61 protein-coding genes and 1 tRNA gene (1 of these 62 running past the window's edge) are annotated in these 57,671 nt (G+C 35.8%); 40 read left to right on the top strand and 22 right to left on the bottom strand.

The window, feature by feature from the left end; genetic code table 11:
- From SOP96_RS13260 to SOP96_RS13245, 4 genes are all read right to left on the bottom strand, one after another.
- A protein-coding gene (locus SOP96_RS13260) for a hypothetical protein (RefSeq protein ID WP_326321412.1) crosses the window boundary here: on the bottom strand, positions 1-611 show its beginning. Its footprint begins 847 nt before the window's first position; 611 of the gene's 1,458 nt are visible here — the first part of the coding sequence; it begins with the start codon at positions 609-611; its stop codon lies beyond the left edge, outside the window.
- Positions 612-945: 334 nt separating this feature from the next.
- Entirely contained in the window at positions 946-1,398 is a 453-nt protein-coding gene (locus SOP96_RS13255) for a hypothetical protein (RefSeq protein ID WP_326321411.1), read from the bottom strand.
- Between the two features lie 7 nt (positions 1,399-1,405).
- On the bottom strand, positions 1,406-1,771 hold the full coding sequence (locus SOP96_RS13250) for a hypothetical protein (RefSeq protein WP_326321410.1): 366 nt from the start codon (positions 1,769-1,771) through the stop codon (positions 1,406-1,408).
- Between the two features lie 2 nt (positions 1,772-1,773).
- Positions 1,774-2,229 (bottom strand): hypothetical protein, encoded by a 456-nt coding sequence (locus tag SOP96_RS13245; RefSeq protein WP_326321409.1) that lies wholly within the window; start codon positions 2,227-2,229, stop codon positions 1,774-1,776.
- A gap of 371 nt (positions 2,230-2,600) precedes the next feature.
- Here SOP96_RS13245 and SOP96_RS13240 point away from each other — a divergent pair, with 371 nt between their 5' ends.
- The 3 genes from SOP96_RS13240 to SOP96_RS13230 all read left to right on the top strand — a co-directional run bounded on the left by SOP96_RS13240 (position 2,601) and on the right by SOP96_RS13230 (position 6,588).
- Entirely contained in the window at positions 2,601-2,891 is a 291-nt protein-coding gene (locus SOP96_RS13240; protein ID WP_047479131.1) for a hypothetical protein, read from the top strand.
- Positions 2,892-2,967: 76 nt separating this feature from the next.
- Positions 2,968-5,022 carry an ATP-binding protein gene (locus SOP96_RS13235; protein ID WP_326321408.1) on the top strand — a complete coding sequence of 685 codons (2,055 nt, stop codon included), beginning with the start codon at positions 2,968-2,970 and terminating at the stop codon, positions 5,020-5,022.
- A 1,035-nt stretch (positions 5,023-6,057) separates the two neighbouring features.
- Complete coding sequence (locus SOP96_RS13230; RefSeq protein ID WP_326321407.1) at positions 6,058-6,588, top strand: antirestriction protein ArdA; 531 nt, start codon at positions 6,058-6,060, stop codon at positions 6,586-6,588.
- A gap of 147 nt (positions 6,589-6,735) precedes the next feature.
- On the opposite strand, the gene SOP96_RS13225 is transcribed toward SOP96_RS13230, so the two are convergent.
- Positions 6,736-6,806, bottom strand: a tRNA-Gln gene (locus tag SOP96_RS13225).
- 252 nt (positions 6,807-7,058) lie between these two features.
- Here SOP96_RS13225 and der point away from each other — a divergent pair.
- Positions 7,059-8,369 carry a ribosome biogenesis GTPase Der gene (gene der / locus SOP96_RS13220; RefSeq protein ID WP_326321406.1) on the top strand — a complete coding sequence of 437 codons (1,311 nt, stop codon included), beginning with the start codon at positions 7,059-7,061 and terminating at the stop codon, positions 8,367-8,369.
- A 78-nt stretch (positions 8,370-8,447) separates the two neighbouring features.
- Positions 8,448-9,101, top strand: a complete 654-nt coding sequence (upp, locus tag SOP96_RS13215) for a uracil phosphoribosyltransferase (protein ID WP_326321405.1) — start codon at positions 8,448-8,450, stop codon at positions 9,099-9,101.
- Here the strand turns inward: upp and SOP96_RS13210 are convergent.
- From SOP96_RS13210 to SOP96_RS13195, 4 genes are all read right to left on the bottom strand, one after another.
- A complete protein-coding gene (locus SOP96_RS13210) occupies positions 9,090-9,779 on the bottom strand; it encodes an alpha/beta fold hydrolase (protein ID WP_326321404.1) in 690 nt (229 codons plus the stop codon). The two genes, upp and SOP96_RS13210, sit on opposite strands and share 12 nt — an antisense overlap.
- A 62-nt stretch (positions 9,780-9,841) precedes the next feature.
- On the bottom strand, positions 9,842-10,681 hold the full coding sequence (locus tag SOP96_RS13205; protein ID WP_326321403.1) for a M50 family metallopeptidase: 840 nt from the start codon (positions 10,679-10,681) through the stop codon (positions 9,842-9,844).
- A gap of 145 nt (positions 10,682-10,826) precedes the next feature.
- Positions 10,827-11,768, bottom strand: a complete 942-nt coding sequence (locus SOP96_RS13200; protein WP_326321402.1) for a Na/Pi cotransporter family protein — start codon at positions 11,766-11,768, stop codon at positions 10,827-10,829.
- A gap of 133 nt (positions 11,769-11,901) precedes the next feature.
- Positions 11,902-12,555, bottom strand: coding sequence for a ComF family protein (locus SOP96_RS13195; RefSeq protein WP_326321401.1), 654 nt, complete (start codon positions 12,553-12,555; stop codon positions 11,902-11,904).
- 92 nt (positions 12,556-12,647) lie between these two features.
- On the opposite strand from SOP96_RS13195, the gene SOP96_RS13190 reads away from it, so the two are divergent.
- The 5 genes from SOP96_RS13190 (at position 12,648) to SOP96_RS13170 (ending at position 16,357) form a co-directional block, all read left to right on the top strand.
- Positions 12,648-13,031: an acyl-CoA thioesterase gene (locus SOP96_RS13190; protein WP_326321400.1), complete on the top strand. Its 384-nt coding sequence runs from the start codon at positions 12,648-12,650 to the stop codon at positions 13,029-13,031.
- A gap of 60 nt (positions 13,032-13,091) precedes the next feature.
- A complete protein-coding gene (locus tag SOP96_RS13185) occupies positions 13,092-13,538 on the top strand; it encodes a 6-pyruvoyl trahydropterin synthase family protein (RefSeq protein ID WP_066433447.1) in 447 nt (148 codons plus the stop codon).
- A 23-nt stretch (positions 13,539-13,561) separates the two neighbouring features.
- Positions 13,562-14,368 carry a UDP-2,3-diacylglucosamine diphosphatase gene (locus SOP96_RS13180; RefSeq protein ID WP_326321399.1) on the top strand — a complete coding sequence of 269 codons (807 nt, stop codon included), beginning with the start codon at positions 13,562-13,564 and terminating at the stop codon, positions 14,366-14,368.
- 157 nt (positions 14,369-14,525) lie between these two features.
- A complete protein-coding gene (locus tag SOP96_RS13175; protein ID WP_326321398.1) occupies positions 14,526-15,506 on the top strand; it encodes a LuxE/PaaK family acyltransferase in 981 nt (326 codons plus the stop codon).
- Positions 15,507-15,811: 305 nt separating this feature from the next.
- Positions 15,812-16,357, top strand: a complete 546-nt coding sequence (locus SOP96_RS13170; RefSeq protein WP_326321397.1) for a hypothetical protein — start codon at positions 15,812-15,814, stop codon at positions 16,355-16,357.
- A 68-nt stretch (positions 16,358-16,425) separates the two neighbouring features.
- Here the strand turns inward: SOP96_RS13170 and aqpZ are convergent, their stop codons facing one another.
- Entirely contained in the window at positions 16,426-17,142 is a 717-nt protein-coding gene (gene aqpZ / locus SOP96_RS13165) for an aquaporin Z (RefSeq protein ID WP_326321476.1), read from the bottom strand.
- A gap of 217 nt (positions 17,143-17,359) precedes the next feature.
- Here aqpZ and SOP96_RS13160 point away from each other — a divergent pair, with 217 nt between their 5' ends.
- The 13 genes from SOP96_RS13160 to SOP96_RS13100 all read left to right on the top strand — a co-directional run bounded on the left by SOP96_RS13160 (position 17,360) and on the right by SOP96_RS13100 (position 30,731).
- Positions 17,360-17,977: a DUF5715 family protein gene (locus SOP96_RS13160; RefSeq protein ID WP_326321396.1), complete on the top strand. Its 618-nt coding sequence runs from the start codon at positions 17,360-17,362 to the stop codon at positions 17,975-17,977.
- A gap of 81 nt (positions 17,978-18,058) precedes the next feature.
- Positions 18,059-18,799: a hypothetical protein gene (locus SOP96_RS13155; protein WP_326321395.1), complete on the top strand. Its 741-nt coding sequence runs from the start codon at positions 18,059-18,061 to the stop codon at positions 18,797-18,799.
- A gap of 264 nt (positions 18,800-19,063) precedes the next feature.
- The gene (locus SOP96_RS13150) at positions 19,064-19,414 is read left to right on the top strand and encodes a hypothetical protein (RefSeq protein ID WP_326321394.1); all 351 of its coding nucleotides are present in this window, start codon (positions 19,064-19,066) and stop codon (positions 19,412-19,414) included.
- 50 nt (positions 19,415-19,464) lie between these two features.
- On the top strand, positions 19,465-20,178 hold the full coding sequence (locus SOP96_RS13145) for a sensor histidine kinase (RefSeq protein ID WP_326321393.1): 714 nt from the start codon (positions 19,465-19,467) through the stop codon (positions 20,176-20,178).
- On the top strand, positions 20,162-20,839 hold the full coding sequence (locus SOP96_RS13140; protein ID WP_326321392.1) for a response regulator transcription factor: 678 nt from the start codon (positions 20,162-20,164) through the stop codon (positions 20,837-20,839). Before SOP96_RS13145 ends, SOP96_RS13140 begins: the two co-directional genes overlap by 17 nt.
- A 135-nt stretch (positions 20,840-20,974) precedes the next feature.
- Positions 20,975-22,321, top strand: coding sequence for a T6SS phospholipase effector Tle1-like catalytic domain-containing protein (locus tag SOP96_RS13135; protein WP_326321391.1), 1,347 nt, complete (start codon positions 20,975-20,977; stop codon positions 22,319-22,321).
- A 183-nt stretch (positions 22,322-22,504) separates the two neighbouring features.
- Entirely contained in the window at positions 22,505-24,433 is a 1,929-nt protein-coding gene (locus SOP96_RS13130; protein WP_326321390.1) for an ABC-F family ATP-binding cassette domain-containing protein, read from the top strand.
- 155 nt (positions 24,434-24,588) lie between these two features.
- The gene (locus SOP96_RS13125; RefSeq protein WP_326321389.1) at positions 24,589-24,945 is read left to right on the top strand and encodes a hypothetical protein; all 357 of its coding nucleotides are present in this window, start codon (positions 24,589-24,591) and stop codon (positions 24,943-24,945) included.
- A 194-nt stretch (positions 24,946-25,139) separates the two neighbouring features.
- Positions 25,140-27,530: a TonB-dependent receptor gene (locus SOP96_RS13120; protein ID WP_326321388.1), complete on the top strand. Its 2,391-nt coding sequence runs from the start codon at positions 25,140-25,142 to the stop codon at positions 27,528-27,530.
- Positions 27,531-27,559: 29 nt separating this feature from the next.
- Positions 27,560-28,150 (top strand): hypothetical protein, encoded by a 591-nt coding sequence (locus tag SOP96_RS13115; RefSeq protein ID WP_326321387.1) that lies wholly within the window; start codon positions 27,560-27,562, stop codon positions 28,148-28,150.
- A gap of 142 nt (positions 28,151-28,292) precedes the next feature.
- Entirely contained in the window at positions 28,293-29,627 is a 1,335-nt protein-coding gene (locus SOP96_RS13110) for a trigger factor (RefSeq protein WP_326321386.1), read from the top strand.
- 110 nt (positions 29,628-29,737) lie between these two features.
- Positions 29,738-30,421: a hypothetical protein gene (locus SOP96_RS13105; protein ID WP_326321385.1), complete on the top strand. Its 684-nt coding sequence runs from the start codon at positions 29,738-29,740 to the stop codon at positions 30,419-30,421.
- 187 nt (positions 30,422-30,608) lie between these two features.
- Positions 30,609-30,731, top strand: coding sequence for a hypothetical protein (locus tag SOP96_RS13100; RefSeq protein ID WP_326321384.1), 123 nt, complete (start codon positions 30,609-30,611; stop codon positions 30,729-30,731).
- Positions 30,732-30,963: 232 nt separating this feature from the next.
- On the opposite strand, the gene SOP96_RS13095 is transcribed toward SOP96_RS13100, so the two are convergent.
- Positions 30,964-31,548, bottom strand: coding sequence for a DUF3109 family protein (locus tag SOP96_RS13095; protein ID WP_326321383.1), 585 nt, complete (start codon positions 31,546-31,548; stop codon positions 30,964-30,966).
- Positions 31,549-31,553: 5 nt separating this feature from the next.
- Entirely contained in the window at positions 31,554-32,459 is a 906-nt protein-coding gene (locus tag SOP96_RS13090; RefSeq protein ID WP_326321382.1) for a DUF6427 family protein, read from the bottom strand.
- A gap of 42 nt (positions 32,460-32,501) precedes the next feature.
- Here SOP96_RS13090 and SOP96_RS13085 point away from each other — a divergent pair, with 42 nt between their 5' ends.
- On the top strand, positions 32,502-32,735 hold the full coding sequence (locus SOP96_RS13085; RefSeq protein WP_029294608.1) for a DUF6341 family protein: 234 nt from the start codon (positions 32,502-32,504) through the stop codon (positions 32,733-32,735).
- Positions 32,736-32,812: 77 nt separating this feature from the next.
- Here the strand turns inward: SOP96_RS13085 and SOP96_RS13080 are convergent, their stop codons facing one another.
- From SOP96_RS13080 to SOP96_RS13060, 5 genes are all read right to left on the bottom strand, one after another.
- Entirely contained in the window at positions 32,813-33,250 is a 438-nt protein-coding gene (locus tag SOP96_RS13080) for a universal stress protein (protein WP_326321381.1), read from the bottom strand.
- Positions 33,251-33,309: 59 nt separating this feature from the next.
- Positions 33,310-33,915, bottom strand: coding sequence for a fumarylacetoacetate hydrolase family protein (locus SOP96_RS13075; protein WP_326321380.1), 606 nt, complete (start codon positions 33,913-33,915; stop codon positions 33,310-33,312).
- Positions 33,916-34,479: 564 nt separating this feature from the next.
- On the bottom strand, positions 34,480-34,887 hold the full coding sequence (locus tag SOP96_RS13070) for a putative signal transducing protein (RefSeq protein WP_326321379.1): 408 nt from the start codon (positions 34,885-34,887) through the stop codon (positions 34,480-34,482).
- A gap of 1 nt (position 34,888) precedes the next feature.
- Complete coding sequence (locus SOP96_RS13065) at positions 34,889-35,653, bottom strand: exonuclease domain-containing protein (protein ID WP_326321378.1); 765 nt, start codon at positions 35,651-35,653, stop codon at positions 34,889-34,891.
- 63 nt (positions 35,654-35,716) lie between these two features.
- Complete coding sequence (locus SOP96_RS13060) at positions 35,717-36,430, bottom strand: CDP-alcohol phosphatidyltransferase family protein (RefSeq protein WP_326321377.1); 714 nt, start codon at positions 36,428-36,430, stop codon at positions 35,717-35,719.
- Positions 36,431-36,621: 191 nt separating this feature from the next.
- Between SOP96_RS13060 and SOP96_RS13055 the strand changes: the two genes are divergently transcribed.
- The 9 genes from SOP96_RS13055 (at position 36,622) to SOP96_RS13015 (ending at position 47,770) form a co-directional block, all read left to right on the top strand.
- A complete protein-coding gene (locus SOP96_RS13055; RefSeq protein ID WP_326321376.1) occupies positions 36,622-38,553 on the top strand; it encodes an LTA synthase family protein in 1,932 nt (643 codons plus the stop codon).
- Between the two features lie 153 nt (positions 38,554-38,706).
- Positions 38,707-39,123 carry a DUF2147 domain-containing protein gene (locus tag SOP96_RS13050; protein WP_326321375.1) on the top strand — a complete coding sequence of 139 codons (417 nt, stop codon included), beginning with the start codon at positions 38,707-38,709 and terminating at the stop codon, positions 39,121-39,123.
- Positions 39,124-39,230: 107 nt separating this feature from the next.
- On the top strand, positions 39,231-40,211 hold the full coding sequence (locus SOP96_RS13045) for a pyruvate dehydrogenase complex E1 component subunit beta (RefSeq protein ID WP_326321374.1): 981 nt from the start codon (positions 39,231-39,233) through the stop codon (positions 40,209-40,211).
- Between the two features lie 122 nt (positions 40,212-40,333).
- A complete protein-coding gene (locus tag SOP96_RS13040; protein ID WP_326321373.1) occupies positions 40,334-42,328 on the top strand; it encodes a KUP/HAK/KT family potassium transporter in 1,995 nt (664 codons plus the stop codon).
- 67 nt (positions 42,329-42,395) lie between these two features.
- Complete coding sequence (locus SOP96_RS13035; RefSeq protein WP_029294631.1) at positions 42,396-42,869, top strand: Fur family transcriptional regulator; 474 nt, start codon at positions 42,396-42,398, stop codon at positions 42,867-42,869.
- A complete protein-coding gene (locus tag SOP96_RS13030) occupies positions 42,862-44,625 on the top strand; it encodes an OstA-like protein (protein WP_326321372.1) in 1,764 nt (587 codons plus the stop codon). Before SOP96_RS13035 ends, SOP96_RS13030 begins: the two co-directional genes overlap by 8 nt.
- Before the next feature lie 440 nt (positions 44,626-45,065).
- Positions 45,066-46,241 carry an aspartate aminotransferase family protein gene (locus SOP96_RS13025; RefSeq protein WP_326321371.1) on the top strand — a complete coding sequence of 392 codons (1,176 nt, stop codon included), beginning with the start codon at positions 45,066-45,068 and terminating at the stop codon, positions 46,239-46,241.
- 256 nt (positions 46,242-46,497) lie between these two features.
- Positions 46,498-46,884, top strand: coding sequence for an START-like domain-containing protein (locus SOP96_RS13020; protein WP_283423391.1), 387 nt, complete (start codon positions 46,498-46,500; stop codon positions 46,882-46,884).
- Positions 46,885-46,960: 76 nt separating this feature from the next.
- Positions 46,961-47,770: an aminotransferase class IV gene (locus SOP96_RS13015; protein WP_326321370.1), complete on the top strand. Its 810-nt coding sequence runs from the start codon at positions 46,961-46,963 to the stop codon at positions 47,768-47,770.
- Between the two features lie 278 nt (positions 47,771-48,048).
- Here SOP96_RS13015 and SOP96_RS13010 read toward each other — a convergent pair whose 3' ends face one another.
- Positions 48,049-48,597, bottom strand: a complete 549-nt coding sequence (locus tag SOP96_RS13010; RefSeq protein ID WP_326321369.1) for a YqgE/AlgH family protein — start codon at positions 48,595-48,597, stop codon at positions 48,049-48,051.
- A gap of 24 nt (positions 48,598-48,621) precedes the next feature.
- Between SOP96_RS13010 and pdxH the strand changes: the two genes are divergently transcribed.
- Positions 48,622-49,266 (top strand): pyridoxamine 5'-phosphate oxidase, encoded by a 645-nt coding sequence (gene pdxH, locus SOP96_RS13005; RefSeq protein WP_326321368.1) that lies wholly within the window; start codon positions 48,622-48,624, stop codon positions 49,264-49,266.
- Between the two features lie 139 nt (positions 49,267-49,405).
- Here pdxH and SOP96_RS13000 read toward each other — a convergent pair whose 3' ends face one another.
- Positions 49,406-49,696 carry an HU family DNA-binding protein gene (locus SOP96_RS13000; RefSeq protein ID WP_029294646.1) on the bottom strand — a complete coding sequence of 97 codons (291 nt, stop codon included), beginning with the start codon at positions 49,694-49,696 and terminating at the stop codon, positions 49,406-49,408.
- A gap of 401 nt (positions 49,697-50,097) precedes the next feature.
- On the opposite strand from SOP96_RS13000, the gene panD reads away from it, so the two are divergent.
- The 3 genes from panD to SOP96_RS12985 all read left to right on the top strand — a co-directional run bounded on the left by panD (position 50,098) and on the right by SOP96_RS12985 (position 52,235).
- Positions 50,098-50,448 (top strand): aspartate 1-decarboxylase, encoded by a 351-nt coding sequence (panD, locus tag SOP96_RS12995; protein WP_066433540.1) that lies wholly within the window; start codon positions 50,098-50,100, stop codon positions 50,446-50,448.
- Between the two features lie 3 nt (positions 50,449-50,451).
- On the top strand, positions 50,452-51,480 hold the full coding sequence (locus SOP96_RS12990; RefSeq protein WP_326321367.1) for a lysylphosphatidylglycerol synthase transmembrane domain-containing protein: 1,029 nt from the start codon (positions 50,452-50,454) through the stop codon (positions 51,478-51,480).
- Positions 51,481-51,659: 179 nt separating this feature from the next.
- A complete protein-coding gene (locus SOP96_RS12985) occupies positions 51,660-52,235 on the top strand; it encodes a TerD family protein (RefSeq protein WP_326321366.1) in 576 nt (191 codons plus the stop codon).
- 83 nt (positions 52,236-52,318) lie between these two features.
- Here SOP96_RS12985 and SOP96_RS12980 read toward each other — a convergent pair whose 3' ends face one another.
- Positions 52,319-52,924: a hypothetical protein gene (locus SOP96_RS12980; protein WP_326321365.1), complete on the bottom strand. Its 606-nt coding sequence runs from the start codon at positions 52,922-52,924 to the stop codon at positions 52,319-52,321.
- A 172-nt stretch (positions 52,925-53,096) separates the two neighbouring features.
- Entirely contained in the window at positions 53,097-55,166 is a 2,070-nt protein-coding gene (locus tag SOP96_RS12975; RefSeq protein ID WP_326321364.1) for a M3 family metallopeptidase, read from the bottom strand.
- Positions 55,167-55,371: 205 nt separating this feature from the next.
- Between SOP96_RS12975 and SOP96_RS12970 the strand changes: the two genes are divergently transcribed.
- Positions 55,372-55,905 (top strand): SRPBCC family protein, encoded by a 534-nt coding sequence (locus SOP96_RS12970; RefSeq protein ID WP_326321363.1) that lies wholly within the window; start codon positions 55,372-55,374, stop codon positions 55,903-55,905.
- Between the two features lie 33 nt (positions 55,906-55,938).
- Here SOP96_RS12970 and SOP96_RS12965 read toward each other — a convergent pair whose 3' ends face one another.
- Positions 55,939-56,481, bottom strand: coding sequence for a hypothetical protein (locus SOP96_RS12965; RefSeq protein ID WP_326321362.1), 543 nt, complete (start codon positions 56,479-56,481; stop codon positions 55,939-55,941).
- 48 nt (positions 56,482-56,529) lie between these two features.
- Between SOP96_RS12965 and SOP96_RS12960 the strand changes: the two genes are divergently transcribed.
- Complete coding sequence (locus tag SOP96_RS12960) at positions 56,530-56,979, top strand: GreA/GreB family elongation factor (RefSeq protein WP_326321361.1); 450 nt, start codon at positions 56,530-56,532, stop codon at positions 56,977-56,979.
- 122 nt (positions 56,980-57,101) lie between these two features.
- Positions 57,102-57,617 carry a nitroreductase family protein gene (locus SOP96_RS12955; protein WP_326321360.1) on the top strand — a complete coding sequence of 172 codons (516 nt, stop codon included), beginning with the start codon at positions 57,102-57,104 and terminating at the stop codon, positions 57,615-57,617.
- Positions 57,618-57,671: the final 54 nt, after the last annotated feature.

The following is a 57,671-nucleotide window of genomic DNA, read 5'->3' as shown; positions in this document are numbered from 1 at the left end:
GCTTTGTGTTGAACTCCTCCTAATTTCATGTCTTTAGAAAAGTAATCAAATATCATGAGATTTTTATCTGTGTTGCTTTCAGTATCTTGTTTTCTTTCCTTCATTTTCTGCAAAAGCTGTTTTGCAGTTTTTTGGATTCCAGATTTGAATTGATTGTAATTAAGCTTATTACTATAATAAGCGTTTTCCACGATAAAATTAGCTTCACCTATTGAGTAATTGTCAGCGTTCAGTGAAGCTAATTGATTGTAAGCATCGTAGTAATATTGTGTTCCTGTTGCTTTTGAAAATGAAGGTAGATTATAAAAAGAATCTTCAATTGCTTGTAATCTGTTTTGTTCTGCTTGTCTGGCTTTAATTTCTTGTTCCTGAGCGACTCTTTTAAAATCCTCCTGAACCATTTTCATATTTTGCTGGTTTACTTTTGAACCACCGTAAAAACTTTGTGGTACAGAGGGTGTATTTGTTTTTACTGGATTACTATAATTTTGATTAGAATACTCCTGAATACTATTAGCATTGGGCTGTACAGAAGTTGGGAAATTAGGAATTTGACTAAATCCACTTATGCTCAAGCATAAACAGCTTAAAATCTGTAAATTTTTCTTCATGTTAATAATCTTTTTTCATGTGTTTTGGTATTTTACAATTTTACAACAATTTTTATAAAGTGAAAAACGGTTTCCCATTTTTAGAATAATATTTATCTATTTGCAAATCTATATTTGAGATACGACAAAACCTGACGTTTCTTTCTCCAAATTTTCCATATTAGAATGTTTAGATTGGTTTAAATGTGAGAAAAAAAAAAAAAAATAAGTAAGATAATAATTGTAGTATGTATTGGTACTATCTAGCAGATTCTTGATAAATCCTCTGTTCATAGGCATTTACAGGGGTAAAAAGTAAGCCCGAACCCATAAGGTCAAGGCTTTGTTTTTTTTATTACATTTTCACCAAGTCAAACCAAGTTCCGTTACTGTTATCTTTCCACTGAATCTGAGTTGCTGATACTTTTCTAAATTCAAAACTCTGTGTTGTGGTTGTGATGTTGTATTTAACAGTAAAGTTATACTGTGTACCACTGTTAACAGTTTCGTCAACGCTTCCTCCATTCGGACTTGATTTTATTGTTCCTGTCATACTCTGTTCGCTTACACCTGTTACGAGTAAGATAAAATCATCTGCTGTAAACTTATAAAGTTTGTTTGAGGTAGTCCCATTGGTAACGCCCCAAGTTCCCTGAATCCACGTTGGAGGGTGAAAGTATTGAGTTGTTGCAGGTTGTTGATTGGTTGGGGTGCTATCATCATCATTGTTGCTCGAGCAACTTGTAGTTAATAATGTAGCTGTTAGCGATAATGCTACTAATGTAGCTTTGAAAGAAAATTTTTTCATACTAATGTTATGGTTTTATATTAATATATCTTGTTCCGTCTCCTGCAATATCCATAATCTCTAATCTGTTTTTGTTATAGGAAAGAATGTAAAGTTTATCTTCTCTACTTCTTAAAAAACAGCTTATAACAGGAAGTGAGGTGTCGCAACGACTTTGTTTGTCAATTTTGAAAACATAGGGAGTTGGGAATTCAGAATCTATTACACTTACTGTGTTTTTAGAATTGTTAATTACAATCTTTGTTTTTCGTGTAGCAAGTTCTGTTACATTCATATTTTTGACAATCTGAGCCATATTGTAGCTGAATGTTTTTGTTTGTGCAGATAGTTGTAATGTTAGACCTACTGCTAGACCTAGAAAAATCTTTTTCATAATTATTCGGTAATTAAAAAACTGTTTCTTTTTTCGCTTGCTTCTGCGTAACTGCCAAATACAAAGATTTCTTTCTTTTTAACTCTGCCATTACGAATTTTCGCATCGGGTGAACTTAGATAGTTTGAGATTATAAGGTCTTCCAATTGTGCTTTTTCATCCTCGTTCAAATCTTGGGTTATATCTTGGATTCCTGAGACAAAATTGGCTAATCTTGTGTCCATTCCATAATCTTCTTCAACAAGTAAGTGTACAAATACATATTGTTTTTGAGCTTTAGCATGTGCTTCCAACTTACGGTCAATCTCTTCAAATTGAATTTTGGCATTAGCTTTTGTTTTAGCCATTAGAGAGTCAATGTGTGGGTCGGGTTCTCTAGTAGGTTTGGATTTTTCGCAGGAGTAGAAAAATAGCACTGTGGATAGTAGCAGTGAGTAGGGTAGCAGAATCTTTTTCATAAGTGAGTGCTGTTGTATCACTCAGTCCCTAAAGTGAAAGGTTAATAAATGCAAACAGCGTGGAGACTAAAGCTCTTAGTTTGCTAAAAGGTGGCTCTGGTAAACCAATACATTACAAACAAGAAACAGATAGCCTACCACGCCATAGGTGGAGGCATCAACCGTTTACTCTGTAATGTATTTGAAATGTACCAGATTTCCTTTTAACAGAATAAAAGCTAACGCTTATATTTTTTCGATAAATTTGAATGGCTAAGATATGAATTTATATATGATATTTATTTAGAAAATATTCTGTCAATTAAAAAATATATAATACGTCAAGTTTTGTCGTATTAGCGCTATAGCTTTGTTTTCAATAAATAAAGATTATGACACCAAAAGAACTTTACGAAATAGTTGTTAGCGATTTTCCAATAAATATTCACCCTCTACATAAGGCAATTATGGAGGAATGTTGTGAAAATGCAATAAACAATCCTCAAAAAATAGAAGATAAAGATACATTGCTTTATGCAGTTAGAGTTGCTTTTTTAACAAGTGATTCAGCTTTAAAGGGTACTTTGTTAGGCGTTTTACAATCAAGTGATACAGAAGTAATAATACTTAATTATCGGGAACAAAGTTTTGAGATTAAAAAAGATTCAGGTATATTAAAATAATTTATGGAAAAAGGACTTTTCCTGTATTATTAAATACTTAATTTCATACTTTTGACTATCTGTAATATTGATATTTATGGCACTAACAGTAATCGAACAAAAAATCAACTATAAAGGTTTAATAAATACATTGGATATTAAGCCTGATGAATATTTGTTACCCCTTTATGAGGTAATTGTTAATTCAATTCAAAGTTTAGAGGATAATGTTGGTGAAAAGAACAAAAATATTACAATAAAAATTCATAAAGAAAAGATTGGACATCTTAAATTTGAAGAGGATTATGATAATTATTCAGGAATTTTAGGATTTACAGTTACAGATAATGGTGTTGGTTTTACCGATAAAAGACAGGATGCCTTTAGTACACCTTTTACAAATTTTAATGCTAAAAAAGGAGGTAAAGGAATGGGGAGATATACTGTATTAGCCTGCTTTGAAAGTCTTGAGATAGAAAGTGGTTTTTTACAGCAAGAAAATTTCTATACTAGAAATTACAAATTTGATAATGTTACGGGTCTTCAAAAAGAGGATGATATTATTAATATCTCTAAAAAACCAAACAAAACAGTCGTTCATTTAAATAATTATAGAATAGAGTTTTTTAAGTATATAAAGGACAATCGAATTGATATTACAGATATATCAGAGGGAATAATTCAACATTGCTTATTATATTTTCTAAATGATGACTGTCCAACAGTTAGACTTATGTATGATGACCAAAATATTAGTGAAGCTTTAGTTCTAAATGATATATATAAATCTGTCATAAAGTTTGAAAGTGAGCCTAAGAGAATAAAATTAGACAATGCTAATATTGATGAAGAATTTATTATAAACTATATAAAAAATTTTAATGGAGTTCATTCTCATTCTCTGCATTTGTGTGCTAATAAAAGACAGGTAGGTGAGAAACATAGTTTAACACCTTATATTCCTTCTTTTAAAGAATTATATGATGGTGATGATAAATATCATTTATCAATTTATGTAGAGAGTAAATTTTTAGATAGGAAAAATAATCCACAAAGAAATAAATTTTCATTCCCTGAGAAAGAAGAGAAAAAGAATTCTTATGATGAGATTTCTATGGACGAATTGTTTAAATCCTTATCTGAAAATGTCCGTAATGATTACAAGGATTATATTGAAGAAGCTGAAAAAGAGAAAAATGATAGAATTGAGCGCTATATACTTAATCCTAAAAAGCCAAGATTAAGATATAGACATCTTCTAGGTGTTGAAAATATTTTTGACGACATACCAATCAATGCTTCAGATGAAACATTAGAAGCTAGATTACATGAAAAAGAGTTTAAACTTGAACAGAAAAGAGAGCGTGTATTTGATAGGGTATTTAAAAAGAAAAAATACGATAAAGAAGAATTTGGTTCAATTGTAAATGAGATTTTAAAGGAGGAGGCTGCATTTTCAAAAGATAAATTAGCGGATTTAATGATTAAAAGGAAATCTGTAATAAAACTTTTTCAAAAATATTTAGAATGGAGAAATGATGAAAATTTTATGCTTGAACAAGACCTGCATAATATCATTTTTACAATGGGAGCCGAAACAGACAATATGCCAATAGAGTATCATAATCTTTGGCTTTTGGATGAAAGATTTACTTTCCATTCTTATGCTACTTCGGATATTAAAACTAAAAGTCAAAAACAATTAGACAGTAAAGGTAATAAAGAGCCAGATTTATTTATATATGATGTTCCATGGGCATATGCGGATGATATTGATAGGATAAATTCTTTGGTGGTTTTTGAATTTAAGAAGCCTGGAAAAGAACTCAGCAATTCTACAAACTTAGATGATTTGATAATTAAGTATTTCGAGGATTTAATGCAAAGTAAGGCTCGTAGTAATAAAGGTAAGCTTTTAAATATTGAAGATAATACACCTAAATTCGGATATATCATTTGTGAATTAAATAAAGACTTAATTGATAGAAATGTTAAATGGAACGGTTTTAAAAAAAGCGCATTTGGACATCTGTATAAAATAAATCCAGACCTAAATATGCATATTGAAGTAATGAGTTATGAGCAAATGTTGGATTTTGCGGATAAGAGGCATAATACTTTTTTCAAGGCATTAGGAATTGATAATTTATAAATTGAATTTAAGTAATAAAAATTTTGTCTTATAAATAGGATTCATTTTACAGTTTATATTTAATTTCTCCATTTATCAGAAAAGGATTCAAAGAACATAATTGCCTCTAAATCTTGGGTTTGTTGAAGAAATGATATTATACTAATTCTAAATTAAGAACCTTAACAATTTAAGTTAAGGTTTTTTATTTTTAAAAGGTGGTGTAAGTAATCTCTATGGTTTTGTTGAGTGTTGAAAAATTAGATTTGAGTAAATTAGATTTTGCAAATATATATCTACCCATTTGCCCCAAAACGAAAAAAAGTCCCTCAGTAAATTGAGCGACTTAAAAAACACAAATGATGAAAAAAAATTATTTTTCTGAGACTAATCTATTACTTTTTTGTTAGCTCATGCAAATCTGATGATAAATCTCTGTCAACTACGATAAACAGATACACTTACAGAGTTTCTGCTACATAGTACCTATATATACTAAATTTTTATTTCTTACTTAATTTTATTCTAACACACTTCTACATTATTAAACTAATATTTCGGGAAACTATGGTAAACGGCTTGTGCGGTTCTGGATAAGGTAATAGTTTTTCCTGCGGACTTTCGAGAAAATGTATAATACTTAGTTTACTAATTACACCAACCACCAAATTTTTGCTGTAAAAAACACCCCCTATGCCGAATCTCAAAATTTTCATATATGTATCGGGTGTGTACCTACTATAACGGTTTGGGTGTGGGTTATGATGGTTTTTTCGTAGTGTCCCCTATGCTTGGATTTTGTTTTTCTCAGACTGTTTTTAGTTTCCTGCGCTCGGAGTGGTTAAAAAGTTTTTAACTAACCTTGATATTTTGGTTAAAAACTGCTGTAAATACTTGTTTTCATAGGCTTTTTGTTGTATATTTATATGTCTTTACAAGCTACTTTTAGCCTTGTTTCTTTGTGTACAAGGTTCAATATATAAATAAAAATGCCTAGAAGTATTGGCGTACTTGCTAGGCGTATCAATAAATTTTAACTATTCTAAAATTACTGACATGACAAATTTACGAAATTGTCTTGATACTGCTAGTATCTATGTAGGAACGTACGCTAAGTACAACAATTCAAGCCTTTATGGCGAGTGGTTTAACCTTAGCGAATACGGAAGCTATGACGACCTACTGGAAGCAGTGCACGAACTACACAAAGACGAACAAGACCCTGAATTTATGTATCAGGATTACGAAAACTGTGAACTATTTGAGAAACTCGGATTGATACACGAAAGTTTTTTATCTCCCGAAATTTACGAGATAGCCGAGCAAATAAATGAATCAGGTTATGATACAGAAGTATTTGAAGCAGTTTTAGATAATCTTGGAAGGATGGACTTTCAAAGTGTTTATGAGTATGCGAATAATTTTTATTGCGGGAGTTATCCCGATGATGAAACTTTTGTACAGGAGTTGTACGAAAATGATATTCCTTTCAATCTCCCAAACTTCGTTGTAATAGATTGGGAATCCACTTCGAGAAACATTATGTATGATTATTTTGAATCAAACGGACATTATTTCCGTAGCTAAAATGCAATCAGATTCAAATAGATTCAATTGGGTTCACTCCAAGTGTGTTTTATCAAAAGTATGACTGAAAAGGTGACCAAGTGACCAAAAGTGACCAAAATAAAAATGCAACTTGCTATTATTTAGCGAGTTGCATTTATTAGGTAGTAGACCCACAGGGATTCGAACCCCAGATGACTGAACCAAAATCAGTAGTGTTACCGCTACACCATGGGTCTTTATTTCTATGTCGCGAAATTATATAAATTATTTTAAAAATAAAAATGAAATAATGAATATTTGGAGGAAGCAAACGTTTTTTTATTGATATTCAAAGTATTATTTTTCAGAAAAAAGCATACAGATAAAATGCTATAAAACCCAATTTAAATTAAAACTGTATCTTTGCAAAAAAATTGGGCTCCAAAAGTTGGAGAAACCCATTAATAACCCGTCCTGAGCTTAGTCTGAGGATTATTAAACATTTTTTTATGTCGAATATAGTCGCAATCGTTGGGCGTCCCAACGTAGGAAAATCCACGTTATTTAACCGTTTATTAGAAAGAAGGGAAGCCATTGTAGATTCTACTGCAGGAGTTACCAGGGACCGTCATTACGGAAAGTCTGACTGGATTGGGGTGGAATTTACCGTTATAGATACCGGAGGTTATGATGTAAATAACGATGATGTATTTCAGGGAGAAATCTCAAAGCAGGTTCAGCTTGCCATCGATGAGGCAACTTCAATCATATTCATGCTCAATGTGGAAGAAGGGCTTACCGACACCGACTACGAAATCCATGAGATGCTGAGAAGATCCAATAAACCGGTCTATATTGTTATCAATAAAGTAGATTCTGCTAAGGAAGAGCTGGCTGCTACAGAATTTTATCAGCTTGGAATAGAAAAATATTATACGCTTTCTTCTGCCACAGGAAGCGGAACCGGAGAATTGCTTGATGATGTGGTTAAAGATTTTCCGACAACCGAATATAAAGATCCGTTTGAAGGATTACCAAAAATCACCATTGCAGGCCGTCCCAATGTTGGAAAATCAACCCTTACCAATGCTTTGCTTGATAAAGAACGTAATATTGTAACCGATGTTGCAGGAACTACAAGAGACAGCATTCAGACTTTGTATAATAAATTCGGACATGAATTCGTACTGGTAGATACCGCCGGAATGAGAAGAAAATCAAAGGTTTCGGAAGATCTGGAATTTTATTCCGTGATGCGATCCATCCGTTCTATTGAATATTCTGATGTCGTGATTATTATGGTAGATGCTACTTTGGGTTGGGAATCTCAGGATATGAACATTTTTGGGCTGGCTCAAAAGAATAGAAAAGGTATCGTGATTGTAGTTAATAAATGGGATTTGATTGAAGATAAAACGACCAACACAGTAAGAGATTTTGAAAAATCTATCAAAGATAAAATTGGTCAGTTCAACGATATTCCGATTCTTTTTGTTTCTGCTTTAACCAAACAGAGAATTCTGAAAGTTGTAGAAACGGCAATGACTGTTTACGAAGACCGTAAGAAAAAAATTAAAACTTCAAAATTAAACGAAGTGATGCTTCCGATTTTTGAAGGAACACCTCCGCCGGCAAACAAAGGAAAATATATCAAGATCAAATATTGTGTGCAGCTTCCTACGCCTTCGCCACAGTTTGTTTTCTTCTGCAACCTGCCGCAGTACGTAAAAGAACCATACAAAAGATTTACTGAAAACCAGCTCAGAAAAGAATTCGGATTTACCGGAGTTCCTATTGAAGTGTATTTCAGACAAAAATAAAATGATTATCCCTTTCAGATTTTTTGAAAGGGATTTTGTTCTTAATAATTCATATTTTAGATAAAAGTTTTCACAGCAATGAGTACAGTTGTATTATCAGAACAGTTTTCTTTGGTTAATTCTTGGATTAATGAGCTCAGGAATGTAGATATTCAGCACGACAGGATGAGGTTTCGCAGGAATATGGAAAGAATCGGCGAAATAGCAGCCTTCGAAATCAGCAAAAACCTGCATCAGAAGGAAATTGAAATACAGACTCCGCTGGATAAAATCAGGGTGAAGGAAATTGCTGTTCAGCCGGTTATTACAACCATCTTGAGAGCCGGAGTTCCTCTTTTTGAAGGACTTCTGAATTATTTTGATAAAGCCGACTGCGGTTTTGTGGCGGCCTACAGAAAACACGATGCCAATGATTATTTCTCTATCAAGCAGGATTATTTAACGTGTCCGGATATTGGAGGCAGACCACTAATTGTCGGTGATCCGATGCTGGCTACCGGAGCGTCTTTAATTGAAGCTATCAAAGATTTATTAACCCACGGAAAACCCAGTCAGCTTCATATCGTGGCAGCAATTGCTTCAAAACAGGGTGTTGAAACCATACAAAAAGCTTATCCCGAAGCGGAAATCTGGGTGGGAGCCATCGACGAGCAACTTACTTCCAAAGGGTATATCACGCCTGGTCTCGGTGATGCCGGAGATTTGAGCTACGGGGAAAAATTACAAAGATAAATTCAGGAAATCTTTCATTAAATCCAGCAAAAGACCGGTTCTTACCTTATCCATCGGATGTTTTGTATTCGGAAGTACGGCAAGTCTTGCATTCGGAAGGCTTTTGTAAACATCTATGCTTTCTTCAAGTGTAACCATATTATCCTGGTCTCCCACCATAATCTGCACAGGAATATGTATCGTCGACAGATTGTCCTTTAAAGGAGGATTCGTTCCTAAAGAAACCATTAGCCCGGCAACGGAATGTAACAGCTGTCTCCATTTTTTTCCATGCTGTGCTTCCAGAAGGGATGCGTATTTCGGAACTTTTTCGGCAATGGTTTCGGGGTTTAGCATCTTACTTTCCTTTAAAGCCTGTTCTTCCGTCCAGTTGAATTTTGTTCCCAGCGTCATTACGGAATTTAATCTTTCAGGATGCTCCGCAGCGTAGCAAAGCGCAACATACCCGCCCATGCTGTGCCCGAAAATATAAACATCATGGAGATTATTTTTTTCGATGAATTCTTTAAGTTCCTGAGTGTATTTTTGAATGCTGATTCCGTTTTCCGGAAGATCAGAACTTCCATGCCCCGAGAATAAAGGTGTATGGATTGTAAAATAAGATGCAAGCTTATCTGCTAAAGATTCAAAGTTTTGGCTGTGGCCTAATGCGCCGTGAAGTAAAATAAGATCCCGCATGGTAATAATGAGTTTGCTGGAAAATTACTGAAATTTATTGAGACACGCTATGTTGAATGCAGTTATTCTATGTTCAATGAATTCCATATGCTTTTCGGAATTTCGCTTTTAAATGCGGCAAGCTGCTCCATTGCATTATTTTCCTGTTCCGATAATCCATTTTCTTTATAAAACATAAATCTTAGATATGCCGCCCAAAACTGTATGGTTACATCGTGGTCTTTCTCTAAAATTTCAATTTTTTTCACATCAATATTTTTAAATGAATTGTCGATAATGCTCTTTGAAATCAGTTCGTACATGGTTGTTTCCACTTCCTGGGTAATACCCTTTGTGTTCAGCCTCTGAAATCTTTTTCTGTCGGTAAACATAATGCCGGACTTTTCAGGAATTGTTGTTGCAAGAAACAATCCAAATGATGTTAATGAAGATAAAGCAAAAAAAGAATTCAAATAGCTGTCAGATTTAAGGAATGCAACCATGGAAATAATAAAATAAATAAAAGAAAAAACAGGCCCTGCAATAAGGATTTTTGAAAATGATTTAGGATTTATATCCTTTTCAGTTTCAGGCGCTGTTGCGGCTACACCGCCAAAATATGATAAACTTTTATTAAAAAACACCTTTATTTTTCCTTCATCATCTCTGATTCCAAAAAATGCCACAACGAAAAGTTTGAGCTTTTGCCCCAGAGCAAGCCCCGTTAATAAATGTCCCAGCTCATGAATAAATATTGCAAATAAGGGAGCAATTATCACCACAAGGAAAAAAATGATGGTTTCGGTATTATTCCTCGGGAAAAACTTGTCGATATGTGATTGGTCTAAAATTAAATATGCAAGTGTAAAAACAACCACACTAATTAATCCTCCTGATAATATTGAAATTAAATTTTTTTTCATTTTACGCTTTTTAATTGCTAAATTAATCAATATCAACAATTTATTTTTTAAAAAAAAGCATTTTTTTGCCATAACAGAAATATTAAATTCAATCTAAAAGATTCAGGAGATTTTCAGTGCTCATCCAGTTACTATTTGGTAAGCTTTAGGTGTCAAGTCGGTCTGGCAAAATTTTGTTTAATACCCGTTCAAACAAAGGTATAGTCCAAATAAAAATAAATACGGCAAATATATTGAACAACATATGTGCGTTTGCCAGTGTCCTTTCAACAGAAGCCCCATTACTGATTACTTTTACTGATTCAATAAATGGATTAAAAAGAATTAATCCTAAAATGATGGAGAATAAGTTGAAGGTAATGTGAAAAAGGCCGGTTTTAAAAGCTTGTTTACTTCCTTTTATAGTTGCGAGTAATGTGTCGCTGCAGGTTCCCAGCTCCGCCCCAAGCATCACCGCAACACCTCCGGTTAAGCTAAGAATCCCTTTTTTGCATAATATTATAGCCATCCCAACTGTGGCAGACGAAGATTGAATGGCAAGCGTTACAACAGCTCCAATTAAAGCACCTGTTAAAGGAGTCTCTGTCTTTTTCATCCACTCATCAAAAAACGGCTCATCTTTTAGCGGCTCAACAGCATTCTCCATTGTGAATAATCCAAAAAACAGGATGCCAAAATAGAAAATAACTTTGCCGGTATTATTTACACGTTTAGATTTCGAGATAAACAACAGCAGGAATCCCAGTAATAATAATACAGGCGAATATTTGCCAATATCCATTGCGATTATCTGGCTACTGATTGTTGTGCCGATATTAGCCCCCAACACAATTCCCATGGCCTGTCTTAAAGTTAATATCTGAGAATTAACTAATACAATAGTAATAATGATAACAGCCGAGGAAGAATCTAAAAGAGTCGTTACGACAAGGCCCACTAATACGCTGCTTATGGTATTCGATGTGAACTTTTGAATCCACTCATTTGCTCTTTCCCCAATAATAAACCGTATAGATTCAGATAATTTGGTTACTGCAAATAAGAAAAGAATCAATCCTGCAATTACTGATAAAACAATTTCCGTCATCTTTTGTGATTAAATCACTAAAATACTGTGCAAATGAAAAATGAAGATTAATTGTGTAATAATTTTGCATTAAATTTTGAAATCTTTAGATCTTTTTTTGAGGCTGAAAATCTGCCATAACTCCAGCTGCTATTTACGCATCCATCGCCATTACCAGTACGCTTACTTTATTGTTTCCGGCATTAAGAATTTCCCAGGCAATGGAAGCAATCGTATTTCCGGTAGTGAAAACGTCATCAATGATAAGGATATTTTTTTCAGTGATGCTTTTGGTAATGGAAAAGACATTTTCTGACTTTAGCCGGTTCTGTTTATCTTTTAAGGCCTGTGCTTTTGAATACTGATTTCTTTTAATTATATCATGGTCAAATGGAATTCTGTAAAATTCAGAAAGCTTTTCAGTAAATAGATGCAGTTGATTGTACCCTCGTTCTTTCAGCTTTTTGGGATGAAGGGGAACGGAAACCAGCAGATCCGGCTTCTGATCTTTAAAATCGAGCCGCTCTATAGTCCATTCAGCAAGAATTTCTCCGGCCTTCTCCCTGCTTTTGTATTTTAATTCATGAATAATTTTCCTGCTGAGATTTTCTTTGTCAAACTGCATCAAAGCAAAGGTATTTTCAACGGGAAAAAGAAGCCTGCATCTTTCTTTTATGAAATTGTCATCAAAGTAACCGGAAGGTGTGAAATAAATATTGCTAAAACACAATTCACACACCAGAAGGTCAGCCGGGATAATACGATTGCATCCCAGGCAACGGTTAGGAAATAAAATATCTAAAATCATTTGTGCATAATTTTCTGCTAATATACTAACTTCGGAAATTGTACACAGATTCCATAATTTTATATCTTATATTTGAATAAATATTGAGGGAGATGAGCTTAATCTATGAAAAACAGATACAAGTGACAGATGAGCATATCGACAGGAATAACCACGTCAACAATGTTCAGTATGTCAAATGGGTAGAGGAGATAGCCGGTGAGCACTGGGATTTCGTAAAGCACAAAACCAATAATCCGGATGATATCTGGATGCTTCTGGATCATCATATCCAATATAAAAAGCAGGTGTATCTCGGAGAGATTATTAGCATAAAAACTTATCCGAAAACTCCTGAAGGAATCAGGCAGCCCCGGAAAGTGGAATTCTACTGCAACGATCAGCTGGTGGTGGATTCATTGACGCTCTGGGTTTTCATTGATAAAGAAACACAACGAATTATAAGGCTGGAAAATGACTGGCTGAATATTTTGTAGTGGTTTTTAATACATCATTTACCCAGACGAAACTCAGAGCAAATTCCTTATCTTTGTACCATGATACGAATTACAAAAATTTTTACATTCGAAACAGCTCATGTGCTGTACAATTATGACGGAAAATGTAAAAATATGCATGGACATTCCTATAAGCTGTTTGTAACAGTGAAAGGAAAACCAATCAATGATTTGGAGCACCCTAAAAACGGGATGGTGGTAGATTTTGGAGACATCAAAAGTATCGTTAAATCTGAAATTGTAGACGTCTGGGATCACGCGGTGCTGATTAACGGATTGTCCCCGCATAAAGAATTGGGAGAAGATCTTGAAGGAAAAGGGCATAAAGTAATTTACTGCACCTTCCAGCCAACCTGCGAAAACATGCTGTACGCCATTGCAGCAAAAATAAAATCTAAGCTTCCGGAAGGGATTTCTCTGGCTTATCTTAAACTTCATGAAACCGAAAATTCCTACGGAGAGTGGTTTGCTGAAGATAATCAGTAATGTAGATTAATAAATATTCAGAAGTGTTAAAGACAACCATTAACTTAGAGCCTGGAAAAAAAGTATATTTTGCTTCCGATCAGCATTTCGGTGCGCCGGATCCGAAAACGAGCAAAGTGCGTGAACAACACTTTATCCGTTGGATGGATGAAATCAAGCATGATGCACAGGTGCTGTTTTTAATGGGAGACCTTTTTGATTTCTGGCATGAATGGAAACACGTAATCCCGAAAGGATATGTAAGGGTATTGGGTAAAATTGCAGAGCTGAAAGACCGTGGGATTCATATTTATTTCTTTGTTGGCAACCATGACCTCTGGATGAAAGATTATCTTGAAGAAGAAATAGGATGTACCGTTTTTTATACAAAACAATATTTTGAAATGGGCGGAAAGCAATTTCTGCTTGCCCATGGAGACGGCCTCGGACCGGGCGATAAAGGATATAAAAGAATGAAAAAAGTCTTTACCAATCCCGTTGCGCAATGGTTTTTCAGGTGGCTGCACCCGGATATAGCCATGAAGATTGCTTTGTATATGTCCCAGAAAAATAAAATGATTTCCGGGGATGAAGACAAAGAATTTTTAGGAGAGGATAAAGAATTTCTCATTATCTATTCTAAAGAAAAGCTTAAAACACAGAAAATTGATTATTTTATTTACGGGCACCGCCATCTTCCTATGATTATGGAACTCGAAGGAAAAGCAAAATATATCAATCTGGGAGACTGGATTTCCTACTTTACCTACGGAGTATTCGAACAAGATTTTCAGCTCAAAACATTTGAAAAAAACAAAAAAGAATTACCCCGTAAAGAGATAATTCTTTGAGCAAAACAATGTTTACTCTTGTTTTTAATCCATATTCCGGTTTTGTAGTTGCAATAACCCGACCAAAATTTAAATTTTATATAAAAAAAATAGTAAAAAGCTAAATTGTTTTATTAATTGACTTAAAATGAGACAATAAAGTGAAATTCTTTTTGCAGTGGATACAATATTTAATATAAAAAGTGGGCAGGAATTTCTTTCTGCAACCCTAAGAACTTTTCGTTACCAATATCAGAATGTTGAAATTTACAGACGCTTTGTAGATTATCTCAATATTAATCCTGATGAGGTGGATGAACTGGCTAAAATTCCATTTCTTCCCATTGAAATGTTTAAAAATCATCAGATTATCGATAAAAATGTAAAGGCAGATCTTTTCTTTCAGAGTTCCGGAACCACACAGATGAACCTTTCAAAACATTTTATAGCAGATGAAAACCTTTATCAAGAGAGTATTTACAAAAGCTTTGAAGAATTTATAGGAAAACCGGAAGATTTTATTTTCCTCGGATTGCTGCCAAGCTATCTGGAACGTAAGAATTCTTCCCTGATTTATATGGTTGATTATCTAATGAAGAAATCCGGAAAACCCGAAAACGGATATTTTCTTTACAATCATGAAGATTTATTTAAACTTTTAAATGAATTAGAAAATAAAAAAGTCATTCTTTTTGGAGTATCTTTTGCCTTATTGGATTTTCTTGATTATTGCGGCTCAAACGCTCAAACGCTCAAATTCTCCGACTTTCTAACCGTAATTGAAACCGGAGGGATGAAAGGAAGAAAAGAGGAAATGACCAAAGATGAGCTTCTGAAAATTTTACAGAAAGGCTTTAAAACCAAGAAAATTTATTCAGAATATTCCATGACCGAGCTTCTCTCCCAAGCCTATTCTTTAGGAAATAATGAATACCTGTGCCCTGGCTGGATGAAGATCATGATTCGTAATGCAGAAGATCCATTTAGCTATGAAAAAGAAGGAAGAACGGGCGCCATCAACATTATTGATCTGGCCAATATCCATTCCTGTGCGTTCATTGCAACGCAGGATTTGGGAAAAATTGCCGGGGAAAAATTTCAGGTTTTGGGCAGGATTGACCACTCTGATATTCGCGGCTGCAGCCTTCTGGTTAGCTAGGTTTGATTTAGGCTAAAAGAGTAAGGGAGTATTAGTGGTTGATACATAGCTGCTTTCTTACTTTTAGCAGATGATCCCAAAAAATAAAAATTAGAGTCCCGAAGGGACGGCCTATAAAAGAATAGAATGCAATCCTATCAATGTATATTTAATCAAAACAGGAGCTGTGATTTGTATAAGAATAGAACTCACCTTAATAGATTCTGAAGGGACGGACCACACAAGGATGGTATGCAAATCCTAAACGTAAATAAAACATATCAAAGCATATATAGTACGGATATAATTCTGTCAAATTAAAAAAAATGTTAAAAATAGAAGAATTGGTGCATGCATTTATTTATTCTCAATGTGATTTTGAGAAGGAAATTGTATTGACCAATCATTTTCAGGCAGATTGGGAAGCAGATATTCTTATTGTTGATTCGGAAGGGTTCAGCCACGAAATCGAAATCAAGCTTTCTAAAAATGATTTTAAAAATGATTTTAAAAAATCGTATACCAATTCCAACACCGGCGAAAAATTCCTGAAGCACGATAAAATTTCCTGTGGCGATTATATCTGTAATGCATTCAGTTTCCTGCTACCGATGGGAATGGTAGATCACACCCTAATTCCTGAACATTGTGGAATTATAGAGTTTTATCATAATGTAGATTCTTGGGATACAGAATTTTATACCATCAGAAAACCTAAAAAGGTTCATGAAGATTCTTACTGGAAATTGAATGATAAAGATTTGTTCATCCGGAAAATGGCGCTCAATTTACTGCACCGCAAAATGGAAATCAAAGGAAAGCATGAAGAGCTGATCTTTAAAAATCCTTTTGATATTAAAAAATTAAAGTGAATAACATTCGATAAAAAATAAATCCTGTTGCATAGACAGGATTTTTAGTTGATTGAATTTTCCGCAGATTAAACCTTCTTCTGAAGCAGGAACTTATAAATCAGCCCGCCGGAAACTCCTCCCAGGATCGGGGCAGCCCAGAAGAGCCAAAGTTGTGAAACCGCTTTTCCTCCTACGAAAATTGCCTGAGATAATGATCTTGCCGGATTTACCGAAGTGTTGGTGATGGGTATAGAAATCAGATGTATCAGGGTAAGAGCAAGCCCAATGGCAATTCCTGCAAACTTTCCATCCGCATCTTTGTCGGTTGCACCCATGATGATAATCAGGAAAAAGGCAGTTAACAGAAACTCCGTAATAAACGCAGCGCTCATAGAGTAGCTTTTTTCAAAATAAACAGGTGCGTCGTAAAAGTTCGTGGCAAAAGCACCCGGTGCGGAAAAATCGGGAGTTCCGGAACCATTTACAATAACATACAAAGCGCCGGCAGCAGCTATTGCACCAAAACATTGGGCTACAATATACGGAGCCAGGTCGCGGGCAGAAAATCTTCCGCCAGCCAATAACCCGAAACTTACGGCAGGATTAAAATGACCGCCGGAAATATGGCCTACTGCATACGCCATGGTAAGAACGGTGAGCCCGAATGCGAGAGCTACACCAATCAGTAAAATTCCCATTTGTCCGTTGGCGGAAGGTGCAATCTGGGAGGAAAACAATGCGCTGCCGCAGCCTCCGAAAACAAGCCAGAAAGTACCGAAAAATTCGGCGAAAAGTTTTTTCATCATATTTATATTTTTTTAAATGTATTCAAAAATATAATTTCTATGTCAGAATAAAAAATAAATTTATGTGTATTTAATTTACTAATTTGTTTTATTTATTGATTATTTCATAATTATAAATCATATTGTTTAATTTTTTTATAATGTAATTTTATTATTAAATTAAAATCTTATGATATAATTCATTATTTTTAGTTTGCAATTAAGAAAATATTGAATGAAAAAGTTTCTATGCATATCTTTTGCTTTCTTTATTCAGGGGACTTATTATTCCCAGGCAGCCAAAAAAATACTATGCTACGATCTTAAGGAAATTTTAAAAGTTGAGCCCACCTTACTCTACAAGCCTCATCTGGATGCTTCCAAAAGTTTCGGAATTAAGATTCTGAAAGATTCTAAGACCGTTCAGAAATACATCAACAACGGAAAATTTCACAAAATCAGCAAATCAGGAAAAGGATATCGCGTACAAAAGCTCGATTACAGCAGAGCATGGATGGTCTCCAAAGGAAAACTGATGCTGGAAAGAATCGGTACGCGATTCAGTAAAGAAACAAAAGGAAGCACATTCACGGTTTCGTCTGTTACCAGAACCCTCGAAGATCAGTGCAGATTAAGAAAAGTTAATACAAATGCTTCACTTGGCATCAGCTCTCATAACTATGGCAACTCTTTCGATATCTCATATGTCCGTTTTAACGGGGTTTTAGGGAGTAATCCCAGGTTGGAGGCTGCTTTGGAAAAGGTTCTGAAATATTATTATAATGCCGGAAGAATTTACTATATCAAAGAAAGACAGCAAAGTTGCTTTCATATTACCGTTAAGAATTACTAATTAGTTTTCTATTGTATGTGATATACTTGCACAGATAATTTAGTTTCTATAATTTTATGGCACTTAAAAAAACCGTGAAATATGAATATTTTCAACAGAGATCAATTTGATGTAGCCGTAGCAGAATGGACAAACTGTTGCGGGGATTATAAAAGAATCCAAAGCATTATCCCGACGAATTATGTGTTTACTTTTAATTCTGAGCAGGTTGAATGGCTTAAGAACCACAACGATTACAAAGAATTTTGTGCAGAAATAGGAGTTTTCGAAGGCCAGCTGGTAGTTATTTTATGCCCGCTTGATGCTAATGGAGGAAAGCTTATCGTAGACGGATTTCCTTACAGTGTGCTTAGTATGCTGGACGGAGATTTGAGACTGGTAGAAACGGAACAGTATAAAGTGATTAAAAATGCCGTTCTTTCTAAAGATTTGCAGAGAATTGATTATGATTCTGATACCTATTTCCCGATTTCCAACAAGCCAATGCTGGAGCAGGATGTAGCGCTTGATGCAATAGAATTATGGAGAAATGACGGAATGACGTGGTTTTACAGAGAATGTACAGAGTTTGGAGGAATCAGGATTTTTAGAAAATTTTATGTGCCTTCAGAAGATCTTATCTCTGCCAAACCAGGGCTTTACAAAATTGTATGCTCATTCGGGCTGAAATTTTCAGACGTATATCAAAGAGTTTTGCCGACCCTTATTTTTATCTCATTTTATCAGGATCTTCAAAATTCAGGAAGTATAGATACTATTTCCAACACATACGATTGGTCTCAGCCATGTCCGCCAATGTGCCCGATTAATTCTAATCTCTAGTTTATTGTGGATACCTACAAAGTAATACTTTATCTTAATAATAGTTTACTTTTTATTTGTGCTGTTATAGGAATTATCAAGTACAAATTTTTTAAAAATACAGAAAAATGGTATGTTTATTATATCATTTTTCTTTTTTTGATTGAAGCTGTTGTTAAACTCTGTTTTTATATTTTCGGAATAAAGGATGTCAATTTTGTCTTTCCTTTTTATGTAGCCGGGGAGTTTCTTCTATTGTCTGTGTTATTTATCAGGAAACTGAACATGCCTGCATACTGGTATATCCCTGTAGGAATATTTGCTGTTTTATTCCTGATTGATACTCATCTGGTCACGAATGATGTTAAAAAAGTAATTTCCAATATAATAGTGATATGCTTTGCCGGATATGCATTGCTTACGGAGATTAAAAGCAGCAAGATTAATGGCCGTTTTATGCTGGCAGACAGCTTTATTTTTCTGTATTATGCGCTCTCCGTATTTTTGTTTTTCCTTCTGAGGCAGCTTTCAGACTTAGGTAAAGATGAAGCAACAATGCTGTGGAGTATTAATAATATCTTAAGCAGTCTTTTATATCTAACATTTATTTATACCTTTTTAAAATTAAAGAAATAACGCTCAATATTACCTTTTTTATTACGTTAATTGTCGTTCTGGTAATTATCATGTCTTTTATTTTGCTTGCCTACAGAAGCTTTATTAAAAGAATAATTGAAGAAAAAAATGTACAGCATGAAGCTGAAGTGCTCCATCAGAAAAACCTTGTCTTGGAAAACATAAAAGCACAGGAATCCGAAAGAAAAAGAATTGCCGTAATGATTCATGATGATATCGGAAACAGGCTCAATATTCTTTCATTATGGCTGAATAATATTGATACAAAAGGTGATGAAATTATCAGGAAAAACATTACCACCCAGATGTCTTCGCTTATAGACTCGGCGCGAAGCATTTCACATTCATTATATCCGGTAAATCTGGAGACTGTAGGGCTGGTTCTCTATATCGAAGAGCTGATTGCCAATTTATCGGGAAGAATAAATATCTCCCTCAACGTTAGCCCAAAATTTCAGAAAAAAGACATTTTCATAGAAGTTCAGCTTTACAGGATCATTCAGGAATTTACCACCAATGTTCTCAAACATTCGGAAGCAACAAAAGTCTGGATCTATATCAAAGACAATCACAACAATCTCGCAGTAGTCATCTCGGATAACGGAGAAAGTTTTGATTATGAAGAGGTGAAAAAAGGAATGGGTATTAAAAATATAGAATCCCGAATAAAATCCATGAATGCAGCGCACAAATGGAAAAATATTTTAGGTAAAGGAAGCCGGCTAATCATTAAAATTCCGTACACCAATGAACTCTCAAATTAAAATTGCATTAATTGATGACGAACAGCTTATTCTTGAAGGAATAAAAATGCTGCTCGCTTCAGAACAGAATATTTCAGTGGGATTTACCTCCGACAACGGGCCGGATTTCCTCAAAGTGCTCGAAAATACTGCAGAAGAAGATTTCCCGGATATCGCTTTGGTAGATGTTCAGATGCAGCCGATGAATGGCTTTGAGCTCGTGGAGATTCTTAAAGAAAAATACCCCCATCTTAAGATTATTATTCTCTCATCCCATTACAAAACAACCATTCTCGGTTACATGGTGAAGTTGGGAGTTTCCGCATTTTTACCTAAAAACTCCAACCGCCAGGCTTTCATCGAAGCCATTACCATGGTCTATAAAATCGGAATTTTCTTCACCCCTGAAGATCATCAGATGATCTTTTCCTACATGAACAGCCCTACCAAAAAGAGAACCCTTTTTGAAATGGACGATGAATTGTCCGACCGTGAAAAAGATGTCGTAAGGCTCATTTGCCAGGAATGCACCAACAATGAAATTGCCGAAAAGCTGTTCATCAGCCCAAGAACAGTAGAAAGCCACAGACAGAGAATTGTAGAAAAAATAGGCGCCAAAAACACAGTCGGAATTGTTATTTATGCCATCATTAACAACATCCATCCTTTAGAAAGAATCTGATTCCGTAGAAATACGGATTTTTTTATTTAGTATTTTATACTCTAAAATCCCGGTTCTTTTCATCGTTACTTTGGAGGATTCGCTTTGTCAAAGTTGAAAATCTTTGACAAAGTTTAAATCAAACTACAAGGCACCATGAAAAGCAATATAATCTCCGTCGGGATTTTTTTTGACGGAACAGGAAACAACGGGATCAATGCTACCTCCCCCGAAAAACCTCCGAAAAACAACGAAAGCTATTACGGAAATACTACCAATATTTATAAATTATTTCAACGGTTTAATGGTGAGGAGAAAATTTACATAGAAGGCATCGGAACGGTTACCCAAAAGCAAGACAGTGATTTTGCTATGGCAACCTGTAAAAACCCATCAGGACATCAGGGATATTCCTCAGACGACAAATTGCAGAAAGCATTCTCTTTTATTGAAAAAATAATGTCTCATCGTAACAGTCACTATGAATTTTACATTTACGGATTCAGCAGGGGAGCTATGCTTGCCCGAAGTTTTTGCTATGAGCTGCTGAAAGAAAATACCCAGTTTCAGGGAAATATCAGTGTGAAATTTCTTGGTGTTTTCGACACGGTAGAATCTGCACCTTTTAATGACTACAATGTCATGGTACATCCCGCCACAGAACGTGCTTTTCATATTTGCGCCTCCAATGAATGCCGTTTTTTCTTTCCGTTAACCGGCCTTTTTGAAGATTCGGGTTTAATAGAAGATAGAATATCCGAAACAGCAAATTCGGTCTGGAAAAAAATTTTCGTTCCCGGTGCTCATGCAGACGTTGGAGGAGGGTATCTTGAAGGGCCGCAGTCAGTCTATATTTCCCCTAATTTTGTACTTGAAGAAGAACTGAGCAGGTATATTCAAAATATCAGAACATCGGCAGCCGATGCAGAAGGAAATAAAATCTGGGAGCATATTCTCGGAAATTATAAAGTAGATCAGGGAGAAGTTTTTTGTCAGGCTTACCTTTCAAGGAATCTTGTTTTTAATGAGCTTTCTAAAGTATACGGTAAACTTATGCTGAAAGAATCAAATGCTGAAAAACAGGTTTTTAATACTGAATTTTATAACTCTGATTTTTTAATTGATGCTGAAAAACATCCTTATCTTCTTGCGCTTTCCGGTGAATTGGAGCAATATGCCGAAAACCTTTCACCGCAGCTAAAACCTGTTTACAATTACAAAAAACTGGCAGATTATATCCATATTTCGGCGAATTTCGGATTATATCATCCCGCAATTCCGAAAAATTCACCAAAAGAAGACCTTACGGAATTCATCAACAACGGACTCAATGTGCCCGGAAGTTCAGACGATCAGTTCACTGCAAACTCTTCAAAACTCCAGGTAGAAATTCATCATATCGAAGATTCTGTTGTAGATTACGCATACGGAACCAATATCCCGAATAACGACAATTGGAACCGAACCCTATTGATTAAGGAAGATTTATACAATAAATGTTAGTACTTTTTCAGTTTTAAATTTAGGTGTGGAGCTGTCCTGGTAAGGCAGCTCTTTTTTTAGTCCGGCGATCGAAGTTTTTTTAAGATCCACATTAATAAGAACTTATTTTCTTACAGCCAGTTCTTTTATTTTCCGTATTTTTGCACCCGAAAATTCATTATTCACTATTAATCATTATTTAACATGCTTTCGGTTCAAGGTTTAGGATTACATCATTCGGGAACATATTTGTTTCAAAACGTGAATTTCACGATTAAAAAGGATGATAAAATTGGGTTGGTCGGTAAAAACGGAGCGGGAAAATCCACTTTATTGAAAATGCTTTCCGGAGAAATCAATTTCTACGAAGGAAATGTTGTGCCGGAAGGAAATATTACCATTGGTTTCCTGAAGCAGGATCTTGATTTCGTGAAAGGAAGAACTGTTTGGGCAGAAACAATGCAGGCTTTCGAACAGATCAATACCTGGAAAAATGAACTTGAAGAAGTGAATCATCAGATGGCAATAAGAACCGATTATGAAAGTGATTCTTATGCCGATTTGATTAATAAAATGACCGAGCTGAACGATCTTTTAATGAACCACGACGCTTACAACCTGGAAGGCGATATGGAGAAAGTATTGTTTGGTCTCGGATTTAAAGCGGATGATTTCCAGAAAATTACCGATGAATTTTCCGGAGGATGGAGAATGAGAATCGAGCTGGCAAAACTGCTTCTTCAGAAAAATGACATCATGCTTCTCGATGAGCCTACCAACCACCTTGATATGGAATCCATCATGTGGCTGGAAAATTTCTTAAAAGATTATCCGGGAGCAATCGTTCTGGTAAGTCACGATAAGCAGTTCATGACCGCAGTCTGCAACCGTACTTTCGATATCAACAACAAAAAAGTTGACGATTATAAAGCCAACTATTCCAAATATCTCATCATGCGCGAAGACCGCCGCGAAAAACTGATTCAGGCTAAAAAGAATCAGGATGCGGAGATCAAGCAGATGGAAGACAATATTAATAAGTTCCGTGCCAGTGCTACTAAAGCATCTTTTGCACAGTCGCTGATTAAAAAATTAGATAAAATCGAAAGAATTGAGGTGGATAATGAAGATGTTTCAAAATTCAACATCCGTTTCGTACAGTCTGTAGTTCCCGGAAAAGTAATCTTTGAAGCTCAGAAATTGGGAAAAGCATACGGCAATAAACAAATTTTTGATGATGTGGATTTCATTGTTCAGCGAGGCGATAGAATTGCGCTTCTCGGACAGAACGGACAGGGAAAAACAACACTGGCAAAAATTCTTGCAGGAGATATTAAAGATTATTCTGGAACCTGGAATCTCGGCCATAACGTAAATATCGGATACTTCGCCCAAAATCAGGAGGAAGTTTTAACCCCGAATAAAACCGTTCAGGAAGAAGCCGAAGATGCAGCAACAGAAGAAACAAGGCCAAGAGTACGTGATTTATTAGGATCTTTCCTTTTCCAGGGGGAAGCGGTGAACAAAAAGACCAAAGTGCTTTCCGGAGGGGAGAGAAACCGTCTTGCACTTTGTAAATTATTGCTTCGTCCGTTCAATACCTTGATCATGGACGAACCTACCAACCACCTTGATATTCAGTCTAAAGAAATTATCAAGCTGGCGCTTCAGAAGTTTGAAGGTACACTGATTGTAATCTCGCACGACAGAGAATTCCTGCAGGGACTTTGTGATAAAATTTACGAATTCCGTGATGGTAAAATGAAAGAATTCTTAGGAGATATTAACGAATATCTTGAATTCCGACAAAAAGAATCCATTAGAGAAATTTCTGCCGAAAAGGCAAAACTTCACAATGAAGTTCCAAAAGTTGAGGAAAAAAAGGTTGAAGAAATACCAGTTTCCAATAACCAATCAAATGTAATTGTAAGCAAAGAGCAGAAAAATATTCAGAATAAACTCAAAAAAGTAGAAGAGAAAATTACCGAGCTTGAAATTAAAGTTGAGGAATTTGAAATTTTATTTACCAAAGAAAACCCTTCTGAAGACACGCTGGAGCAATACAATAAAACAAAGGAAGACCTTGATCTTGCCCTCCAGGAATGGGAATATCTGGGCTCGCAGTTGAATTGATTTCTAAGTTATTTTAGATAAACCTAACAGGTTTCTAAAACCTGTTAGGTTTGAATACAGTTTGTAACAAATTTTCAATTCACGCTACTTATCAATTAAAATATTTTAAGAAAACTTTAATCCGTATTTTTAATTTATTTTTATAATTTTGACGAATGGTTTTTAAAGAAAGCAGAAATCTCAGGAATTTTATCTCCAGGCTATTGTTTGGGATTTATTTTCTTGCGCTGCTTTCTCAGAATTTTCACAGCCACAGCTCTGAAGATGTTTTTAAAAATTTCAGTTTTCATAAATCGGAGAATGCACTTAAAAAAAATGTAGCGAAGGAACATGCTGCAGATTGTTTAGCCTGCCATTTCTTAGTTGCAGGAAATACATTAGTTCCTGAAGAATTCGGTTTTTCTTTTGAAAATTACTCCCATGAAGTTAAGCAGATTATTTTAATTCAGGAGAAAATCTGGTCTTACACCAAATTTACCTTTCAGCTTCGCGGCCCGCCCGCAATTTCATAATTCAGATAATTCTTTTCGGATTTTTTTAGTTTAGATTTTTAAATTTACATATTTCTTGATATAGCATTGAGTTGTTCGGTGGACATTTAAGTTTTAAAATACAACGATAAATGCTTTATTCATAATACTTTAAAAAGATCCAATCAACAATTTTTTCGCAGAAGTACATTAAAGTACAATCAATCTATATAGCAATGAAATTGATCTATAGTTTTATGCTAATCCTTTGCGGATTTGCATTATCAAGCGCACAGCAGGCACATGCTGTTGAGGGAACTGTTAAAGATTTCCATGATAAAACCATGCTCGAAAATGCAGTGGTGAAAATCGGTGAGTTTTCTACCACGACGGATAAAAACGGTAAGTTTTCATTCAGTAAAATTCCCGCAGGGAAATATATACTGACTGCTAAACACCCTGATTGTAACGATTATACCGAAAATGTGGCCGTTACACAGGATTTACATCTGACGATTACCCTTGAGCATCATATTCAGGATATTGAAACAGTAACCGTTCATGGAAGCCATAAAAACAATGGGTCTTTGGTTGTCAGAACACTCGACAAATCTGAAATTGAGAGAAATTCTACAGAAAATCTGGGAAATCTGCTTACCAATATTTCAGGAGTTAATGCATTGAAAACAGGAAATAATATATCGAAACCTATTATTCATGGTCTTTACGGGAGTAGAGTTTCAATCTTAAATAATGGTGTAAGATTATCCGAGCAGGAATGGGGAGTTGAGCATGCGCCGAATGTGGATGTCAATAATTTTGAACATATAGATGTTGTAAAAGGAGCATCTGCACTAAAGTATGGAAGCGGAGCAATCGGCGGTGTGATACTTCTCGAGCCACAAGTTCTTCCCAAGAAAGATACCTTAATGGGGGCTGTTTCTCTTTCCGGCATTTCAAACGGCCGAGGTGGAGTGCTGAATGTAAAGGCTGCCAAAACATGGAAAAACGGATGGGCAATTAAAACGAATGGCAGTTTCAAAAAGCTGGGAGACCTGGATGCGCCGGATTATGGCTTGATGAACACGGGTATGCAAAATTCGGGATTTAATTTCGGGGTTCAGAAAAATATGTTTAACAACGGTTTTAGTTTTGATTATTACCTCACCCAAAATACTATCGGTATCCTGAGAAGCTCTCATATCGGTTCTCCTGAAGATCTGTATCAGGCTTTGAGCACCCAGCAGCCTATTTTCAGAAGAGATTTTAGCTATAGTATCGATAATCCTAAGCAGGAAATAGATCATCATATTGCTAAGCTTTCTGCTTATCACAGATTTGAAAATTTTGGTAAGCTTACGGCAACGTATAGTTTTCAGTTGAATCACAGAAAAGAATATGACATAAGGCGTGGTGAAGAACTCAGTTCAAAACCGGCACTTGATCTTGAGCTGATGACCAATGATCTTGTTGTAAATCATTTCATAGAAAGAGGAAAATGGAATCTTGAGACAGGCATCAATGCAGGATACCAGAACAATTACTCTAATCCCAATACAGAGGCCAGACGTCTTGTGCCAAATTATGACAGATATTATGCAGGAATTTTTTCAGTTTTAAAATATAAGATCAATTCCGATTTTGAACTCGAAGCGGGCGGAAGATTTGATTTTGACCGCTACGAGGTAACCAAATGGTACGACCTTCTCGACTGGAATAAATTATATGCAGATGATTTTCAGGATTTTGTGGTAAGAATTAACCAAAACAGAATTTTAACGAAACCTATTCTCAATTATAAAAATATTTCTGCCAACGCAGGTTTGGTATATAAGCCTTCGCAGAATTTCGATATAAAATTTAATTATGCAAGAGTTTCGCGGGCACCTAATGTTGCAGAGCTTTTTTCAGATGGTTTGCATCATTCTGCCGGAATTATTGAAAAAGGAAATATGCGAATTGAAAATGAAACGGGAAATCAGTTTAATCTTGTCATTGATGCAAAAGCTAATCTGCTAAAGGGGCTTAATGTATCAGTTAATCCGTATGCTTTTTTTACCAAAAACTTCATCAATCAAATACCTACAGGTTATCAAAACACAAGAGCAGGGAATTTCGTAGTGTATCAATACCAGCAGATTGATGCAAAAATGTTCGGGGCAGATCTGGATGTTCATTTAAAGATTAATGATCATCTTACTTACAAAGGAAGTGCATCATATGTTTACGGGCAGGATGTAACAAATGATGTCCCTCTGATTTTAATGATGCCTCCTAATATTAACAATTCACTGGAATTCAGTAAAAAAGAGTGGAAAAATTTTTATTTCACTATCAGCAATAATACCGCTCTTAAACAAACAAGATTCCCTGTATATAACGTAGAAATTACAAGATACAATTCTGACGGAAATGCGTATCAGCAGGAAGTCGACATTTCTACACCCCCGAACGGATATTCTCTCTGGAATTTTCAGGCAGGCGTTTACCTCACAAAAAATATCAATGTAGATTTTTCTGTAAGAAACGCATTCAACGCATCGTACAGAAATTATCTGAACAGACTTCGTTTTTTCTCGGATGAGATTGGAAGAAACTTTATTTTAACTTTTAAATATCAATTTTAAACAAATATTAATTTTTTAAATTTAACATTATGAAGCATTTATTTAAAAATTCAGCAAGAATTTTAGGTCTTTTAGCGGTTGCGGGTACATTGACCCTTACTTCTTGCCGTAGCGATGATGAGGAAACTGTAGATGATCTTCCTCAGGAAGAATTATCCAATATTTTACTTAAAGTGACAGATCAGGCTACTTCAGCATCTGTTACATACGATTATGTAATCAACGGTTCAACAAACCCTACCATAACCTTAGTAGATGGTCATACTTATGATGTAGAGGCTATATTTAAAAATGGCAGCGAAGATGTAACACAAGAGATAAGAGATGCTAAAGATGAGCATTTCCTTGTTTTTAACTTTCCCAACTCAGATGTTACGCTTACCCGTACAGATGATGCAACTTCTACCAGAGCAGACGGTAAACATGTAGGATTGAAGACCAAATGGGTAGTTACGGATGCTGTGAAAAATGCTACGGCAACTGCACAATTGGTAATGACGCTTTATCACGAGCCGGCTACAGTATCTGAAGCTTCTGCAGCCAGCGGAAACGGTATTGTTTACGGAACTCAGACTGGTGGCGAAACAGATGCTCAGGCTACTTATAAAATCACTAACTAAGTTTTAATCATTATTTTTATAAAAACCCGAAGAGCAATCTCCGGGTTTTTTAATTTAACAATTTTTTAGCTATTTACTTCCGTTGATTGAATGATTTCTAATAAAAAATTCCTATTTTTGCAACCTAAAATTTTAATCAATAATGAAGGTTACCGCACAAAACCATGATGATGTAAGTGCATTGCTTACAGTGACATTGGAAAAATCTGACTATAAAGAAAGAGTTGAAAAGCAATTGATTAATTATGCTAAAAATGCGCAAGTTCCTGGTTTCAGAAAAGGAAAAGTGCCTTTAAGTATGGTTAGAAGACAATACGAAGCTGGTATTGCTTTTGAAGAAATCAACAAACAGGTTTCTGATGCTCTAAATAACTACATCAACGAAAACAAATTAAGATTAGTAGGTCAGCCTGTTCCTCAGCCTGTAAACGAATTCGATTACAATGCTGATCAGTTGGAAGTGGCTTTTGAAGTAGGATTCGAGCCTGAATTTACCATAGACCTTTCTAAATACGAAGCACCTCACTATAAAGTGGAAGCTTCTGAAAAAGAAATCAACAAGAGCATTGAAAACATGCAGAAGCGTTTCGCAGAGCAGGTTCCTCAGGATAAAATCACTAAAGATTCTTACATCGCTTTGGAAATTTCTCAGGTTGTGGAAGAAGACGCGGAAGGTGAGCACCACCACCATCCAAAGAACGTTACCATTACCGCTGAAAACAAAGAAGCTTTCAAATTGGTAAAAGGTTTGAAAATGGACGGATCTGTGAAAGTTTCTAAAGAAACGCTTGCTGAAAATGAAGAATTGGCGAAAGAATTAGGATTCTCCAAAGAAGAAGCTGAGCATTTACACCACAATGAAGTGGAAGTAAAAGTAAAAGATTTCTATTCTTTGAATCTTGCTGAGCTTAACCAGGATCTTTTCGATAAAGTATATGGTGAAGGAAACATCAAGTCTGAAGAAGAATTAAAAGAAAAAGTAAAATCTGAGCTGGATGAGTACTTCCAGCAAAATGCAGATGTACACTTTGTGAACAAAGTATTGGAGCAGGTTTCTGAAAAAGAAGAAGTAAAGCTTCCTGAAGAATTTCTGATAAAATGGTTAATTTTCTCAAATCAGAACATCCAGTCTGAAGAGCAGGCTAAACAAATCCTGGAGTCTGAGAAAAACCAGTTGAAATACCAGATCATTGAAGGTAAGCTAATGTCGGATAACGAAATCCAGTTAGATTACGCTGATGTATTGGCTCAGGCAGAGCAGTTGGTAAGAAACCAGCTGGCAATTTACGGGATCCACCATTTAGGAGACGAGGAAATCCAGAACTATGCTGTAGAAATGCTGAAAGATCAGGAGCAGGTAAGACAGATCTCTTCTGAAGTTGCGATGACTAAATTGAAAGATGTTATTCTTGAAAAAGCAACTAAAAAAGAAACAGCCATCTCTCACGATGAATTTTTAGAAGAGCTTAAAAAATAATGTATTTTGATATAAATATTTTAAAACCACCAATTTGGTGGTTTTTTTTATGAAAATATCCTTAAAAACTATCATTCAATATTCATATATTTACAGCCTAAACTTTATATATGAAAAAGATCATCATTCCGTTTTTCTGTGCCGTGCTTTACGCTGCCCCGGTAGCTGCACAGACAAAAGCCGCTCCCGCCAAAACGGAAGCCGTACAATCGAAACTAACACCCAAAGAAGTTATCGACAATTATCTGAAAGCTCTGGGTGGAAAAGATAAACTTGAAGGCGTTAAAACAACACTTATCGATAATACCCTTACTGTTCAGGGAATGGATATTATGATGACCACCAGAAAAATGGGCAATAAATTCAAGTCCGAACAATCGGTAATGGGCCAGAAAATGGTTCAGTTCTTTGATGGTGAAAAAGGATATTTTGAACAGGGAGGCCAGAAAATGGAGATACCGGCTGATAAAATTGCAGACTTGAAAAAGAGTAAGGTTATTGATGCGTTGTCTTATGATCCTGCCACCTTCTCAACCGTTACCCTTGAAAAAATTGATGGGAAAGAATATAATGTATTAAGCTCAGATAAAGGTACATTTTACTTTGATGCTTCAACAGGACTGTTGCACAAATCTTCTGCAGAAGAAGGAACAGCAGTTGTTAAAAGCTATATGACAGTTGACGGTATTAAATTTCCACAGGAAATTGAAGCGGAAGGAAACGGTCAAAAAGTAATTATAAAAACTACAAAAGTTACACTCAATTCCGGAGTTTCGGAGGCAGATTTTAAATAAATAATTGTTATTTAACATAATTAAACCGGGGTTTGCCCCGGTTTTTTTATTGAATTAATATTTAACGGAAGTTCAACTAAAAACAATTTACTGGCTTTGCTGTAAATGATATTTTTCTGATAAGATTGTTTAAGTAAAAATAATTTATCTTATTTTGAAGCATGTTCTGTGTAGAAATAAAAATCAGATGAGCGGAAGTGACAAATACGAAATCCTGAACTATGAAGAAAAAGTAAAAGCTTTAACGTCAAAAGACCTTCAGGATGTAGGTAAAAAAATCTTACAAAAGGAAGAGTTGTGGCAACCTTAATGCCGGAAGACGGCTGGGAAAATGCCAAAAAAGACGAAGCAAAACCTGAAACGGCAGTCATCAAAGCCGGAGCAGCACAATAATATTTGATATAGTATTTCAAGCAAAACCCGTTCAGAAATCTTTGCGAACGGGTTTTTAACTTTATAATTAATCAATTGAATTGTAGTCGGGTGTACTTTAATTTGCCAATCAAACACTCTTATATCCTGAAAAACCCTCAAACTTCCAATCACGACCCATATTCCTTCTTCCATTCCTCAGCCGCCCCGCTCAATACTTCATAAAAATCTTCACCATATTTTCTGATTAAAGGTGTTTTTAAGAATTTATAGACGGGAACCTGAAGTTCTCTTCCCAATGTGCAGGCATCACTGCAAACGCTCCATTCATGGTAATTTAAAGCCGTAAAAGAAGAATACTCCGTAATACGAATCGGGTAGAGGTGGCATGAAATCGGTTTTTGCCAGTCTACGGCGCCGTCTTCATATGCTTTTTCGATACCGCATTTGGTAATACCTTTTTCATCAAAAGTTACATAGGCGCATTCTCGTCCTTCTACCATCGGTGTTACGTACATTCCGTCCATAGGATCAGTGGTCCATTTTCCCTGTTCTTCCAGAGCTTTAATGCCTTCCGCAGTAAGATAAGGCTTAATTTTATCAAAAATGCCATCTAAAATTTCCAGCTCATCCTTATCCAGGGGAGCGCCGACGTCTCCTTCCACACAACAGGCACCCTTACATTTCGTAAGGTTGCAGACAAACTCTTCGGAAAAAATTTCCTCGGAGATCAATTTATCGTCAATCTGAATCATAATCTTTAAAATAAATCAAAATAAGTTCCGGCTTTAAAACCGATTAAACTAAAAATAATCAGCCAAAGGCTCACTTCCTGTATCCAGTATTTTGGGAGAAATCTTAGCATCCTGCTGATAATAATGGTTGATGGAAAGGCAAGCAGCAACAGATATTCGTAGGTTTTATTCATGTATAATATAATGGTAATCAGTTGGGCAAACGAAAAAACCAGTAAAAAAGTATATTTGTATCTGCTGACAGGGCTTTTCTTATTGTAATTCCTGAAATGATCGTATACTGCGTAAACCAGCATCAGCGCAATGGGAACTAACGGCAGCAATCCTTCATAATCCGTAACCAGCTTCATCTTTCCGAAAGGAAAATAATCTGTATTCCAGGAATTATAGTTGATGAAAAACATCACAGAAAAATAGCTCAGGACAATCAGGATGATTCCCAGCAGAAACCTGAAAATATTCAAGCCGATTCTTTCGGAAGTGGCAATAACGTGAATGATTACAAAAACCGCCATCGGCCATGTGGTAGGCAGAAAAATAAAATTCAGCGCTACAATAGATCCTACAAGAACATACGATTTTTTTCTTATATCTTCATTGGTGCTGGTAAGCAGCAGCAGCAGAAAAGAATTGGTTAAGATTGCAACGGCCAGTCCGATATCGAGCTTCCCGGGATATAAGCCAAAAATAAAAAATGTATATAAAAATAAAGGCAGGTGTGTCTGGTAATTCAGTGCAATACTGTGAAAACAAAAATATCCCAATGCAATTCCCAAAAAAGTAATTCCGGCAATTATAGCTTCATAGGTATTGAAATTCAGGAAATTAAAAGTTATTACTATTAAAAGAAGGAAGCCAATATAAACCGGGATTGAAAAAATATTGCTTTCTTTTGAAAGTAATCTAAACATTTTTTATAAATTTGTACAAAGTTAATTTAAAAAAGGAAAATAATGACGTCTTTCTTTCTATTCTTAAGCAAAGTTTTCAAATGGTCGTTTGGTTTTTTTGATGCATTCGGGAACGTATTAAACTGGGTTTTATTTATTGTTTGCTGCGCATTGTTTACCTACTGGTGCTATGTTTTGGTGGTTACCCTTGGTGGCGATAAAGATAAAGACTACTATTCTCCAACGGAAGGTAAATTTCCTTACTATGATCCAAACATCTATAAAAAAGAAGGTTAATTAATTGGTTATATAGTAAAAAGCCGATCAAATTCTCTTTGGTCGGCTTTTTTATTACTAACGATTAAAATTATTCTTTATTCATGAATAGGCAGCACGAGTACGGGAATCTTTGAATCTTTGGTGATCCCTTTGGTTAAGCTCCCTACAAAAACATCGTAAATGCCGCTTCTTCCGTGAGAACCCATTACGATGAAATCTGCCTTTTTATCCTGGGCATGTTCAAGGATAATATCTTTGGCAATACCCTGTTTCAGAAGATGTTCGCATTCTACATCGTGAGCCAGAATCCGTTGCTGGATTTTATTAAGCTGTACCAGCTCTTCCCGGATCTCGTTTTCTTCCACCTCCGGGAAATACTGAAACCCCATATCGCCGATGGCAAAACCAATATCCGACGGTGTTACGTGAATCAGAAAAATTCTTCCATTCACCTGCTTTGCAAATTTCACCGCGCCTTCTACAAGCTGCTCTGTTTTGTCCCCAAAATCTACGGGCAATACAATATTTACCATAACCTTTAATTTTGTCTACTAAAGTTAAGAAAAATATGCCAGAAGTAATGTTAAATTATTTACAATATTCGGATGTCAAGAACTTTTTCATCTTCCAAATAGGCTTCGAGAATGTCGTTTTCATCAACCTTCCCAACACCTTTAGGAGTACCCGTAAAAATAAGATCGCCCACTCTCAGGGTAAAATATTGTGAAACAAACGCAATAATATCATCCACGGTAAACATCATATCTTTCGTGTTTCCGTCCTGAACCTTTTCCTTGTTTTTCAGCAATGAAAAATTAAGTGAATCCAGATTGAAATCCTCCTTTTTAAAGAAACTTCCAACTACGGCAGAACCATCAAAACCTTTGGCAAGTTCCCACGGTAAACCCTTGGATTTCAAATCGCTCTGAAGATCTCTTGCCGTAAAATCTATTCCCAGGCCGATTTCTTCATAATGCTTGTGAGCCGTCTCTTTCCGGATGTATTTCCCGCCTTTTGAAATTTTTACCACGACTTCCAGTTCATAATGAACATCATTCGAAAATTCAGGAATATAAAAATCGTTTCCTTTTAGAACTGCAGTATCGGGCTTCATAAAGATGACCGGTCTTTCAGGGATTTCATTTCCCAATTCCTTAGCATGTTCGCTGTAGTTTCTTCCTATGCAGATTATTTTCATAGCTTTTTTTATTTTGTCATTGCGAGAAGCGAATGCGATGAAGCAATTCCAGTCTCACATTATTTAATAATTTTTTTTTCCAATAACAGTAAACTTCCATCCTCCATCTTCCAGCTTTCTTTTTTTTTGGAGCTTTTTCCCGCTTTCCACTGTATCTTTTTGGTTACGGTCTCCGCTTTGCTCCGCCCGCAACCAAAAAGGATGTCGTTGCAATCGGGGCTAATCAAGTGAATCGTCAATTTTAGCAAGTTAATTGTGAATTTCCATTCACAGTATTCACTTGAGAAGCAAAATTTATCATCACTATTTTTATGCGCATTTTAGAAACCACCCCGTCAAAAATTCTTGCGAATTTTCGCCACCCCTCCAAAGGAGGGGAATGGTAATGCGTTGGTTTGATATAATCTTTTACAGTAACATAAACCAAAGCCCACCGCTCAATTGCTGAGTGTTATAGTTTATGCTGAGCCTGCCGAAGTGCTTTTGCGAACAAAGATATCCATAACAAATTTCAAAAAATCTTTGCAGCTTTGCGTTAAAATATTAAAGCTGTATTACATTTCTTTATGATATCCTAATGCGTAAACTATTTCCACAAAAATAACACACAAACTTATGGCTCGTTAAAATCGAAATTCCAAAGAAGCTTGTGGTACTATCGTCCCGGTAAATATGGTTAGAACCGCATTTCGGACAAACAAAATCAAATTCAGGATCTGAAATCGTATGTTCCACTTCCAGGGAAAACTGCTCATTTTCCTTATAATTTTCCAATGCTTGCTTTGCCCTCTCAAGATCTTCTTCAAAAACCTGCAGCTGAATTCCGCCAACCGCCTGCGACAAAAGCCAGTCCGACTGGATCAGCTGCTCGTTCGCAATAAAGCTGTTGATGCCACTTTCCGCCAGAATCTGCTTGTCCCGGTTCGCTTGAAGGGCCGTTTCGTAGAATTTAAATTGTACCAGTTCGCTCATTTTAAAATCTGCTTGATAACTGAATTTTTGTAAATACTTTTTTTGTGTACAATGGGAACTCAGCATTCTGAAGCCACCCGTAATATCCAAGGTCTTTCTGGAAAACAGATTTCACCGTTTGTCCTTTGTATTTTCCGAAAGCAAAAATTTCCTCTCCTTTTTCGTTGAAATGTATCATTCCTGCTAGATCTGCATACTTATTTTGTGACGAAAAATTACTCAGATCTCCAATTTCGTTTGGTACATCATCGTATTTTCCAACCTGTGCATCCAATACTTCAAAAGTAGCCATCACATCGGCTTCGGCAGAGTGAGCGTTTTCCAGTGTTTTTCCACAATAAAACTGATAAGCAGCGGCCAAGTTCCTGGGTTCTTTTTTAAAGAAGATGGTCTGTGCATCAACAAGCTTGAATTTATTTAAATCAAAATCAAAATCTGCACGAAGCAGCTCTTCAGCTAACAAAGGAACATCGAACCTGTTGGAGTTAAAGCCTCCCAAATCCGCTCCTGTAATCATTTCCATTACTTTAGGAGCTATTTCCCTGAATGTAGGAGCATCCTTTATATCTTCATCGTAAATTCCGTGAATCTCGCTGCATTCTTTGGGAATAGGCATTTCAGGATTTACCCTCCATGTTTTGCTTTCTCTTGAAGCATCAGGATTGACCTTTAAAATACAGATTTCAACAATCCGGTCTTTTCCGATGTTGGTTCCTGTTGTTTCTAAATCAAAAATGCAGAGCGGTTTATGTAATTTTAAGTTCATTTGTTATAATTTGAAAATTTTGAGAATGTGTTAATTTGAAATGGAATCGCTATAGTATCAATACTATTTCAATTGTTTTTGAAAGATAAGGGAAATTAAGATATAATAAATGATGACTAAAGGAATTCCGACCAATTTAAAAATAAGTAAAAGAAGTACAGCACCAATCAGCAAAGCTATTTTCGGATAATTATCCTGCAGCTTTATGGATTTGAATTTCATCGCAATCATTTTAATCGGTGAAATCAGAAGCCATGATGAAAGTAGGGTTAAAATAATCATTAAGATACTGTTATTTAGTAAATTAACAAATATTTCTTCATGCCTGAAAGCGTAATACAGCCCGAAAATTAAAACCGTATTGCTGGGAGTATTTAACCCTTTAAAATAATATTTCTGCTCCTCATCAAGATTGAAAATAGCCAGTCTCAGGCAGGAAAAAAGCGTGATCAGAAAACCTAAATAAGAGATTTCAAATGGCAAATGCAACCCTGAGATTTCAGTTCCGAAGGGTTCCAGTATTTTAAACATCGTTAAGCCCGGAATCAATCCGAAGCTTACCATATCTGCGAGGGAATCCAGCTGTACTCCGAGGTTGGAATTCGACTTCAGTGCTCTTGCTACAAAGCCATCGAAAAAATCAAGAATCAATGAAAGAATAATACATACCGCCGTTGTCTGATAATCTCCGGTTACAAGATGTACCGCACCTACGCATCCCGAAAACAGGTTTCCCAGCGTAATGGCATTGGCCAGATTGTTTTTAATGAAATTCATAAATGCAAAATTAAAACAATAAATCAGTTAAACAATGTAGCAGGGCAACAGTATAACAATTTAAACAATAATTATTAAATTATTACAATTCTGCTATATGCTGGCAGACTGTTCTATTGCTACATTCCTGCACTGTTATTGATATATTGCTACATTTTTTCACTGTTGCATTATTTTGGTAAATTTGCGCCATGATTTTTTTTAAGGAATTTAGAAAACAGGATGTTCTGGTGCTTTTGTACAGGATCTTTTTAGCCTATTTTTTCTATCAGATTGCGCGGTTTTTATTCTGGTATTTTAACCGGGATTTAATAAAAATTGATTCTGTATCAGATTATTTCAGTCTGTCCTTTCACGGGATTGCATTTGATACCACGGCGATTTTATATGTAAATGCTCTTTTTATCCTTTTGAGCATTATTCCCGTTATCATCAATACAAAAAAAGCTTACCAGAAGTTTCTTTTTTGGCTGTACTTCATCACCAACGGAATTGCTTACGCCATGAATTTCGGAGATATGGTGTATTTCAGGTTTTCACAGATGAGGCTTACCTCTGCTGCGCTGCAGGTGGCACAGCATGAGAATAATATTTTGAAAGTTTTCATATCCTCAATCGTTCAGAATCCTTTTGTAATTATTGGATTTGTATTTTTAATGGCGTTGTGGATTTTCCTTTATAAAAAAGTGAAAATAACAGAGCGTAAACCCGTAAAGCTGGTTCCGTATTTTATCTGGTCTGTCGTTGTGCTTTGCATAACCGCAGTCCTTGCCGTTGGCGGAATACGCGGCGATTTCAAACACAGTACAAGACCAATTAATCTTGTGGATGCCAATCGTTTTGCCAAACTGCCTGCCCAGGGAAATATGGTGCTGAACAGTACATTCTCATTTTTCAGAACGTTGAATACCAATAATTTTAAAGAAGTCCATTTTGTGGATGAAAAATTTATAGCAGAAAATATTCAACCTTACAAATTGTATGAAAGAAAAGTTACCGAAAAACCCAACATTGTTATTTTTATTGTAGAATCTTTCGGTAGGGAATATTCAGGAGCTTTTAACAGGGATAAAAAAATCAAAGATTATGTTTCCTATACTCCGTTTATCGATAGTCTTGCAGATCAGAGTCTTATTTTCCCGAATACTTTCGCCAACGGACGGCAATCCATCCACGGCATGAGCTCCGTACTGGCAGGAATTCCGAGTCTTACAGATGCTTTTACCAGTTCGCCATACTCAAACCAGAAAATACAGTCCATTGTTTCGGTCTGTAATGAAATAGGCTACGATACATCCTTCTATCACGGAGCTCCGAACGGTTCCATGGGTTTTTTAGGCTTTGGAAATATTCTGGGTTTCAAACACTACTTCGGTAAAAAAGAATATAACAATGATCATGATTTTGACGGAATGTGGGCGGTCTGGGATGAGCCGTTTTTACAATATTTTGCTAAAAATACAGGAAAGAAACAACCGTTCATGGCAACGGTTTTCACAGCTTCTTCACATCATCCGTTTAAAATTCCTGAAAAATATAACGGGAAATTCAAAAAAGGGAAAAACCAAATGCATGAACCGATTCAATATACGGATTATGCCATTAAAAAGTATTTTGAAACGGCTAAAAGACAACCCTGGTTTAAGAATACCATTTTTGTGTTCACGGGAGATCATACCAATGAAGTGTATTATCCTGAATACGAAAAAATCATGAACCGTTTTGCCGTTCCTTTAATTTTCTATTCTCCGAATCCTGAATATAAGCTGAAAGGCGTAAACCCTGAATTTGCCCAGCAGATTGATATTTATCCCACATTAGCCGATCTTATAGGATACAACAAAAAAATCAGAAGCTGGGGAAGAAGTCTGGTGAGCGAAAAACAGGAAGCTCCGGTTATTGCCAATTCAGATGGTTCTGTGGAACAGTTTATTATCGGAAATTATATTTATCGGTTTGATGGTCAGGAAGTAGTTGGTGTTTTTGATAAATCAGATCTCGGGCTTGAAAAAAACCTCTTGGATCGGTTAAAAAATAAGCCTGAAGTTCAAAAAGGAATCTTTATTGCCAAAGCATGGTATCAGGATTATATGGACAGGGTGATTAACAGAAAATTATATTAATAGATAAAATAGCCTTTAACTATTTGATTTAAAATGAATCTATAATAATGTATGTCCAGGATAACAAAAATTTTTGTTATATCGAAATTAATTTCTATTTTTAGCAATATATAGACAATAAAATAATGTATTTAAAATTAAAACTATAAAAATATGAGAAAATTGTTATTAACCTTCGCACTTTCTTTTGTTAGCATTTTGTCGTTCGCTCAGATTGAAGGAAAATGGAAGACAATAGATGATGAAACAAAACAGGCGAAATCTATTGTGGAAATCTATAAAAAAGGTGACCAGTATTACGGGAAGGTTTCCCAGCTTTTAATAAAGCCCGCAAACCCCAACTGTGTAGAATGTAAAGACGACAGAAAAAACAAGCCTATTCTGGGAATGGAAATTATCAGAGGCCTTAAAAAAGAAGGTGATGAATTTACAGGAGGAACCATTACCGATCCAAAAACAGGTAAAACATATAAGTGTACCATTAAAAGAGAAGGCGATAAGCTGAATGTAAGAGGTTATCTTGGCTTTTCTCTTCTCGGAAGAACACAGACATGGCATAAGGTTAATTAATTTAGCAGTAAATAAAAAATAATACGGCATTTCAGAAATGAAATGCCGTTTTTGTTATGTAATAATAAAAAAACACTATTTTTGTACTCTAAATTTTTCAAATAAATATGGCAGAATATACTTTTCGTGAGGTAATTGCACAGGCAATGAGCGAGGAAATGCGTAAAGACGAATCCATCTTTTTAATGGGGGAGGAAGTAGCAGAATACAACGGTGCATATAAAGCTTCAAAAGGAATGCTTGATGAATTTGGTCCAAAGAGAGTAATCGATACACCTATTGCAGAACTTGGTTTTACAGGGATTGCTGTGGGAGCTGCGATGAATGGTAACAGACCAATTGTAGAGTATATGACATTCAATTTCTCATTGGTTGGTATTGATCAGATTATCAATAATGCGGCAAAAATCCGTCAGATGAGTGGTGGGCAATGGAATTGCCCTATCGTTTTCCGTGGTCCTACTGCTTCTGCAGGCCAGCTCGGTGCAACGCACTCCCAGGCTTTCGAAAACTGGTTTGCCAATATTCCGGGGCTAAAAGTAGTGGTTCCGTCAAACCCATATGATGCAAAAGGATTGTTGAAAACAGCAATTCAGGATAATGATCCTGTAATTTTCATGGAATCTGAGCAAATGTATGGTGACAAAATGGAAATTCCTGAAGAAGAATATTATCTGCCGATCGGAAAGGCTGATATTAAAAAAGAAGGAAGTGATGTAACGTTGGTATCCTTCGGGAAAATCATGAAGCTTGCCATTCAGGCAGCTGAAGATTTGGCTAAAGAAGGAATCTCCGTAGAAGTAATTGATCTTAGAACAGTTCGTCCTTTGGATTATGATACCGTTTTATCTTCCGTTAAGAAAACAAACAGACTGGTTGTATTGGAAGAAGCATGGCCGTTTGGTTCCGTAGCTTCAGAAATTACGTATATGGTGCAGCAGAAGGCATTTGATTATCTGGATGCGCCTATCAAGAGAATTACCACTCCTGATGCTCCGGCTCCCTACTCTTCGGCTTTATTTGCAGAATGGTTCCCGAAACTTGAAAAAGTAAAAGAAGAAATCAAAAAAGCGATGTACGTAAAATAATTAACATAATTATAGAGAAAAACTTCCGAAAGGAAGTTTTTTCATTTATTATATTCATGAAAAAAAACTCATTAGGTTGTAAATTTGATTTAAATTTGCGCTTTTAAATAAATTAAGCTGATATGGCAGAAGTTGTAGAAAGCGGTCATCACTTTGACATTAAAAAGCTTTCTTTCATTGGAGTTTTGGTTTCTCTGGGAATCGTTTTTGGAGATATTGGTACTTCACCGCTTTACGTAATGAAAGCGATTGTCAATGCAAGAGAAGAAGGAAATACCTTGCCTTTTAACGAATATATTGAAGGAGCACTTTCATGTATTATTTGGACGCTTACCCTTCAAACCACCATCAAATACGTTATCATTGCACTTCGGGCAGATAATAAAGGCGAAGGCGGAATTCTTGCCTTATTTTCATTAGTAAAAAACCTTAAAAAAGGCTGGCTTTATCTTATTGCGATTGTAGGGGCGGCCGCCCTTATCGCCGATGGAGTTATTACGCCTTCTCTTACTGTGATGTCGGCTATTGAAGGTCTTGAGATTTATAATCCGCACACCCCGGTAGTTCCTATAACTATTGGTATCCTTATCATAATTTTCTTTGTTCAGCAGTTTGGAACAAGCTTTATCGGCAAATTTTTCGGGCCCGTGATGGTGATCTGGTTTCTGGTGTTAGGCGGACTGGGCTTGTCTCATCTAAGCGAAAATATGGAAATCCTGAGATCATTCAATCCGTATTACGCCTATAAATTGATTGTCAATTCTCCGAGTGCTATTATTATTTTAGGGGCCGTTTTTCTTTGTACAACAGGAGCTGAAGCACTGTATTCCGACTTAGGGCACTGTGGGGCGAAAAATATCAGGGTAAGCTGGGGTTTTGTAAAAATCATGCTGATCTTAAACTATCTTGGTCAGGGAGCCTGGCTTTTAACAAACAATAACAAACCAGGTTTCTCAGTAGTAAATCCATTCTTTGGAATTATGGAAGAGTGGATGGTAATTCCGGGGGTTATTCTGGCAACAGCAGCAGCAATTATTGCAAGCCAGGCTTTAATTACAGGTTCATTTACTATTTTCTCTGAAGCCATGTCTCTTAACTTATGGCCAAACCAGAAAATTGATTATCCTTCCGGGGTAAAGGGGCAGATGTACATTCCCAGAATCAACTGGGGGCTTTTGCTGTTCTGCATTATCGTTGTACTGCACTTTAAAGAATCCGGGAAAATGGAAGCAGCCTATGGTTTATCCATCACCGTAACGATGTTGATGACAACCGTGCTGTTGGTCTTCTGGCTGTTGAAAAAAAGAGTCAACAAACTATTGATCCTGGTTTTTGCACTGGTTTATATGGCGATAGAATTAGGCTTCTTCAGTGCCAATGTGATTAAGTTTATGGAAGGAGGCTGGATTACCGTAGTACTGGCAGGCTCAATAGGAATTTGTATGTATGCCTGGTACAACGGAAGATCCATCAAGACTAAGTTTATCAAATTTATTAAGCTGGAAACCTATATTCCGATCATCAAAGACATGAAGCTTGATGAAACAATACCGAAATATGCTACGAATCTTGCTTATCTCAGCAGGGCTAAAAAGAATGATGAAATTGAATCAAAAATTATTTATTCCATAATTAAAAAGCAGCCGAAAAGGGCAGATCATTATTTTATTTTGAGCATCACCAACCAGGAAGACCCGTACACATTCAAGTACACTGTTGATGAGGTTCTTCCGGGAACCATTTATAAGATCAATTTTATGCTTGGGTTCAAGATAGACAGAAGAATCAACGATTATTTTGATATGGTATTGAGGGATATGATGGCAGACGGAACGATTCCATCAAGAAGCAGCCATCCTTCATTAAGGGCTCATAATATTCCGCCGGATCTTAAATATGTGATCATAGATAATACCTATATTAATGATATCTTACTTACTGTAAAAGAAAAGATTATCCTTAATATTTATAATTTCGTTAAATATATCGGAAGCGACGATTTCAAAGCGTGGGGAATCACTTCGCATAACGTTGAGGTGGAATCTGCGCCAATGACGGAAGACTGTGTAAGTAAGTCAAGGATAGAGCAATGCGGTTTCATCCGTCACAATAGTTAAATTCTTTAACACTCCGGTACAATATGTATTTAAATAAAAATCAATAAATTTGTATATAATTTTTTTGATGGATACAATACAAAAAGAAAAAAATATTGCACTGATTAAAGATGTTTTAAGAAACTATTTGCTTGAAAAAGGTTTCCGAAATACTCCTGAACGATATACAATATTAGAAGAAATATACAGTATGGATCATCACTTTAATGTTGATGATCTGTACCTTTTGATGCTGCAGAAAAAATATCATGTTTCCAAAGCAACCATTTATAATACCATTGAGATTTTTCTGGATGCAGGGCTTATCCGTAAGCATCAGTTTGGAGAGAAAACATTAACTTCCTCTTCTTACGAAAAATCGTATTTCGACAAGCAGCACGATCATCTTGTGATTTATAAAAAAGATTCCGATAAGGAAATTGAGGAAATTATAGAATTTTGCGATCCGAGAATCCAGGGAATTAAAGAAGCTATTGAAGAAGCATTCGGGGTGAAGATTGATTCTCATTCGCTGTATTTTTATGGTACAAAGAATGACTAACCGATCATTAAGGCTCTTTGCAAGCCTTTTCATTTGTATTTCTTCGTTTATTTTTGCACAGGACAATACTCAAAAACCTTTGCAGAAGGATCCTTATTTTACCCCTAAGACGGTTCCGCAGAAAAATACGCCCCCTCCCGAAAAAGTAAAACATATCCATTCCGACGAATTGCGTAAAGATCCTGCCAAATACGATGGCAATAATTACTTCACGGGTAATGTTCAGTTTGAGCATCAGGGATCATTACTGAATGCAGACCTTGTAATTGTATATGAAGGACAGAATTTTGTAAAAGCTGTCGGTAATGTAAAACTCCAGAATGCAGATGGTTCTGTAATTACCGCAGATGAGATGGAGTACGATGGTAATACCCAACGCGGAATTGCAAGAAAAAATGTAATACTTACAGACCCGAAAGGAACGGTGATTAAAACGGAAACTATGTATTATGACCGGGTTTCGAATCAGGCATATTATAATACAGGGGGCACAATCAATGACGGTAAAAGTACTACCTATTCCAAAACTGCAACTTATTTCTTAGCCACAAGAACCATCGATCTTTCCGGGAGAGTGAAAATTGAAGATGCACAATATGTTCTGGAAGGCGACAATGTAGTTCAGAATCAGAATACCAATATTGTAGATATCAACGGGCCTACTACGATCATCAATAAAAAAAATCCTAAAAACCGTATTGTTACCGATAAAGGAAATTACAATACCAATACAAAGGAGGCTTTTCTGTACAGGAATTCCAGAGTATATTATAATGATAAAATTCTCACCGGAGACGAAATGTATTATAATCAGCTCACAGGATTCGGCAAAGCCACAGGCAATGTAACAATTGATGACCCGAATGAAAAAAGATGGATAAAAGGCGGATATGGAGAGATTTTCGAAAAGAAAGATTCTGCCATGATGACCAAAAATCCTTACGCCGTGAAAGCTCTGGAAAAAGATTCCATGTATTTTGCAGCTGAAAAAATTATATCCTTTCAGAAACCCGATTCTTCTAATATTAATGCTAAAAAAAGCTTTCTCCGGGCATTCAGAAAAGGACGGTTTTACAAATCCAACGCACAGGGAAGAGCCGATTCTATTGCTTTCAATGAAACAGACGGTGTTTTGCACATGTACACAGAACCTATTTTATGGAGCAACGGAAAACAGGTAACCGGTGATAAAGTGGAAGCGTACTTTAATACTGAAAAAGAAAATATCGATTCTTTAAAAGTAATTGGAAACGCATTTGCCATCAGCAAAGTAGACTCACTGAATATGAAAGACGAGTTTAACCAGGTAAAAGGAAAGCTGATGACCGTTTACTATGGGGACGATAACAATATCAAAGAAGCGAAAGTTATCGGAAATGCGCAGGCAATTACTTATTCAGATGATGTAAATGCGCAAACCAAGCAGAAGGAAAGAATTGGGATATCGCTCAGCACATGCGGAATTATTGATGCTATTTTTGAAGAAAAAGCATTATACCTTGTCGAATGTAATATCGGCGCCAATTCCGATACCTATCCCATGAGCATGATTGAACCTGCAAAACGGAAATTCCCGGATTTCAACTGGAATACCAAAGACCGGATTTTAAAATGGCAGGACATCCTTGTGGATACTCCGAACTATCCTGAAATAAAATACGAAACAGATACTGCTCTTTACGATTCTGCACAAAAAGTTATAGAAGATGAAAAGGCTAAAGAAGAAGCTAAAAAACCGAAAAGAATCAAGAGATAAATTCAAAAAAAAGCAACAGTTGGCATATAAACTCACCGTTTTTAAAGAAAAATGGTGAGTTATTTTTTATAAAAACCTTTAAATATGGTTCCTGAAAGACTTTTTTCTATTAAAAATTCAATTTTTTTAACTCTGTTTTTTCATTTTTTGGTGAATGCGAAATCCTTATATTAATTGAGTTTTAATGATCTAATCATTTCATTAAGTGTTGAATTGAATTTGTATTTAGGAAAAAAAATACTTTTTTTTTGAAAAATATGTATTTTGATTATTTTTTTGCATATATTTACCTCATAAATATTGTTAATCTATATTAATATTTTGTGATTTGGTGGTTTCGCTTACAGCTTTTTAGCTGTAAGCGTTTTTTTTGTTACGCTTTAATTTCGATATTTAATGGATGTTCTTTAGCTTTGCTGAAATTTTTCAATACAATGGAAATGCAAAAAGATTTTTTTATATATCAGGCACAAACCACAAAATTTGCAGCAGGATTTGAGGTGGAAAAAGCAGAAGGAAGTTATATCTACGGAACCGATGGCAAAAAGTACCTCGATTTTGTAGCCGGCGTTTCTGCAAATACGTTGGGGCACTCTCATCCTAAAATAGTACATGCAATAAAAGAACAGGCTGAAAAATACCTTCATGTAATGGTTTATGGTGAATATGCACAGGAAAAGCCGATAGCTTTATGTAAACTGCTCGCAGAATCAACTCCGGATCCGCTGGAAATTACTTATCTCGTAAACAGCGGTGCGGAAGCCATAGATGGCAGCCTTAAGCTGGCTAAAAGATATACCGGGAGAGAAGAAATCGTTTCCTTTAAAAATTCATACCACGGCAATACCCACGGAGCACTGAGTGTTTCCGGAAACGAAATACATAAAAGAGAATTCCGTCCCCTGTTACCCATGGTGACCTTTATTGAGTTCAATAATGAAAATGATATAGATAAAATAACAGAAAAAACAGCCTGTGTTATTATGGAAACAATTCAGGGGGCAGCCGGATTTTTAGTTCCGAACCCTGATTATCTAATCAAACTAAAAAAAAGATGCGAAGAAGTAGGCGCATTGCTAATTCTCGATGAAATACAGCCCGGATTCGGAAGGACCGGAAAGTTATTCTCATTTGAGCATTTCGGAATTGTGCCGGACATTCTTGTGATGGGAAAAGGGATGGGTGGCGGCGTGCCGGTTGGCGCTTTTATGAGCTCAGGAAAAATAATGGAAACATTGGCGCATTCTCCAAAGCTCGGCCATATCACGACTTTCGGGGGAAATCCGCTTATTGCAGCATCAAGCTATGCAACCCTGAAAGAAGTTCTGGAAAGCGGACTGATGAATGAAATTAATGAAAAAGAAAAATTATACAGGCAACTTCTCATTCATCCGAAAATTAAAAATATCAATGGAAAAGGCTTAATGCTTGCGGTAAATCTGGGTACTCCCGATTATACTTTAGAAGTAGCTAAAAAATGTATGGAAAAAGGCCTTATTGTTTTCTGGCAGCTGTACAGAAACGAATATCTCAGAATATCGCCACCGCTCACTATTTCAAAAGAAGAAATTATAGAAGGATGTAATATTATCCTGGAAGTTTTGAATGAAAATTAAAATAAATACAAAACCAAAGCATCGAATTTTTTCGATGCTTTTTTAATTGGATTCGATGAAAAATTTTTTCAGAATTACATCCATAAAAAGGCTTTTAAAAAGTCTTGGCGGGCAGTGTTTTTCATTAGGAAATAAGATGGTGGATTTATTTAAAATTTCTGATAAATATCATGAAGATTATGTAAAAAAGTAAATACATTTTTGTGTAATAAAAAAATTAATTTATATATTGCGAGACGATTAAAACAAAGATTATATGGCGAAACATAAAGTCCATTACGAATTTCCAATGCATTGTTTATCAGAGATTTTATACGAATATCTGGCAACTGCGGAGGGGTTGTCTGAATGGTTTGCGGATGATGTGACAGAGAAAGGGGATGACTTCTATTTTAGCTGGGGAGGCGGTCCTGCCGAAAAGGCGACTTTAATACGATATAAGCCCGAAGGTTTCGTGCGTTTCAGATGGGAAGAGGATGAAGGAACAAAGCATTTCTTTGAAATGACCATTACAATCGACGATATTACTGAAGATCTGGCTCTGAATATTACAGACTTCTGCGAAGAAGGAGACGAAGAAGAAAATGCAATGTACTGGGAAAACCTTATCGAAAACCTTAGAATAAAATTGGGTGCCGCGTAAACGTAAGCACTGTTGCAGATAAAACTGATGAACGATTTATCGTTCATTATTTTTTTATAATAAATCAAAATAAAAATTGGAAAATCAATATTTTACATCAGCTGAATTAAATGTGAAGAACAGAGCATTTCTATCGGGAGATGCGGTGAAGGTTTCGTTCTTTGTAAGAGATGCAAAATTAATCATGGACGAAGAGTGCTACTTCTTTCTGATGGCCTCCATGAGAAAAATGAGAATGAATATTCCGCTTTCCTATACCCTTGAATTTTTCCAGTCCATCTTCAATAAAGTAGTTATTGAAGAAAAAGGAATGAAAAACGGGATCATCAATTTTCAGGTGTTCAGGGATACGGATGGAATTACCTTATCCAAATCTTCCGTATCGTATTATTACGAAATCACAGAAATGGAAGACGTGCTGTCTGTTCACGAAAGATCCCTTGAGCTTGATCTTATTAAGGAAATTAATGTGAATAATAATCTGTTAAGCAATATCCGTGTTCACAGTCCTGAAAATATTTATGGCGAAATTTATGCGCAGGAAAATGATCTGGACGATGTAATCTTCTTAAATCCATCGAAAAGAATTGCAAGAGCCGGAACCGGAAACCTCCTATTTCTGGAAGGTGATGTTATTAAAATTCCGAAACAGGCTGAAGGGGCATATATCTCGCCCTTAATGGAAAACTTTGTTACCTTCCTGCATAAAAATAAACTTGCGGATATTCAGGAGCATGAAATTATCGCTTTCGAATCGCAGAAAGCAGAAGAAATTTTATTGATTTCGGATGAAAAAGGACTTTTTTCCGTTGGGAAAATACGAAATAAAACTTTCGTCAAAAATCGGTTTAATGAATTAACTGAGGCCTGGAGAAAAAGTTTTTAAAAATTGACAAACCCGGTAAACAACAAAAGTTCCAAAAAGTCCTTTACCGGGTTTTTGTTCTGAATTACCAGAAAATATGCTTATTGATATTGATTGGAAATATCATAGATTTTTGAGAAACAAATGCTGTGGGAAAAACTGATATAGCAAATAATTTGATTGCTTCCATATCGTTAAGTTTTTAGTAGAACAAATAACGGAAAATATTTGATTAAAATAGGTTAAAGATATCCTAAAAATTTGTTAAAATTTAATAGATTGAATCTTGATAAATTCCTCTAATTGAGTGAGATATCTTCAGGCGAATTAGCCCAAAGCAAATATTCTCCGCCAAGGTTCTGCATGATGGATTTCCAGAGTGTCTGGTCATTTGGTAAAGTGTAATCAAGGTTATAAACATCCACAACAGTCCACATTTTACGCTGTATTTCCTCATCAAGCTGCAGCGAGGTCCATCCCGAATATCCTGAAAATATTTTAACGTCATTAATACTCAATTCAGCATTCAAAACAGCGCTGATGATATTTTCAATATCTTCTGTTAAATAAAAGTCTTGGGTAATTTCTACAAAATTTTCTGTTACCTTAACTCCTTTAACGATAAAGAAAACCTTGTCGTTTTCTACAGGACCACCGTCATAAACTTCAATCTTAAATTCGAACATATCTCTAAACTTATCGCTCATCTGGCTGTTTTTCTTGTTCAGGATCAGCCCAAATGCGCCCTGTTCATTATGTTCAATAACCAATACTACCGATCGGGAAAAAATATCACCGGAAATATCAGGTGTGGAAATTAATATTTTACCTTTGTAGGAGTAATTCATACTCAAATTTAATAAAAAATATTTATGGAAAACCTGCACGATAAAAGAAAAGTGTACGAGAGATCCCAACTTATTGAAAGTGAGATAAAACAAAATCCCATTGAGCAGTTTAGGGATTGGTTTACGGAAGCTTCCGACAATCCGGCCATCTCGGAAGCCAATGCCATGGCGGTTTCTACCATGGAAGAAGACGGCTGTCCGCGTACAAGAATGGTTTTGCTTAAAGCGTACACCTATGAAGGTTTTATTTTCTATACCAACTATGAAAGCAGGAAAGGAAAAGCCATAGAAAAAACACGTACAGCGTGTCTTCACTTTTTCTGGCCTGCGCTGGAAAGGCAGATTATCATTAAAGCCAACCTGCAACGCATCGCTGAAAACCTGAGTGACGGCTATTTTCATTCACGCCCGAAAGGCAGTCAGCTTGGAGCAGCAGTTTCGCCACAAAGTCAGGTGATCCCGAACAGGGAGTTTCTGGAGCAGAAGCTAAAAGACCTGGAAAAACAATATGAGAACAGCGAAGTTCCACGGCCTGAAAACTGGGGAGGTTACATCGCAAAACCGTATGAGATAGAATTCTGGCAGGGAAGACCAAACCGGCTTCACGACAGAATTATTTACGAACTAATTGATGGTTTGGACTGGAAAATTTCGCGTTTAGCGCCTTAGTCTTCCTGAATAATTTTGATTACTTTTTTAATCTTCAGTACCAATAATTTGTAAGTAGTGACTGAGGCTCTTGAAGCCACGTCTACAATATAAAAAACCTCATCATTTGATGAGGTTGACTTTTGATTAATCTGAATGATTATTTTTTCTTAGCTCCTGAAACTGCGTTGGAAAGGTCAGCTCCCGCCTTGAATTTAGCAACTTTTTTAGCAGCAATTTTGATTGGCTTTTTAGTAGCAGGGTTGATACCTTGTCTTGCAGCTCTCTCAGCAACTGAGAAAGTACCGAATCCTACTAAAGAAACTTTTCCGTCTTTTTTCTTTAAAGTAGTCATTACATTGTTGATGAATGATTCTAAAGCAGCTTTAGCTGCAACTTTAGTAATACCTGCATCTTTTGCGATTGCGTCGATTAATTCAGACTTGTTCATAATTTTTTTAATATTAAAGTTAGTTCGTTATAATAGCAAATATAATACTATTTTCTATATGCGCAATTTTTTTATAAAAAAATAAATAAATTTTTCATTTTTAACATAATTTGATTAAAATATGATAATTTAATATTTTACGTAAAATGTACGATACACGTTACTAAAATCATGCCAAAGGCTTATGTATATTGACTTTATGAAAATGCAAGTATTATTTCTTGTATTTATTAAATCCTAAATTTTGAATAAACTAGTAATACTTTTCTGATATATTTATTGATTCTGTAATTAAAAACACTAAAGATTACATTTTAAGGAAATTAAGGCGCTGTGTCTCTGCTAGTTTTAAAATCAACCTAAAAAGTCGTTTTATGGATTTTTATTAATAAATTTGCACTATGTTAATAGAAGTTTTTAAGTCTAAGATTCACAGGGTGAGAGTTACGGCTTCTGACCTTAATTATATCGGCAGTATTACCATAGATGAAGACCTTATTGAAGCGGCAGGTCTTGTTGTCGGAGAAAGAGTATATATCGTAAATGTAAACAATGGTGAGCGTTTTGATACCTATGTGATTAAAGGTAAAAGAAAATCAGGGGAAGTTTGTCTTAACGGCCCGGCTGCCAGAAAAGTGCAGAGAGACGATATCATTATCATCATTGCTTATGCTCAGATGACACCTGAAGAAGCCAGAGATTTTCAGCCAAAAATAGTTTTCCCGGACGAAAAAACAAATCTTTTGACGTAATCTATGGAGAAAAAAACGAAGAACCCTTTAAAATCAATTCTTACAATAGTAATCTCGCTTGCTTTTGCAGGCTTTTTTTTATGGTTTGCCTTAAAAGGCTTAGACTTTAAAGTCATTCAAAAATCTTTATCGAAAGCCAATTACTGGTGGGTAGCCTTTGCAGCGTGCTTCGGAATTGCGGCATACTGGTTCAGGGCAATTCGCTGGAACCTCATGCTGGAACCAATGGGACACCGTATCTCCAACTCCAATTCACTCTGGTCGATTTCTTTCGGATATTTAATGAATCTTACCATCCCCAGAAGTGGTGAAGTAGCCAGGGCAACTGCTTTGTATGGCGTAGAAAAAGTTCCTGTAGACCAGTCTTTCGGAACGATTATCCTGGAAAGAGTGGTGGATTTGGTTTGCATGCTTTGTTTTTTAGGATTAACGCTGATCTTTAAAGGAGATGTAATTTCGTCGGTTTATAAAAGTTCGGGAGCCGATTTTAACCCTAATAAAATTGTCCTGATTATAGGAATTTTGTTGTTGGGTGCAATTTTATTTTTCATTTTAAAAAAAAGACTGGCCAATGTTCCGGTTTTAGATAAAATCATCAAATTTATCGACGGAATACTTGATGGCTTGACTTCCATATTCAAGTTAAAACAAAAAGGTAAATTCATTCTTTATACGATAGGAATTTGGGTTTCCTATTACTTTGCAGCCTATCTGGTTTGTTTTGCATTACCCGAAACTTCAGATTTTACTTTTGATGACGGCTTCCTTATTCTCGTCGTAGGTACTTTCGGGATGATCATCCCTGCAAGCGGTGGAATCGGAGCGTTTAACCTTGCGATGAAATATGGTTTTATGGCCTTATTTATATCCATTGGAAAAAGCGGTGAAGTTGGAGGCGAAGTTGGTTTAACCTATTCATTCATTTCATTGCCGCTACAGATTTTCATTATGCTCGTAATGGGGCTTATTTCCATTCCGATGCTTGCGAAAGAAAGAAATAAAATTGTTGCCGAAAAAGAATTTGCAGAATAATTAGTTTTAAGTAAAATATATTATCCGGTCGCAGAATTGGATCTTTCTATATCTGAATTAAGATAAGGTTTTATTCTTATAACCTGCAATATAGTTGTTTTTTTGTCATAAAATATTTTGGAAAATTCCTAAAACAGCCATACATTAGATACAAAATACAATAAATACAACATACTGTTATGGCAATTAATCTACAAAAAGGGCAAAGAATTGACTTAGGATTCACAAAAATGACCATCGGTCTCGGATGGGATCCGAATGAAGGAATGGGATATGACTTTGACCTTGATGCTTCTGCAATTATGATTGATGCGGAACGAAAGCTGGTAAGTGAAGAATATTTTGTTTTTTACAATAATTTACATTCTCCGGATGGCGCACTCACGCACACAGGAGACGACCCGAGTGGTAAAAACAGCGATGGCGATGATGACGAATCCATTGTTATTGATCTCGAAAAAGTAGATGAACGTGTACAGGAAATTCTTTTTGTGGTAACCATAGAAGATTATGAGCGAAGAAAACAGAATTTCGGGCAGGTCAGAAATTCATACATCAGGATTATTGATAACCTTACTAATCTGGAAATTGCCAAATATGAGCTTGATGAAGATTTTTCCATAGAAACGGGAATTGAATTCGGCAGATTGTACAAACGCAACGGAAACTGGAAATTTGAAGCTTCCGGAATCGGCTACAGGGCAGATTTAGGCTTTTTCCTCGAAAAATATTATAAAGGGCAAATCATTAAATAAAAGGTAAATGAGACTTGTTTAAAGTCTCATTCTATTTATTAAATGCTTTTCCGAATGTGATTAAAGCTCAAAAAATTAGCTTATTAAAGCATAATCAAAGAACCTTTATAAAATTTGGTGCTGTCATAAAGATCTGAAAAGTGCTGATACATTTCCGGCTGCAATTCGAGGCCGAATCTTTTTTCATCGTAACCTTTTTCTGCCAGAGCATATAAAACTTTGTGATCCTGCTTTAAAAAATCAAAAAGATATTTTTCTTCACCGTTTGCCATGCCTGTAAAAAAGATTCCGTAGATCAGGAAATGATTAAAACTTTCGGAATGCATAAGGAAGGAAAACCGAGTGTCTAAATAGCCTTCATAATCTGAAAGAATTTTAGAAAAATTTTCAATGCCAAGCGGATTTGAAATTTCATAAAAGATATCAATCCCGTGGATGAAAAGCTGGGCTTTCAGCTCTTCATAATCGGAACCGTACCGGTCGTTAAACCAGTTGAAAATACAGGTGAATTCCTCTTTTGAAAGGCTTTCTACGTTATCTGTCGCTTTTCTTTTGATAATTTCAAGACTCGTAGCTTTATCGTCTTCCATAAACGGAAGTATGCTTGTTTCTTCACAGCAAAGCTTATTGTAAAGATTAATCTTGGCGCTGACAGGATTGGTCTTAATGAAATAAAGTTTGTCTTTCATAATGCTATGTAATCCCTTGTTTATTGGTGTTTTCAGTACTAAAGGTAGTGAAAAAAATATCAACAATTTATGCCCGGTGGATTTCTTTGTAAAAACCTGTTTTAATTCAAATAAAAAACCATTAAGCATATTGTACTTAATGGTTAAAATAGTAATCTTTTAAACAAATTGATTATCCGAAAGCTCTTTTAAGCAAACTCTCCACTTTCGGCTCGCTTCCCCTGAAACTTTTGTACAGTTCCATCGGGTCTTTTGTTCCGCCGGAAGAAAGAAGGATTTTATATTTTGCAGCAACTTCAGGGTTGAAAATCCCGTTTTCTTTAAAATGCTGGAAAGCATCGGCATCCAGAACTTCGGCCCATTTGTAAGAATAATATCCCGCAGAATATCCTCCCTGGAAAATATGGGAAAAGCTCGGACTCATCGCTGTTTCGGGATTGACAGGGTATAGCTGGATCGCTTTTGTGTATTCATCTTCAAATTCTTTTACGCTCTTATTTTCCAGCTCCGCAACCTTCGTATGGTAATTCATATCCAGCAATCCGAAACCGATTTGCCTCAACGTCTGATAGCCTTCCATAAAGTTTTTCGACTGTTCGATTTTTTCAATTTTTTCATCCGGCAAAACTTCTCCTGTCTGATAATGTCTGGCGAAAGTCTTTAAAAATTCAGGTTCGTAGCAGAAGTTTTCCAGAAATTGCGAAGGTAATTCCACGAAGTCCCATTTTACGGAAGTTCCAGAAAGGGTAGGATATTGCGTATCGGCAAGCATTCCGTGGAGGGCGTGGCCAAACTCGTGGAACAAAGTCGTCACTTCCTGGAATGTCAGTAAACTCGGTGTATCTTTGGTCGGTTTGCTGAAATTGCAGACGATGGAAATATGCGGACGGGAATTCTCACCGTTTTTCTGATACTGGTTTTTATAGCTCGTCATCCATGCTCCGGCTCTTTTGCCTTTTCTCGGGAAATAGTCTACATAAAGCAGGGCTTTAAATGCTTTTGGCTTCTGGTCATTGGCTTCTGGCACATTGTCATTCTGAGATTGTTGAAGAATCTCTGAAACTTCATACACTTTCACATCTTCATGATATTTCGGAATATCATTTCTTTCCTCGAAAGTTAGGTGGAAAAGTTTTTCAGCCAATCCAAAAACGGCATCCTGAACCTGGTTTAAAGGGAAATAAGGCTTTAGTTCCTCATCATTCAGATCGAATTTTGCCTTACGGAGCTTTTCGGCGTAATAAGCATGGTCATAAGCCTGTATTTCTTCAATTCCGTCTGCTTTTGCCAACGATTTCAATTCTTCAATTTCTTTGTCGGCATACGGTTTTGCTTTGGTTAAAAGTTCGTTCAGGAAATCGATAACTTTTGTGGGAGATTTTGCCATTCGCTCTTCCAGAACATAATCTGCATAATTTTTATAGCCTAATAATTCTGCTTTCTGCTGTTTTAAATTAAGTAATTCTTTAATTAAATTCTGATTGTCAAACTCACTGCCATCGAAAGATTTTTTACCGTTGGCCAATGCAATTTCCTTTCTCAGCTCCCGGTTTTCGGCGTATGTCATGAAAGGAATATAGCTTGGATACTGAAGCGTAATAACCCAGCCCTCAAAGTTTCTTTCTTTGGCTTCTTCGGCGTATTGTTCCAGGATAGCCTCCGGAATTCCGGCAAGATCTTCTTTATTAATGATATGTTTGAAATAATTATTGGTTGAAGCCAATACATTTTGTCCGAACTGAAGGGATTTTAAAGACAGATCCATGCTGATTTTCTTTAATTTTTCCTTGTCTTCTTCATTCAGCAACGCGCCGCTTCTTACGAAACCTTTGTAAGTTTCATTTAAGAGCATCTGCTGTTCTTCATTAAGATTGTATTTTTCCTTTTCATCATACACTTTTTTGACCTTGTTGAAAAGAGCTTCGTTTTGTGAAATTTTCGCAGAATATTCGGTTAAAATTGGTGACACTTCCTGGGCGATCTGCTGCAGCTCATCGCTGGTTTCTGCCGAGTTCAGATTGAAAAATATATTGGAAACCACATCCAGCTGCTCCCCGGAATAGGCAAGCGCTTCAATGACGTTTTCAAAAGTAGGATCTTCACGATTACTGATGATGGCATTGATTTCCTCTTCCGATTTTTTAATGAGTTCCTTAAATGCAGGGAGATAATCTTCATTTTTAATTTGATTAAACGGCGCTGAATGATATGGTGTGTTAAATTTTTCTGTTAAAATATTCATATTCTGATTTTTAATTTTTGTAAATTTAATGATTCTGCTGAACCGACATCGAAAATACTCAAAAATGGTGCCTTCGAAAAAAGGTATGACAAAATTGACGACACCAAACAATCTTGTCATATGCGAAGTGGTGATAATGAAGTATTGATTATTTTTGACAGCAATAAAAACACGGAAAAAAATTAATTTTAAATATTACAGAACTATGAAAACAATTCTGAAAATTCTAGGTGTCATTATTTTACTTATTGTTGTATATGCAGTAATTGCCATGATCGCATTTGGCAGCAATTATCATTACGAAAAATCGATGGTTATTAATGCTCCGAAAGAAAAAGTCTGGCAGCAGGTAAGTTCCATGCAGGCATTTAACCAATGGAACCCCTGGATGAAGCTGGATCCGAACATGAAAATTACGTATTCCGGAACTCCCGGTGAAATTGGTGATAAATACTGCTGGGACAGCAAAAATAATGATGCCGGAGCAGGTTGTCAGGAACTTAAAGAATCGGTGCCGAACCAAAAACAGAAAACAGAAATGATTTTTAAAAGACCGTTTGACGGTCAGGCAACGTCTGAAATTACGCTTTCTCCTGAAGGAAATAATACAAAAGTAACCTGGACCATGGATACGGAGCAGGACGCCATGATGAAAATAATGAGGCCGATGATGGATTACCAGATGGGAAAATCGTATGAAGAAGGCCTTAACAATCTTAAAAATTTAGTTGAAAAATAAAAACGGAAGCCTTGTGAAATTATTTGCAAGGCTTTAATTAAATAAATTTTCCATAATTTTATCAACAATCCTTTTTACTCTTGGTGAAGGATCTTTTATTTTATATTCTTGAACTTTCTCTGCAATTATTTCATATTTTGGATGATCAATAATTTTCGGATCTATTTCTCTCATTATTACAGACATATTTAACTTTTCTCCTTTTGTAGTGCAGAAATTGATAGCGTCTAAAGCAACAAGGCTTAAAGGTCGACCGGAATCAATCCATTTTTCGGCTATTCTCCAATTAAATTTGGAAATCGCGGCTAAATGTCCCCAGCTTAAAGTAATGTTTTTTGTTTTTGATATGTTTTCTTCGATCCAATCGAGGCATTTTTCATACTGAATGTAATTGAAGGCTGCCAAACATTCATTTAAATATTTGTTTTCAAGTAAGTCTAATTCTTTTTTAATAATTTCATATGCTTCCTCTCGAGTTTTTGATTTACTAATTATTATTGAACGCTCGATAAAACTATCTGCAACTTCGTAATTATACATGGCATTTATACTATTGTAAGATTTTGGTAAATTCAAAAATAAAAATTATTTAAAAAATATTATCTTTATATAAAGATTCGATGTATGGAGAAGATAGTATTTGAGAAAAATAACATAAGAGATTATGTAAAAACCGTGATTGCTGAAAAGATTGAAAAGCTGAAGAACTTTATTGAATTCACTCAAGAAGCAACCCGTGATATTAAGAAAACTCCGAAGTATGACAGCATGCGCGAAGAGATGCAGGAGGAAATTTACCAGATGCAGCGTCAGTTGGGAGCTTTAAATGATTTAAGAAGAAATATGGCTAAAGTGCTGAATAATTCCACAGAAAGAGTTCAGCTTGGGTCTTTGGTTATTACTAATAAAGCCCGGTTTTACATTTCAGTATCGCTGGGAGAATTCTTTTTTGAAGGTGACCGGTTTTACGCCATTTCCTCCGAAAGCCCGATGGCAAAAAAAATGATGGGCATGAAATCAGGTGATGAATTTACGTTGAATAAAATCCACCAGAAGATTATTGAAGTTTTGTAAAAGTGAAAAGTAAGAAGTGAAAAGTGAAAAGTGAAAAGTGAAAAGTGAAAAGTTTTTTTGATAAACATCTCACTTCTTACTATTAACGTCTCACTTCTGCGTCTTTTTCGTAATTTTGCTCCATGAATAAAGCAGAAGTTTTAAAAGAAATCATAGAGCAGAGAAGAAGTATATTTCCTAAAGACTACACCGATACGGAAATTTCACAGGAAATTATTGAGGAAATTTTACATTCGGCAACATTGGCTCCCAATCATAAAAGAACAAAGCCCTGGAGGTTTAAGATATTCAAAAGCGAAGAGAAATCGAAGCTGGCTACAGAAATGCAGGCCATCTACAAAGCTACCCAGCCTGAACAACTTTTTTTAGAGAAGAAATATAATGATATCGGTTTTAAAATCAATAAAGCAGGTGCCGTGGTCTCAATTGTTGTCAATTTCAGCGGAATGGTTCCGGAATGGGAAGAAATTGCCGCTGTTTCAATGGCCGTTCAGAATATGTACCTTACCTGTACCGCAAAGGGAATCGGCTGTTACTGGAGTTCCCCGAAACTGGTAGATCATTTAAAAGAATCGCTTACTATTGAGGAAAACCAGAAGTGTTTAGGGTTGTTTTATTTAGGTAACCTTCAATCATAGCCCTGATCGAGCGGCATGTCTGAGCTCTTTTCTGGTTTCGGGGGGGGGGGGGGG

It is taken from the genome of Chryseobacterium salviniae (assembly GCF_035819015.1).
GTDB lineage: Bacteria > Bacteroidota > Bacteroidia > Flavobacteriales > Weeksellaceae > Chryseobacterium > Chryseobacterium salviniae.
The sequence above is the reverse complement of the archived record's forward strand: the minus strand, read 5'-3'. Positions and strand labels throughout refer to the sequence as shown.

Bases quoted from the DNA above. Each gene is read 5' to 3' on its own strand.
- SOP96_RS13255 (WP_326321411.1), bottom strand. From the start codon at position 1,398: ATGAAAAAATTTTCTTTCAAAGCTACATTAGTAGCATTATCGCTAACA.
- SOP96_RS13250 (WP_326321410.1), bottom strand. From the start codon at position 1,771: ATGAAAAAGATTTTTCTAGGTCTAGCAGTAGGTCTAACATTACAACTA.
- SOP96_RS13245 (WP_326321409.1), bottom strand. From the start codon at position 2,229: ATGAAAAAGATTCTGCTACCCTACTCACTGCTACTATCCACAGTGCTA.
- SOP96_RS13240 (WP_047479131.1), top strand. From the start codon at position 2,601: ATGACACCAAAAGAACTTTACGAAATAGTTGTTAGCGATTTTCCAATA.
- SOP96_RS13235 (WP_326321408.1), top strand. From the start codon at position 2,968: ATGGCACTAACAGTAATCGAACAAAAAATCAACTATAAAGGTTTAATA.
- SOP96_RS13230 (WP_326321407.1), top strand. From the start codon at position 6,058: ATGACAAATTTACGAAATTGTCTTGATACTGCTAGTATCTATGTAGGA.
- der (WP_326321406.1), top strand. From the start codon at position 7,059: ATGTCGAATATAGTCGCAATCGTTGGGCGTCCCAACGTAGGAAAATCC.
- upp (WP_326321405.1), top strand. From the start codon at position 8,448: ATGAGTACAGTTGTATTATCAGAACAGTTTTCTTTGGTTAATTCTTGG.
- SOP96_RS13210 (WP_326321404.1), bottom strand. From the start codon at position 9,779: ATGCGGGATCTTATTTTACTTCACGGCGCATTAGGCCACAGCCAAAAC.
- SOP96_RS13205 (WP_326321403.1), bottom strand. From the start codon at position 10,681: ATGAAAAAAAATTTAATTTCAATATTATCAGGAGGATTAATTAGTGTG.
- SOP96_RS13200 (WP_326321402.1), bottom strand. From the start codon at position 11,768: ATGACGGAAATTGTTTTATCAGTAATTGCAGGATTGATTCTTTTCTTA.
- SOP96_RS13195 (WP_326321401.1), bottom strand. From the start codon at position 12,555: ATGATTTTAGATATTTTATTTCCTAACCGTTGCCTGGGATGCAATCGT.
- SOP96_RS13190 (WP_326321400.1), top strand. From the start codon at position 12,648: ATGAGCTTAATCTATGAAAAACAGATACAAGTGACAGATGAGCATATC.
- SOP96_RS13185 (WP_066433447.1), top strand. From the start codon at position 13,092: ATGATACGAATTACAAAAATTTTTACATTCGAAACAGCTCATGTGCTG.
- SOP96_RS13170 (WP_326321397.1), top strand. From the start codon at position 15,812: ATGTTAAAAATAGAAGAATTGGTGCATGCATTTATTTATTCTCAATGT.
- aqpZ (WP_326321476.1), bottom strand. From the start codon at position 17,142: ATGAAAAAACTTTTCGCCGAATTTTTCGGTACTTTCTGGCTTGTTTTC.
- SOP96_RS13160 (WP_326321396.1), top strand. From the start codon at position 17,360: ATGAAAAAGTTTCTATGCATATCTTTTGCTTTCTTTATTCAGGGGACT.
- SOP96_RS13155 (WP_326321395.1), top strand. From the start codon at position 18,059: ATGAATATTTTCAACAGAGATCAATTTGATGTAGCCGTAGCAGAATGG.
- SOP96_RS13150 (WP_326321394.1), top strand. From the start codon at position 19,064: ATGCCTGCATACTGGTATATCCCTGTAGGAATATTTGCTGTTTTATTC.
- SOP96_RS13145 (WP_326321393.1), top strand. From the start codon at position 19,465: ATGTCTTTTATTTTGCTTGCCTACAGAAGCTTTATTAAAAGAATAATT.
- SOP96_RS13140 (WP_326321392.1), top strand. From the start codon at position 20,162: ATGAACTCTCAAATTAAAATTGCATTAATTGATGACGAACAGCTTATT.
- SOP96_RS13135 (WP_326321391.1), top strand. From the start codon at position 20,975: ATGAAAAGCAATATAATCTCCGTCGGGATTTTTTTTGACGGAACAGGA.
- SOP96_RS13130 (WP_326321390.1), top strand. From the start codon at position 22,505: ATGCTTTCGGTTCAAGGTTTAGGATTACATCATTCGGGAACATATTTG.
- SOP96_RS13125 (WP_326321389.1), top strand. From the start codon at position 24,589: ATGGTTTTTAAAGAAAGCAGAAATCTCAGGAATTTTATCTCCAGGCTA.
- SOP96_RS13120 (WP_326321388.1), top strand. From the start codon at position 25,140: ATGAAATTGATCTATAGTTTTATGCTAATCCTTTGCGGATTTGCATTA.
- SOP96_RS13115 (WP_326321387.1), top strand. From the start codon at position 27,560: ATGAAGCATTTATTTAAAAATTCAGCAAGAATTTTAGGTCTTTTAGCG.
- SOP96_RS13110 (WP_326321386.1), top strand. From the start codon at position 28,293: ATGAAGGTTACCGCACAAAACCATGATGATGTAAGTGCATTGCTTACA.
- SOP96_RS13105 (WP_326321385.1), top strand. From the start codon at position 29,738: ATGAAAAAGATCATCATTCCGTTTTTCTGTGCCGTGCTTTACGCTGCC.
- SOP96_RS13100 (WP_326321384.1), top strand. From the start codon at position 30,609: ATGAGCGGAAGTGACAAATACGAAATCCTGAACTATGAAGAAAAAGTA.
- SOP96_RS13095 (WP_326321383.1), bottom strand. From the start codon at position 31,548: ATGATTCAGATTGACGATAAATTGATCTCCGAGGAAATTTTTTCCGAA.
- SOP96_RS13090 (WP_326321382.1), bottom strand. From the start codon at position 32,459: ATGTTTAGATTACTTTCAAAAGAAAGCAATATTTTTTCAATCCCGGTT.
- SOP96_RS13085 (WP_029294608.1), top strand. From the start codon at position 32,502: ATGACGTCTTTCTTTCTATTCTTAAGCAAAGTTTTCAAATGGTCGTTT.
- SOP96_RS13080 (WP_326321381.1), bottom strand. From the start codon at position 33,250: ATGGTAAATATTGTATTGCCCGTAGATTTTGGGGACAAAACAGAGCAG.
- SOP96_RS13075 (WP_326321380.1), bottom strand. From the start codon at position 33,915: ATGAAAATAATCTGCATAGGAAGAAACTACAGCGAACATGCTAAGGAA.
- SOP96_RS13070 (WP_326321379.1), bottom strand. From the start codon at position 34,887: ATGAGCGAACTGGTACAATTTAAATTCTACGAAACGGCCCTTCAAGCG.
- SOP96_RS13065 (WP_326321378.1), bottom strand. From the start codon at position 35,653: ATGAACTTAAAATTACATAAACCGCTCTGCATTTTTGATTTAGAAACA.
- SOP96_RS13060 (WP_326321377.1), bottom strand. From the start codon at position 36,430: ATGAATTTCATTAAAAACAATCTGGCCAATGCCATTACGCTGGGAAAC.
- SOP96_RS13055 (WP_326321376.1), top strand. From the start codon at position 36,622: ATGATTTTTTTTAAGGAATTTAGAAAACAGGATGTTCTGGTGCTTTTG.
- SOP96_RS13050 (WP_326321375.1), top strand. From the start codon at position 38,707: ATGAGAAAATTGTTATTAACCTTCGCACTTTCTTTTGTTAGCATTTTG.
- SOP96_RS13045 (WP_326321374.1), top strand. From the start codon at position 39,231: ATGGCAGAATATACTTTTCGTGAGGTAATTGCACAGGCAATGAGCGAG.
- SOP96_RS13040 (WP_326321373.1), top strand. From the start codon at position 40,334: ATGGCAGAAGTTGTAGAAAGCGGTCATCACTTTGACATTAAAAAGCTT.
- SOP96_RS13035 (WP_029294631.1), top strand. From the start codon at position 42,396: ATGGATACAATACAAAAAGAAAAAAATATTGCACTGATTAAAGATGTT.
- SOP96_RS13030 (WP_326321372.1), top strand. From the start codon at position 42,862: ATGACTAACCGATCATTAAGGCTCTTTGCAAGCCTTTTCATTTGTATT.
- SOP96_RS13025 (WP_326321371.1), top strand. From the start codon at position 45,066: ATGCAAAAAGATTTTTTTATATATCAGGCACAAACCACAAAATTTGCA.
- SOP96_RS13020 (WP_283423391.1), top strand. From the start codon at position 46,498: ATGGCGAAACATAAAGTCCATTACGAATTTCCAATGCATTGTTTATCA.
- SOP96_RS13010 (WP_326321369.1), bottom strand. From the start codon at position 48,597: ATGAATTACTCCTACAAAGGTAAAATATTAATTTCCACACCTGATATT.
- pdxH (WP_326321368.1), top strand. From the start codon at position 48,622: ATGGAAAACCTGCACGATAAAAGAAAAGTGTACGAGAGATCCCAACTT.
- SOP96_RS13000 (WP_029294646.1), bottom strand. From the start codon at position 49,696: ATGAACAAGTCTGAATTAATCGACGCAATCGCAAAAGATGCAGGTATT.
- panD (WP_066433540.1), top strand. From the start codon at position 50,098: ATGTTAATAGAAGTTTTTAAGTCTAAGATTCACAGGGTGAGAGTTACG.
- SOP96_RS12990 (WP_326321367.1), top strand. From the start codon at position 50,452: ATGGAGAAAAAAACGAAGAACCCTTTAAAATCAATTCTTACAATAGTA.
- SOP96_RS12985 (WP_326321366.1), top strand. From the start codon at position 51,660: ATGGCAATTAATCTACAAAAAGGGCAAAGAATTGACTTAGGATTCACA.
- SOP96_RS12980 (WP_326321365.1), bottom strand. From the start codon at position 52,924: ATGAAAGACAAACTTTATTTCATTAAGACCAATCCTGTCAGCGCCAAG.
- SOP96_RS12975 (WP_326321364.1), bottom strand. From the start codon at position 55,166: ATGAATATTTTAACAGAAAAATTTAACACACCATATCATTCAGCGCCG.
- SOP96_RS12970 (WP_326321363.1), top strand. From the start codon at position 55,372: ATGAAAACAATTCTGAAAATTCTAGGTGTCATTATTTTACTTATTGTT.
- SOP96_RS12960 (WP_326321361.1), top strand. From the start codon at position 56,530: ATGGAGAAGATAGTATTTGAGAAAAATAACATAAGAGATTATGTAAAA.
- SOP96_RS12955 (WP_326321360.1), top strand. From the start codon at position 57,102: ATGAATAAAGCAGAAGTTTTAAAAGAAATCATAGAGCAGAGAAGAAGT.